Annotated in this window: 51 protein-coding genes and 2 pseudogenes (1 of these 53 running past the window's edge); 23 read left to right on the plus strand and 30 right to left on the minus strand. The window is 39.2% G+C overall.

Features of this window, described 5'->3' with window-relative positions; genetic code table 11:
* Positions 1–432 (plus strand): annotated as a pseudogene (locus FJR09_RS00005) (hypothetical protein); the annotation flags it as partial.
* A gap of 284 nt (positions 433–716) precedes the next feature.
* Here the strand turns inward: FJR09_RS00005 and FJR09_RS00010 are convergent.
* The 3 genes from FJR09_RS00010 to FJR09_RS00020 form a co-directional block, all read right to left on the minus strand.
* On the minus strand, positions 717–2,060 hold the full coding sequence (locus FJR09_RS00010; RefSeq protein WP_015080019.1) for a TRAP transporter large permease subunit: 1,344 nt from the start codon (positions 2,058–2,060) through the stop codon (positions 717–719).
* Between the two features lie 8 nt (positions 2,061–2,068).
* Positions 2,069–2,692 carry a TRAP transporter small permease subunit gene (locus FJR09_RS00015; RefSeq protein ID WP_051155174.1) on the minus strand — a complete coding sequence of 208 codons (624 nt, stop codon included), beginning with the start codon at positions 2,690–2,692 and terminating at the stop codon, positions 2,069–2,071.
* A gap of 273 nt (positions 2,693–2,965) precedes the next feature.
* A complete protein-coding gene (locus FJR09_RS00020; protein WP_015080021.1) occupies positions 2,966–3,730 on the minus strand; it encodes a Uma2 family endonuclease in 765 nt (254 codons plus the stop codon).
* Positions 3,731–3,895: 165 nt separating this feature from the next.
* Here FJR09_RS00020 and dctP point away from each other — a divergent pair, with 165 nt between their 5' ends.
* From dctP to FJR09_RS00035, 3 genes are all read left to right on the plus strand, one after another.
* Positions 3,896–5,035 (plus strand): TRAP transporter substrate-binding protein DctP, encoded by a 1,140-nt coding sequence (dctP, locus tag FJR09_RS00025; RefSeq protein WP_015080022.1) that lies wholly within the window; start codon positions 3,896–3,898, stop codon positions 5,033–5,035.
* Positions 5,036–5,350: 315 nt separating this feature from the next.
* Entirely contained in the window at positions 5,351–5,569 is a 219-nt protein-coding gene (locus FJR09_RS00030) for a hypothetical protein (RefSeq protein WP_168653356.1), read from the plus strand.
* 74 nt (positions 5,570–5,643) lie between these two features.
* Entirely contained in the window at positions 5,644–6,369 is a 726-nt protein-coding gene (locus FJR09_RS00035; protein ID WP_168653355.1) for an HNH endonuclease signature motif containing protein, read from the plus strand.
* Positions 6,370–6,475: 106 nt separating this feature from the next.
* Here FJR09_RS00035 and FJR09_RS24500 read toward each other — a convergent pair whose 3' ends face one another.
* The 3 genes from FJR09_RS24500 to FJR09_RS00045 all read right to left on the minus strand — a co-directional run bounded on the left by FJR09_RS24500 (position 6,476) and on the right by FJR09_RS00045 (position 9,613).
* Positions 6,476–6,655 (minus strand): hypothetical protein, encoded by a 180-nt coding sequence (locus FJR09_RS24500; protein WP_217361104.1) that lies wholly within the window; start codon positions 6,653–6,655, stop codon positions 6,476–6,478.
* Between the two features lie 11 nt (positions 6,656–6,666).
* Positions 6,667–6,966, minus strand: a complete 300-nt coding sequence (locus FJR09_RS00040) for an AbrB/MazE/SpoVT family DNA-binding domain-containing protein (RefSeq protein WP_168653354.1) — start codon at positions 6,964–6,966, stop codon at positions 6,667–6,669.
* Positions 6,967–7,258: 292 nt separating this feature from the next.
* Entirely contained in the window at positions 7,259–9,613 is a 2,355-nt protein-coding gene (locus tag FJR09_RS00045; protein ID WP_168652125.1) for an arylsulfatase, read from the minus strand.
* Between the two features lie 243 nt (positions 9,614–9,856).
* Here FJR09_RS00045 and FJR09_RS00050 point away from each other — a divergent pair, with 243 nt between their 5' ends.
* Positions 9,857–10,132 (plus strand): hypothetical protein, encoded by a 276-nt coding sequence (locus tag FJR09_RS00050; RefSeq protein WP_015080030.1) that lies wholly within the window; start codon positions 9,857–9,859, stop codon positions 10,130–10,132.
* Here FJR09_RS00050 and FJR09_RS00055 read toward each other — a convergent pair.
* The 7 genes from FJR09_RS00055 to FJR09_RS00085 all read right to left on the minus strand — a co-directional run bounded on the left by FJR09_RS00055 (position 10,112) and on the right by FJR09_RS00085 (position 16,229).
* The gene (locus tag FJR09_RS00055) at positions 10,112–10,357 is read right to left on the minus strand and encodes a DUF4926 domain-containing protein (RefSeq protein WP_015080031.1); all 246 of its coding nucleotides are present in this window, start codon (positions 10,355–10,357) and stop codon (positions 10,112–10,114) included. The genes FJR09_RS00050 and FJR09_RS00055 overlap by 21 nt on opposite strands.
* Before the next feature lie 21 nt (positions 10,358–10,378).
* Positions 10,379–10,711 carry a DUF6883 domain-containing protein gene (locus FJR09_RS00060; RefSeq protein WP_168652126.1) on the minus strand — a complete coding sequence of 111 codons (333 nt, stop codon included), beginning with the start codon at positions 10,709–10,711 and terminating at the stop codon, positions 10,379–10,381.
* A 621-nt stretch (positions 10,712–11,332) separates the two neighbouring features.
* Entirely contained in the window at positions 11,333–11,770 is a 438-nt protein-coding gene (locus FJR09_RS00065; RefSeq protein ID WP_168653353.1) for a YidH family protein, read from the minus strand.
* Between the two features lie 42 nt (positions 11,771–11,812).
* Complete coding sequence (locus FJR09_RS00070; protein ID WP_015080033.1) at positions 11,813–12,154, minus strand: DUF1622 domain-containing protein; 342 nt, start codon at positions 12,152–12,154, stop codon at positions 11,813–11,815.
* Between the two features lie 167 nt (positions 12,155–12,321).
* Complete coding sequence (locus FJR09_RS00075; protein ID WP_168653352.1) at positions 12,322–13,176, minus strand: bile acid:sodium symporter family protein; 855 nt, start codon at positions 13,174–13,176, stop codon at positions 12,322–12,324.
* A gap of 241 nt (positions 13,177–13,417) precedes the next feature.
* Complete coding sequence (locus FJR09_RS00080) at positions 13,418–15,310, minus strand: GTPase family protein (protein ID WP_168653351.1); 1,893 nt, start codon at positions 15,308–15,310, stop codon at positions 13,418–13,420.
* 202 nt (positions 15,311–15,512) lie between these two features.
* Entirely contained in the window at positions 15,513–16,229 is a 717-nt protein-coding gene (locus tag FJR09_RS00085) for a heme oxygenase (biliverdin-producing) (RefSeq protein WP_168653350.1), read from the minus strand.
* Between the two features lie 210 nt (positions 16,230–16,439).
* On the opposite strand from FJR09_RS00085, the gene glmM reads away from it, so the two are divergent.
* On the plus strand, positions 16,440–17,876 hold the full coding sequence (glmM, locus tag FJR09_RS00090) for a phosphoglucosamine mutase (protein WP_015080037.1): 1,437 nt from the start codon (positions 16,440–16,442) through the stop codon (positions 17,874–17,876).
* A 108-nt stretch (positions 17,877–17,984) separates the two neighbouring features.
* On the plus strand, positions 17,985–18,623 hold the full coding sequence (locus FJR09_RS00095) for a peroxiredoxin (protein ID WP_015080038.1): 639 nt from the start codon (positions 17,985–17,987) through the stop codon (positions 18,621–18,623).
* Between the two features lie 74 nt (positions 18,624–18,697).
* Here the strand turns inward: FJR09_RS00095 and FJR09_RS00100 are convergent, their stop codons facing one another.
* The 3 genes from FJR09_RS00100 to FJR09_RS00110 form a co-directional block, all read right to left on the minus strand.
* Positions 18,698–19,027 (minus strand): toxin-antitoxin system HicB family antitoxin, encoded by a 330-nt coding sequence (locus tag FJR09_RS00100; RefSeq protein WP_168653349.1) that lies wholly within the window; start codon positions 19,025–19,027, stop codon positions 18,698–18,700.
* Between the two features lie 2 nt (positions 19,028–19,029).
* Complete coding sequence (locus FJR09_RS00105) at positions 19,030–19,464, minus strand: putative toxin-antitoxin system toxin component, PIN family (protein WP_168653348.1); 435 nt, start codon at positions 19,462–19,464, stop codon at positions 19,030–19,032.
* 122 nt (positions 19,465–19,586) lie between these two features.
* A complete protein-coding gene (locus FJR09_RS00110; RefSeq protein ID WP_168653987.1) occupies positions 19,587–20,660 on the minus strand; it encodes a HEAT repeat domain-containing protein in 1,074 nt (357 codons plus the stop codon).
* 333 nt (positions 20,661–20,993) lie between these two features.
* On the opposite strand from FJR09_RS00110, the gene FJR09_RS00115 reads away from it, so the two are divergent.
* Positions 20,994–23,105 carry a TIGR00300 family protein gene (locus tag FJR09_RS00115; protein WP_168653346.1) on the plus strand — a complete coding sequence of 704 codons (2,112 nt, stop codon included), beginning with the start codon at positions 20,994–20,996 and terminating at the stop codon, positions 23,103–23,105.
* A 307-nt stretch (positions 23,106–23,412) separates the two neighbouring features.
* Positions 23,413–23,778 carry a hypothetical protein gene (locus FJR09_RS00120; RefSeq protein WP_254433010.1) on the plus strand — a complete coding sequence of 122 codons (366 nt, stop codon included), beginning with the start codon at positions 23,413–23,415 and terminating at the stop codon, positions 23,776–23,778.
* Positions 23,779–23,820: 42 nt separating this feature from the next.
* Here FJR09_RS00120 and FJR09_RS26045 read toward each other — a convergent pair.
* The 3 genes and pseudogenes from FJR09_RS26045 to FJR09_RS00140 form a co-directional block, all read right to left on the minus strand.
* Positions 23,821–24,814 (minus strand): annotated as a pseudogene (locus tag FJR09_RS26045) (Rpn family recombination-promoting nuclease/putative transposase).
* 358 nt (positions 24,815–25,172) lie between these two features.
* On the minus strand, positions 25,173–25,400 hold the full coding sequence (locus FJR09_RS00135; protein WP_168652418.1) for a hypothetical protein: 228 nt from the start codon (positions 25,398–25,400) through the stop codon (positions 25,173–25,175).
* 190 nt (positions 25,401–25,590) lie between these two features.
* A complete protein-coding gene (locus tag FJR09_RS00140) occupies positions 25,591–27,570 on the minus strand; it encodes a bifunctional serine/threonine-protein kinase/formylglycine-generating enzyme family protein (RefSeq protein WP_168652419.1) in 1,980 nt (659 codons plus the stop codon).
* Between the two features lie 108 nt (positions 27,571–27,678).
* Here FJR09_RS00140 and FJR09_RS00145 point away from each other — a divergent pair, with 108 nt between their 5' ends.
* Both FJR09_RS00145 and FJR09_RS00150 read left to right on the plus strand, forming a co-directional pair.
* Positions 27,679–28,455: a Uma2 family endonuclease gene (locus FJR09_RS00145; RefSeq protein WP_168652420.1), complete on the plus strand. Its 777-nt coding sequence runs from the start codon at positions 27,679–27,681 to the stop codon at positions 28,453–28,455.
* A gap of 77 nt (positions 28,456–28,532) precedes the next feature.
* Positions 28,533–29,030, plus strand: coding sequence for a DUF2085 domain-containing protein (locus FJR09_RS00150; protein WP_015080047.1), 498 nt, complete (start codon positions 28,533–28,535; stop codon positions 29,028–29,030).
* A gap of 78 nt (positions 29,031–29,108) precedes the next feature.
* Here FJR09_RS00150 and FJR09_RS00155 read toward each other — a convergent pair whose 3' ends face one another.
* Positions 29,109–30,107 carry an N-acetylmuramoyl-L-alanine amidase gene (locus tag FJR09_RS00155; RefSeq protein WP_015080048.1) on the minus strand — a complete coding sequence of 333 codons (999 nt, stop codon included), beginning with the start codon at positions 30,105–30,107 and terminating at the stop codon, positions 29,109–29,111.
* 164 nt (positions 30,108–30,271) lie between these two features.
* Between FJR09_RS00155 and bchH the strand changes: the two genes are divergently transcribed.
* Positions 30,272–34,009, plus strand: coding sequence for a magnesium chelatase subunit H (bchH, locus tag FJR09_RS00160; RefSeq protein WP_168652421.1), 3,738 nt, complete (start codon positions 30,272–30,274; stop codon positions 34,007–34,009).
* 13 nt (positions 34,010–34,022) lie between these two features.
* Here bchH and FJR09_RS00165 read toward each other — a convergent pair whose 3' ends face one another.
* The 3 genes from FJR09_RS00165 to FJR09_RS00175 form a co-directional block, all read right to left on the minus strand.
* Entirely contained in the window at positions 34,023–35,228 is a 1,206-nt protein-coding gene (locus tag FJR09_RS00165; RefSeq protein ID WP_015080050.1) for an ABC transporter permease, read from the minus strand.
* A gap of 137 nt (positions 35,229–35,365) precedes the next feature.
* The gene (locus FJR09_RS00170; protein WP_168653988.1) at positions 35,366–36,688 is read right to left on the minus strand and encodes an efflux RND transporter periplasmic adaptor subunit; all 1,323 of its coding nucleotides are present in this window, start codon (positions 36,686–36,688) and stop codon (positions 35,366–35,368) included.
* A gap of 86 nt (positions 36,689–36,774) precedes the next feature.
* Positions 36,775–38,586: an ABC transporter ATP-binding protein gene (locus FJR09_RS00175; protein ID WP_168652422.1), complete on the minus strand. Its 1,812-nt coding sequence runs from the start codon at positions 38,584–38,586 to the stop codon at positions 36,775–36,777.
* Between the two features lie 980 nt (positions 38,587–39,566).
* On the opposite strand from FJR09_RS00175, the gene FJR09_RS00180 reads away from it, so the two are divergent.
* The 6 genes from FJR09_RS00180 to mutT all read left to right on the plus strand — a co-directional run bounded on the left by FJR09_RS00180 (position 39,567) and on the right by mutT (position 46,706).
* Positions 39,567–39,923, plus strand: coding sequence for a hypothetical protein (locus FJR09_RS00180; protein WP_041457948.1), 357 nt, complete (start codon positions 39,567–39,569; stop codon positions 39,921–39,923).
* Positions 39,924–40,021: 98 nt separating this feature from the next.
* Positions 40,022–41,200, plus strand: coding sequence for a TOMM precursor leader peptide-binding protein (locus FJR09_RS00185; RefSeq protein WP_168652423.1), 1,179 nt, complete (start codon positions 40,022–40,024; stop codon positions 41,198–41,200).
* Between the two features lie 11 nt (positions 41,201–41,211).
* The gene (locus FJR09_RS00190; RefSeq protein ID WP_168652424.1) at positions 41,212–42,522 is read left to right on the plus strand and encodes a YcaO-like family protein; all 1,311 of its coding nucleotides are present in this window, start codon (positions 41,212–41,214) and stop codon (positions 42,520–42,522) included.
* A 382-nt stretch (positions 42,523–42,904) separates the two neighbouring features.
* Positions 42,905–43,633 carry a SagB/ThcOx family dehydrogenase gene (locus FJR09_RS00195; RefSeq protein ID WP_015080057.1) on the plus strand — a complete coding sequence of 243 codons (729 nt, stop codon included), beginning with the start codon at positions 42,905–42,907 and terminating at the stop codon, positions 43,631–43,633.
* A 283-nt stretch (positions 43,634–43,916) separates the two neighbouring features.
* A complete protein-coding gene (locus FJR09_RS00200; protein ID WP_168652425.1) occupies positions 43,917–45,932 on the plus strand; it encodes a family 10 glycosylhydrolase in 2,016 nt (671 codons plus the stop codon).
* A gap of 351 nt (positions 45,933–46,283) precedes the next feature.
* Positions 46,284–46,706 (plus strand): 8-oxo-dGTP diphosphatase MutT, encoded by a 423-nt coding sequence (mutT, locus tag FJR09_RS00205; protein ID WP_168651565.1) that lies wholly within the window; start codon positions 46,284–46,286, stop codon positions 46,704–46,706.
* Positions 46,707–46,753: 47 nt separating this feature from the next.
* Here mutT and FJR09_RS00210 read toward each other — a convergent pair whose 3' ends face one another.
* Positions 46,754–47,272: a DUF29 family protein gene (locus tag FJR09_RS00210; RefSeq protein WP_168651564.1), complete on the minus strand. Its 519-nt coding sequence runs from the start codon at positions 47,270–47,272 to the stop codon at positions 46,754–46,756.
* A 382-nt stretch (positions 47,273–47,654) separates the two neighbouring features.
* On the opposite strand from FJR09_RS00210, the gene FJR09_RS00215 reads away from it, so the two are divergent.
* The 4 genes from FJR09_RS00215 (at position 47,655) to folP (ending at position 50,765) form a co-directional block, all read left to right on the plus strand.
* A complete protein-coding gene (locus FJR09_RS00215) occupies positions 47,655–48,113 on the plus strand; it encodes a CBS domain-containing protein (protein ID WP_168652426.1) in 459 nt (152 codons plus the stop codon).
* A gap of 139 nt (positions 48,114–48,252) precedes the next feature.
* The gene (gene nblB / locus FJR09_RS00220; protein WP_015080064.1) at positions 48,253–48,915 is read left to right on the plus strand and encodes a phycobilisome degradation protein NblB; all 663 of its coding nucleotides are present in this window, start codon (positions 48,253–48,255) and stop codon (positions 48,913–48,915) included.
* Between the two features lie 231 nt (positions 48,916–49,146).
* A complete protein-coding gene (gene tpiA, locus FJR09_RS00225; RefSeq protein WP_015080065.1) occupies positions 49,147–49,872 on the plus strand; it encodes a triose-phosphate isomerase in 726 nt (241 codons plus the stop codon).
* A gap of 47 nt (positions 49,873–49,919) precedes the next feature.
* Positions 49,920–50,765: a dihydropteroate synthase gene (folP, locus tag FJR09_RS00230; RefSeq protein WP_168651563.1), complete on the plus strand. Its 846-nt coding sequence runs from the start codon at positions 49,920–49,922 to the stop codon at positions 50,763–50,765.
* A gap of 112 nt (positions 50,766–50,877) precedes the next feature.
* On the opposite strand, the gene FJR09_RS00235 is transcribed toward folP, so the two are convergent.
* From FJR09_RS00235 to fabI, 6 genes are all read right to left on the minus strand, one after another.
* Positions 50,878–51,768 carry an SPFH domain-containing protein gene (locus tag FJR09_RS00235; RefSeq protein WP_168632959.1) on the minus strand — a complete coding sequence of 297 codons (891 nt, stop codon included), beginning with the start codon at positions 51,766–51,768 and terminating at the stop codon, positions 50,878–50,880.
* Positions 51,769–52,044: 276 nt separating this feature from the next.
* Positions 52,045–53,484: a polysaccharide biosynthesis/export family protein gene (locus tag FJR09_RS00240; RefSeq protein WP_015080068.1), complete on the minus strand. Its 1,440-nt coding sequence runs from the start codon at positions 53,482–53,484 to the stop codon at positions 52,045–52,047.
* A 393-nt stretch (positions 53,485–53,877) separates the two neighbouring features.
* Positions 53,878–54,861, minus strand: coding sequence for an ABC transporter ATP-binding protein (locus tag FJR09_RS00245; RefSeq protein ID WP_015080069.1), 984 nt, complete (start codon positions 54,859–54,861; stop codon positions 53,878–53,880).
* Between the two features lie 789 nt (positions 54,862–55,650).
* Positions 55,651–56,256, minus strand: a complete 606-nt coding sequence (hisB, locus tag FJR09_RS00250) for an imidazoleglycerol-phosphate dehydratase HisB (RefSeq protein WP_015080070.1) — start codon at positions 56,254–56,256, stop codon at positions 55,651–55,653.
* A 66-nt stretch (positions 56,257–56,322) separates the two neighbouring features.
* A complete protein-coding gene (locus FJR09_RS00255) occupies positions 56,323–56,475 on the minus strand; it encodes a hypothetical protein (RefSeq protein ID WP_168652867.1) in 153 nt (50 codons plus the stop codon).
* Positions 56,456–57,232, minus strand: a complete 777-nt coding sequence (gene fabI, locus FJR09_RS00260; protein ID WP_015080071.1) for an enoyl-ACP reductase FabI — start codon at positions 57,230–57,232, stop codon at positions 56,456–56,458. The genes FJR09_RS00255 and fabI overlap by 20 nt, the downstream gene beginning before the upstream one ends.
* A 379-nt stretch (positions 57,233–57,611) precedes the next feature.
* Between fabI and ntcA the strand changes: the two genes are divergently transcribed.
* Positions 57,612–57,671 carry the 5' portion of a global nitrogen regulator NtcA gene (gene ntcA / locus FJR09_RS00265; RefSeq protein ID WP_015080072.1) on the plus strand. The gene runs 612 nt beyond the window's last position, so only the first 60 of its 672 coding nucleotides appear in the window; its start codon is at positions 57,612–57,614; its stop codon lies beyond the right edge, outside the window.

Raw genomic sequence — 57,671 nt, forward strand, 5'->3', positions numbered from 1 at the left:
AATAAAGTGGAGAATGAAAATATGACTAAGGATTCTAGCCGTAAAATTGAAATTGGTAATATTGGTGGAGATTTTAACGCCAGTGGACAAGCTTTGAATTTAGGTGAAATCAGTGGTACAGTCATAAATACTATTAATGAATTAGCAACAGCACCCGAACCCGATAAACCAGGAATTAAAGAATTATTGACACAATTAAAAACAGCAATTGAAACCGATACTGATTTAACAGCAAAAGACAAAGAAAAGGCCTTAAAACAAGTTAAATCTTTGGCAGAAGCCGCCCAAAATCCTCAAGAAAAACAGGATTTAGCAGATACAGCAATCACAATGTTAAAAGGAACAATTGCTAATTTACCAACGGCGGCCAAATTAGTTGAAGAATGTGGTAAGTTATTACCGTTAATTGCTGGTTTTTTAGGTTTAAGTTAGAAACCCATTTTTTAGCCTAAAAGATTGATTATATAGCGGCTATACAAACAAAGTCCTTCCAAGAGGAATTTAACCCACGAAGGTGGGTTTTGTCTGTGTAGACGCGGTTTCTAACCGCCTAGTTTGTATAATTCTAGCGGGCAAGATGCCCGCACCACAAAGTTCAAGTAAATTATGGTTATCAAATTTAGCTGCGTAACAGCTTATGATAAGAAAGAAATCTTTTAACCTGCGTAGGCAGATTTTGCCCGTGTAGACGCGGTTTCCAACCGCCCAAAAATGCCTTAAACCCCAGTCGTTGCTGAAATATCAATTAACCAGCGAACTGTTTGCGGGAAAATAATTACAATTAACAAGACAATAAACTGTAAAACCATAAAAGGAATCGCACTTTTATGAATATCCAATGTACTCACTTCTTTAGGGGCAACACTTTGTAAATAAAACAAAGAAAATCCCACAGGTGGAGAAATAAATGCGGTTTGTAAATTCACTGCCATAACCACACCAAACCACACCATATCAATATTTAAAGCTTGGGCTGCTGGTACTAATAAAGGCATAGCAATAAAGCAAATTTCAATAAATTCTAAAAAAGCTCCCAAAATAAAAATCACGATATTACTAACAATTAAAAACCCCCAATATCCTCCAGGTAAACCTACTAATAAATTAGTAATCAGAGTTTTGCCACCCAAAGCATCAAACACCAAACTAAACATCGAAGAACAGAATAAAATCATCACAACTAAAGCTGTAATTACTGCGGTAGAATGAGCAGCATCACGAATTAATTGTGGTGTGAGACGTTTATTAAAAGCGGCGAGAATAGAAGCCCCAACAGCACCTACAGCCCCCGCTTCTGTGGGAGTGGCTACACCAAAGAATATACTTCCTAACACTGCAAAAATTAAAATAATCGGCGGAACAACAGCTTTGAAAACTTGTTTAATTAATTGAGTCCCTTGAGGAATTACCACATCATCAGGAATCATTGGGACTTTTTCCGGTTGAAAAAAAGCTAGTCCTAAAATATAGAGAATATAAGCACCAGATAACATTAATCCGGGAATTAATGCCCCTAAAAATAAATCTCCCACAGAAACACCAATTTGATCACTGAGAATCACTAAAACTAAACTGGGAGGAATTAACTGGGCTAAAGTACCAGAAGCAATAATAACTCCTGAAGCTAATTTTTTATCATAGCCATAGCGTAACATTAACGGTAATGATAACATTCCCATGACAATTACTGTGGCGGCTACGACTCCAGTTGTGGCTGCTAAAACAGTTCCCACTAAAACAACTGCTAAAGCTAATCCTCCCCGGACACGACTTAAAATAATGCCGATAGTTTCTAATAATTCTTCTGCTAATCCTGACTTTTCTAGAACTGCACCCAGAAAGACAAAGAAGGGAATAGCAAGTAAGGTAAAGTTGGACATTGTGCCAAACCAACTATTAGGTAATAGGAGGAGACGCGCCGGATTAAAAGCCCCAACTGCTGTACCAATAAGTCCAAAAACAATGGCTGTGCCGGCAAAGGAAAAAGCGACAGGAAAGCCACTCATAAGAATAAAGAAAAAGCCGACAAACATTAAAATTGCTAACCATTCAAAACCCATATTTTCTCCTATTCAATATTGATATTTTCTGAAGTTTCTAAACGAATTTGTTCCGCTACTTGTTGATAGCCTAATAATACTGCTAAATACTTAATTGCTTGAGAAATACTTTGCAAAAGCAGCAGTAATAAGGCTATAGGAACCATAGTTTTGATTGGGGCGCGGGGTAAACCATTAGCGTCAGAAGATATTTCCCAAGTTCCCCAACTACCGTCACTTAATCTGCCCCAAGATTGTAAAACCGGATTGATTGTTACCCAAATACCAAGTAGACAAAAGGGAATTAAAAATAAAACTGTTCCCACAAAATCAACTAAGGCGCGTTTTTTTTCACTCATATTAGTATAGAGAAAATCAACGCGGACATTTTCCCCATGACGTAAAATATAAACAAAGCCGAATAAGAATGTGAGAGAGAATAAATACCATTGCAGTTCTAATAAGGCATTAGAAGACAATTGTACGCCAATGAAGCGACCCATATAACGGGCGACAACATTAAAAAAACCAACTCCAATTGTTAGTAAAACTAGCCAATTCGATAACCATCCCAATTTATCAGCACCATTGTCAATAAACTGCGAAAATTTTAAGAGTTTACGAATTAAAGAAAATCTGCTTGAGTCACGCATAGAACATAATAAATTAAAGGTAAGACTTGAGAATACAGTCAGCCAGTCAGCCAGGGAATAAATTCCCTGTCTAATAGCTCAAGTCTGTTAAAACAGACTCAGAAATTTTCCCAGTGTTTAGTCATCTAAAAATGACTTTTACCTCGTTTCCAGTCTCTGACTGGGAATGACTTAACGGAGGCTCTGCCTTTGCTGTTATTGAAGGCAGAGCCTTCTGGAATTCGTTCCCATACTCTGTATGGGAACGAGAAAAACTTTAGTGAATTTTTACTATTAATTCATCAATTGTTCCACCTCCAAAATATCTAAATTTGTCAATTGTGCCACTTGTTCTATAGACATTCCATTCTGTAACAAATTAATGGCAACTGCCCTTAATTGCAATTCAGCTTGTTCTGCCCTTTGTTGTGCAATTCCTACCATTTCTTGAGAAGTGGGAAATAATTCACCGTCCAAAGTTGCCCAGCGTAACCAAGTGGCATCAACGCCTCTATAATTACCTTCCCAACGTACCAAAGCTAAATCTAAAACTTTACTTATCAGTTGGTTTTTATCATTTAGAGCAATCTGTTGATATGCACCACTGTTAAGATCAAAACCTGCAAAATCATCTGGGTTAAACGGGTCATACCAAAAATATTCAGAAACGCGCATTTGATTTTGATAAATCAATTTTTTCTGATTTTTATCATTATTAGATGTGCTTTCTGAAAGTAATTCAATTACTACATCTGGGGGTTTTCCTTCTTCCCAAACTACCCAAGACAATCGTTCTGTTTTCGGTACACCCAAAACAGCAAAGAAATCTGGACCTCGAAAATCTTGATTTTTCAATTGTGCTAAACTGTAGTAGACAAACATATTGCCACCTACGTATCCATCAGTCCTTTGCTCTAACCAAGGCTGAATGGTATCAATTAAAATATCCATTTGGAATTTATGTCTTTGTGTCTCCATGGGGATACCATCATCACAAGGAAGTTCTGCCTGGGTGGGTGGCAGTTTAATGCTAGGTTCAGCTAAAACAGTTTCTAACATAGCCGTTAAATTTAGTTAGAAATTACTTAATATTTTTATACTAATCTGAAATGATCAGCAATTGGCAAAATTATAAGAAATAATAAGTTTTCAGTGTATTAACACAATCAAATCAAACATGATATTGTAGTGAAATCCTCCAGTTAGTCAATAATAGTAACTTTTATGAAACGCCGAGCTATTGTTAACAGATTATCTCAAAGTGCGATCGCTGCCACAGGAGTAGCAATTATTGGTGGTTGTCAAAAAGCTCAAAATAAAACAGCAACCGCTCAAACCGACACCAGTAATCTACCGACAATAAAATGGCAAATGGCGACAAGTTGGCCATTGTCCTTAGAAACTATATTTGGTGGAGCGCAGGTATTAGCAGAACGTGTCAAAGTTCTCACTAACGGTAAATTTATTATCGAACCCCGTGCGGCTGGAGAAATAGCCCCCGGTTTAGAAGTTCTGAATGTGGTTTCCCAAGGTGCTGTACAAGCTGGACATACTGCCGCTTATTACTATATTGGTAAAAGTCCTGCCCTCGCTTTTGGTACATCAGTACCATTTGGACTCAATGCCCAACAACAAAACGCTTGGTTATATGAAGGCGGAGGTTTAACCAAACTGCGAGAAATCTATGCCAGTAAATTTAATGTGATTCAATTTCCTGCGGGAAATACGGGGACACAAATGGGGGGATGGTTTCGCAACGAAGTGAAAACCCTCAATGATCTCAAAGGCCTAAAAATGCGAATTCCCGGTTTAGGAGGGCAAGTTATGGCTAAATTAGGCGTAACTGTGCAGACTCTTCCAGGGGGGGAAATCTTTCAAGCTTTACAAACAGGGGCTATTGATGCGGCAGAATGGGTAGGCCCCTATGATGATGAAAAACTGGGTTTAAATAAAGTCGCTAAATTTTACTATTATCCAGGTTGGTGGGAACCAGGTCCAACTTTAGAAGTACAAGTGAATTTAGACGAATGGAAAAAGCTACCACCGCAATACCAAGCAGCATTAGAAACTGCTGCATTTCAGTCGAATACAACAATGTTAGCTCGTTATGATGTCCGCAATAATGAGTCCTTAGAGAAACTATTAAAAACGGGTACTCAACTACGTGCTTATAGTCAGGAAATTTTGGAAGCTGCGGAAAAAGCCTCTTTTGCTTTATATGATGAGTTTGCAGCTAAAGACGCTGATTTTAAAGCCGTTTATGAACAGTGGAAACCCTTTAGAGATCGGATGTATGCGTGGAACAATCTCAATGAAGGCAGTTTTGTTCGTTATGCTTATGGAAAGATGAAAGCAGGGAATTGAGAATTTCCTAAATAATAATGTAGAGACGTTTCATGAAACGTCTCTATCGAAGTTGTGAAATACATATAAGTGACATTTTGTCAAAAAAATTAGATGCGTTTCCCCTGAGTATAGAGAAGTTGCTAAAAAATTATCTAAGCTGGGATGTGATGAAGGAGATAAAAATTATGATCATGTACAACAGCTTAATCTGTTTGAATAAAGTACGATAGCGAAGCGCAACCTAGAAATCACATATCTTATAGCTTAGGTTATCGTACTTTAGATATTGAATGCTATAATTAAACAAATGTAATTTATTTTTCCTATCAAAATATGGAAACAATTGCAATTCAAGTTGATACTGAAGTTGCCAAAGCTTATCAAAAAGCAGAACCGCAAAAACAGCAAAAAATTCGGAGTATTGTTAACGATTTTCTCAAATCAATTATTCAAGATAAATCCCTAGATGACATTATTCAAGAAATGCAAGAACAAGCTAAAGATAGAGGATTAACTCAAGAAATTTTAGATGAGATTCTTCAGAATGGATAAAATGCGGTTGTGATTGGATCATCCTTTAACTGAATTCATACCCTTTTGAGTATTACTTTAATTCCTAACTTTCAATGCCCTTTCCATTAAAAATTCGACTAGACGCATTAATCGCGTGTCAACGACAATGTTGTCTTTGCCATCAAAGAAAACACACCAGGATACAATGTCATCATATTATTCAGGAAGCGGACAACGGACCAAATTCCTTTGATAATTGTATTCCTATCTGCCCTGATTGCCATGCTGAGGTAATGGCTTTCAATATTAAACATCCATTTGGTGCTACTCCATACCATCCTTCAGAATTGAAACGTCGCAGAGATGATTGGTATGCTGTTGTGCAGCGAAAATCACAAGAGCTTGTAGTAAACTTACAACGCAGTCCATCAAGCTACCCACACAGCAAATCATTACAAGGTAAAGCAAGCTTTAACTATTCCAATCACGATGGATTTTACCGATTAGGTGAAGGTAATTTTGAATTTCTAACACACTGGAGTAAGGGAAGTGACACAACTATCCATTGCTATCGGGACTCTACTAATGTGGAAGTTGCTTTATCTCCAAAAAACATTCAACTACAAGATATTAGGGATGCTAGTTTACTGAATTTTAGTTCCAGAGTTCGCAGCCCTCAAATTGGTGAGTTTATTATCCTAGAAAACCATGCAGGTCGCTATGCGGCAATAAAAATTCTGAAAATTCAGGATGATACACGAGGACATCCAGAAGATATTCTTGTGTTTGATTACTGGATATTAGAAGATGGAAGCGATAATTTTTCTGATACTGCCTAACACAAATATTTTTGGCTCTCCTAGACTGGCTATGTAAAATTAATACTTAATTTCATCTGAAATCCTTAGATACAAAAGGTTTTAATATAATAAAACCATATTTTTATTAAATCTGTATTTTTGGATTAATAAAATCTTTACCTGGTAAAGATTTTAAGATTTTTTTATTATTAAATAACCATAACCAATCTGGGAGAGCCAGATTTTTTCGTTGTGTCTTACAAGCTATCTTGCCTGTGATTACAATAGATAAAACGATGATTATAATGGGCAAGCGATCGCTCATAGTTTACGTTCTCAATAAGCATTATCTTTCTCTTGCCAAATTGCTGCTCTTTCCGCTGCCAAACCCTGGAGTAAATCACCTAGTTCTAAACCTGCATCTTCTATCATTGCTGTAATTTTGTCGGCAATTTGTGGAACTTGCGGTTGTTTGGGAGTAAGTAAAACAACATCACCAATTTGTAATAATGTCAACGTATCACCTGTAACTAAGCTAAGATGCACCTTTAAATCTTCTGGAATAGTAATTTTTCCCTCATTTTCTATGCGAATAGGGAAAGCCTTAATTTCCATATTTTCTGATATATAAGTCATACTTAGTCGTTTGCATGGGTTTTTGTAAAGACATTTTCACCAAACGTCTCTAAATCTATTGTAAATGTTGCTGTACCGGAATACCTTGTAATCGCTAAAAATTCAATATCATTAAAACCGAAAATAAAACCAAAGTTTCGTAACTTAGGAGATATTGACTAAAACCTTCTTTTCTTCTTTGCGCCTTTGCTCCTTAGCGACTTTGCGCGAAACAATATTTAGTATTTTAGATAAATATGAATAATTTGATTAATGCAGGGTGAGATAACCCACCCTGCAAAGTATTTAATCCCTACTGTCGCGCCATAATAGTCCGCATTTCAGCTTCCCGATCTTGAATCAAATCACCACTAACATCCACCATCACACTATAAATCTTACCCGTAAACTTAAAAGGCGGTTCATAATCCGGTGTAACAGGCGCACCAGGGGCAATTCCACAGGTGACACCACTGGTTAGACCTAATGCTAAAGGAGTAGTTACAGGCACATCAATCTGCCCGACCAATTTCTCATCAATATACAATTGGCCGCGTCCTGGCGTTCCTTTCCCCTTGGCTAAATCTGGTTGTCCCGTGACTTTAAACTCAAAGCGCAACTGATGACGACCTACCGGCACAGATGACCCAGATTCTACATGATAGAGCGATCGCCCGACATAATTATGAACCCAGTGCAGTTTACCACTTTGGACATAGAAAGAATAGCCACTATCATTACCCCCATGAGCCAGTAATATCCCTTCCGCGCCACCTGTGGGAATCTCCACATCAGCAGTAATACTGTGGGGACGATTTAACACCCTCACCGCACTACCGGCGGGAATCGCTTGAGTATCAGGATAGTAAACATAGCGGCTACGATTGACAGCAATTTGCGGGCGCTCTTCCGCGAATCGTTGCACGCCACGTCCATCCACAGGCAACACATTATACTTGCCAGCCTCAATATACCAAGTGGCAATCATCTCAATCAACTTAGGACGATTATCAGCCGCAATATTGTGATTTTCCGCAAAATCTGAGGCGACATGATACAGTTCCCAATGGTGGGTATCCAAATCCGTCAGAGTTTCCGCCGAAATTGCCTCCCCAAAAAATTGCCCTGCTTCTGTAAATGAAGGCCCCGGCCAAGGACAAACCGCCCGCCAACCATCATAGTAAAGAGAACGATGTCCCATCATCTCGAAATACTGGGTAATATGCTTAGTAGGTGCGGTACTATGATTAAAAGTATGGGCAAAACTGACACCTTCAATGGGAGATTGAGTCACACCCTTAATCGTTGTCGGTGGTGCAATTTCCAGTAATTCTAGCACCGTCGGTACAAGGTCAATAGCATGAGCGTACTGAGTCCGAATTTCCCCTTTAGCCTCAATACCCTGACTCCAATGCACAATTAAAGGGTCGCTGATTCCCCCTCGATAGGTTTCCCGTTTCCACCGCCGGAAAGGTGTATTCCCTGCCCAAGTCCAGCCCCAAGCATAATGGTTAAAAGTTTCGGCACTGCCTAATTTATCCAATGCTTTGAGATTTTCCTCTAGGGATTCTGGCACATTGTTAAAAAAGAGGTTTTCATTTACTGAACCGGTTGGTCCCCCTTCGGAACTTGCACCATTGTCTGAAATCACCATAATGACGGTATTCTCGAACTCACCGATAGATTTAAGAAAATCGAGTAAACGACCGATATGATAGTCAGTATGGGTTAAAAAACCAGCATATACTTCCATCATCCGGGCATAAAGCCGTTTTTCTGCGGCTGAGAGAGTATCCCAGTGCGGGACATCGGGATCATGACGAGAAAGTTCGGCATCTGCGGGAACAATCCCCATTTCTTGCTGACGGGCAAAAACCTTTTTTCTGTAAGCTTCCCAACCATCATCAAATTGTCCAGCATAGGCATCAGCCCATTCTTTGGGGACATGATGGGGGGCGTGCATTGCCCCTGGACAAAAATACATGAAAAAAGGCTTATTTGGGGCAACCTGCTTGGCATCAGCGATAAAGCTAATGGCTTTGTCTGCTAAATCTTCTGTTAAATGGTAGCCTTCTGCGGGGGTCTTTTCTGGCTTAACGGTGTGGTTATCATAAACCAAGTCTGGATAATACTGGTGGGTTTCTCCGCCCAAAAAGCCATAAAAACGCTCAAATCCACGACCGAGAGGCCAGCGATCATAGGGGCCTGCGGCTGAAAGTTGGTCTGAGGGGGTTAAATGCCATTTTCCTAACGCATAGGTGTTATAACCCTTCTGGAGTAATATCTCTGAGAGAAACCCATTTTCAAAGGGAATATTCCCATTACCTCCGGGATAACCTGTAGAACCTTCTGTAATGCAGGACATGGCGTTAGAATGGTGATTGCGCCCAGTCAGAAGGCAAGAACGGGTGGGAGAACACAGTGCCGTTGTGTGTAAGTTGTTGTAGCGTAAACCATTGGCGGCTAGTGTGTCTAGGTTGGGTGTTTTGATGGGACTTCCGTAACTTCCAAATTGTCCAAAACCTGTATCATCAAAGACGATAAATAGGACGTTTGGTGTATTTTCTTTTGCCCGCAATGGTTCTGGCCAAGCTGGACTGGATTTATCAACTGTCCGACCGATGACTCCAGGGAAGGTAGTTCCGGGTTTGTATTCACGCAGAGACATAAATCTGACCTCTTGAGAATATTTAATTTTTAACAAAAGCCCCGAAATTCTATATCCTCTTTAGGAGGGGTTAATTGATAAATTTATGGACTGAATTACCATACCAAGAAAACTAATTAAGGGACTTCCAGTAAATAAATTATCCTATCCCAATAAATGAATGAATAAACGAACCACAGAGGCACAGAGAACACAGAGAGAGAAGAAATAGAGAGGGTTTTTGGCAAAAAGGGCTATTTAGTTATGAAAAACACGACTCAATTAACTCAGCTAGAATTTATTTTACTAAAATTAGTTGAGAAAGGAAAAGGTCAATGGAGTTGGTATGAATTAGCGAATGCGCTTTCCCGTCAAGATGTTCCGAGAGAACCTGACATGATGGAAGTTTTAAAAAATCTTGCCCATCGGGGATTAGTCAACCGTTCTGTAGAGCAAGATTCACCACGCGATCGCTGGGAATTAACGTTAGAAGGAATTGTCGTTTTAGAGGCGTGTAAACTAGGCAATATTAGCCATTAATCTGACTGCGGGTCTATCGGCACAAGTTGGCAAGCGAAAACAACTCATTGGCAATGTGACAATCGCCACAGTATTGCCAAGCATATCGAAAAACTCAACGCTGTAGCCTGTTTCTATTCCGGGAACATCATGTTGTTCAACTACTGTGCCAATATCTCCAGCATATACATTGTCTTCGGCAAGATCACGCAATAAGATTACATCTGAGTAAAGAGTGAAATTCATTGCAGCCTCCAATATTGCTTGCTAATCAGGAAATAAAGTGATCAATCGCGGAAAGTCTGTACCTGTATCTATTTGCCAGACTGTCTTAACAAGGAGTGGCCTGTTAATAGGGGTAAGCAGATTTGCGCTCACTTCATATCTTGTACCATAAGCAGTTTCTTTAATTAGATTAACATCTACAGTTAGATGAAACTTACGGATATCTGATTCTAGCTGCTGCCAGTTATCGGGAGAATAGCCAAATTGGAGTAGTAATTTCGCTTTTGTCCCACCACGTTTATGTTCAGTATTCAGTAAATACTCAGTCAGCTTGGATGGTTCGATTACTGCGCGATCGCTATTTGGGATTTTCATCGGAAGCATTCTCCTTAATTTTACTGGAGACTGCCCTTGAAGAGAGTTAACTGCAAAAGAAAAATTGAGAAGCGAATTTTGTAGATTTGCAACTCTGGTTTTTCGCGCATTACAACTCAATCACAAATTACCACCATAAAAATTGGTAAATCGTGACCAGCACTAAAAAACTGTATGTACTTACAATACAGTGATTGAGTGTTTCTTCAAGGCGCAGCCTTAAAGTTAGGTTGTGAATGCTACGAATTGACCATTGCTGCTGCTTCCTTAAAATCCTTTTGCAATCCTTACATTGCAAACTCCCCACCCTTTTTACATCTGTTTTACCTTTGTTTTACCTTTTTGGTGTGGAAGCACACGCAAAGAATTCGAGCGTCGAGCGTGAATGAAACTAGGGTGGGAAAAAAGGAGTAAGTTAAATATAACACAAATTTTTTGGCAATGTCTAACAATTCTCTAGCGGGGTTATCCTATTCCTAAACTCAATGGCAGAAAATAGCCAACACATTTTGGCCAAACGATGGTACTAATGACAAAATATCAGCCTGAAAAATTCTCATCCTTATATCGTAATAAGGAGAGAAAATAGAAGGGGAAGTAGTACCACCGTGAAATCAAAAGTCAAAAATTCATTGCCCGAATTACCACACCAATAAAACTAACTAAGCCAATTACAAGTAAAGCCACTCCGATAATTTCCGCACTGTGAGAAGTTTCGTAGGTATAGCGATTATTTTGAATTTGTTTAAGTAACTGACGGTGTTCTCTCAACCCTAAAACCATTCCCAACATTCCCGTCACAATAAAAGACAGTCCCACAATTACCGAAAATCTGACTGGGTTAAGATGATTACTCAGACGAGTATTTTCAATTGCTCTAACAATGGTGGGAATACCAAATCCAAAACCAATTAAGGAAAGACAGGTGCGTATCCACGCCATTAATGTGCGATCTGCTGCTGCTCGACTGCGGTATTTAGCTAGTTCTGTCCGATCTTCCGCTAAATCATTGTTAGACAATTGTTCAGGTGTTTCTGATTTGATAAGTGGCTGATTCATTGTGTTAGGATGTGCCTGTAAATTACCTCTGAATAATTACTTTTATTGTTGTTTATTGAGTTCTTGATTCAGAAAATAATTGAGGAAAGTTCTAATTAAGGCAACAATTCCTAGTTTTCCTAGAGACTCAAATGTTGAATGGTAGGTTGTAGACAGAATATCTGCTCCTAATTGAAATTCTAATGCCAGCACTAGCCAAATGCCAAAGTTGAGCCGGATTTGCAGAAATCGGTTTTGACTATGATGATGATTTAGAGAAATCGCTATTTTTCCGCTTTTTAATACACCCAATAAAATACAAAAAACAGAAATTAATTCTAGTAAGAATTTGAGCAAAGTCACAACAAATGATAACCCGCTCTCTAGCTGTTCAAATAATGCCATAATTTAGCTTTTTTCACGCTCCAGACATAGAGATTAATTACAATAGCCTTAGTAAATCAAAGTATTAAATTGGAAAATATCAAATCTCAAACTTTGCGTCTTTGCTCCTTTGTGTCTTTGCGCGAAACATAATTTATACCGCCATTATGTAACGGAAAAAACCGCATTTAGCTAGGTTGTTGATCTAATTTGCGTTTATTCCAAATTGAGTAAAAACTACCTAGAAATGCTCCTAAAATTACATAAGCTATGAGTGTGGGAATTACCTTTTGTTCCACGTTATTCAAAATAGCGATAAACAAGGCTAAACCAACATTACGAGCAATACAGGAAATTGCTAAAATCGGTCGTGTATCATCATTGTTACCTCCTAAACTGTGTCCTATTGCTAAGGAGGCAATTACCATGATGGTAATAACAACCATTGGTAATCCCCAAACTTTGAAAAATAGGGGAATCCCTAAAATACCAGCCAAAACAACCAGTACGAAAAAAAGACTATTAGCCATAAAATTTAAAGGTTGAGCGATATTTTCGACAAATTTAGGCACAAACTTTTGCAGCAACAGACCGATACTGACAGGCAATAACTGTACTATGATCACTTGTCGGGTAACTTCTAAAATTGTCACTTTTTCTGAAATATTCTCAAATAGGGTGACAAAAATTTCCAAGGTAATAGGAGTAACGCAGACTGCAAGTATAGCGAGGGTTAGCTGAAAACTCGCTGAGTAGGAAAATCTACATCCAGCCATTTGCGCTCGTTTTGTGGTCAGAGGCGCACCTGGAGAAGCCGCTAACAAGGCTAATCCTGTCATTACTTCTGGGGGTAAGTTAAACAGTTTTAGCAGGACAATAACCACTAGAGGAACTAGCACCACAACGGCTAAAAGCGCACGGAATAGTAAAGCAGGTTTTCGCCATAGGGAAAGCATTTCTTCAAAACAGAGATTGCTTCCTATGGCTAACATCAAAGAAAAAATCGTGATTTTAACGAAAATCAACAGTAAAGGATGGTGCATAGCTGGAAATTGAACCTCTTTCCTCTGCGTCCTCTGTGCCTCTGTGGTTCGATAAATTACTTCTTAAACCGCAGAGGAAAAAAAGATATTTTTCGGGTCACTTGTTAACTACTATTGAACAAATAATATCTCTTAACCCAACTTTGTATTACTATCCCTGGTCATAGATATCTCCGAAATATTTATTGTGATAATTTCTACTCAAGCGGATAAAAGAATTACATAAAAAATCCTTAATTTCTCATTGCTGAAGATAATAATCAAATCTAGTTCGCAATTGTTCTATTGTTAAATCTTGCGTCCAATATTCTATTAAAGCATGACCAAAAGCCCAAGCATTACGACCTGGTGTAGATGGGTTTTCTAACAACAATGGCCATAGAGATAATAAATCAAAGTTGCGGGATTTGGAATTGTCTATATTTAATAGGGGAAAAAGTTCATAAGCCATTTGTAATTTGCCAATTACTATGGGTAATTGTTCAATGGGTATTTGTTCTGCGAGTAAATGAGCAAGAGTAGGAGAACCTGTTGATAATGTGGAAATAAATTGCAAAACGGGACTTTTTAGTAATGCAGCAATTCCTTGGGTAGTTGTCATCTGAAATGTGTAATGCTCAATAATATTAGCTGCTGCTGTGGTGCGAGTTTCTAAATTCCGTAAAAAGCGAGTTAGTCGTAATTGTTTAGCCGGATCTATTGCTGCTAATAATCCTGAAGATAAGGCTTCTATATTCCAATCATTGCGATTAGTTTTTGGGTCATTTGTAACGACTGGTAAAACTAAATTAGCAAAATTTCCTAATAGGTGTTGGCGATATTTTGTCGCTTCTCGAATAGAAATATCTTTTGGTTTTTCTCCGTTTTCCCAATCATAAGGAGGTTGCCATTCACGGATAGGACGTAAACGATCTACTTGAGTTACAATGGTAATAATCGGTAAATCTGCCACTTCTGATTTGACATCTTGGAGAAAATCTACATCCATTTGTAAAGCTGGATCTAGTGCTGGAGTAACTAATAATAATAAATCAGCATTAATAGCATAATCAATGACTAAATCTCGCAAATCTTCCCGTTTTACCTGTTCATAACCGGGAGTATCCCAAAGGTTGAGAGTTTCCCCATTTTCTGTTTCCCAATGATAATTTTGAATTGTATCTGTACTGGGTAAAACATCAACCGCAGCCAATTCATTTTGAAAAAGAGTATTAATTAAACTACTTTTACCTGCACCTGTGCGCCCAATAATGAGAATATTTACGGGTTTTTGGGCAACGATTTCCGGGGGTTCAGCTTGGGTGAGAATGTCCCGCAGGGTTTGGGTTTTAACTTGGGGTAGGGTGGGGATAGGTAATTCAATTTTAGTTCCTGCATAGAGAGCGATAGCTTGTTTACATAAGTTCCGCAAAGCTGCTTCTCTTAATAGTTGACTCAAGTTTATTAATAATTCCTGAGAAGCGCGATTTCCCCTGCCTTCACTAGCTTTTTTTGCCACCGCAGTAAGAGGATTTAATACCCATTGCGCCCAATTCCAAACTTTCCATAATTTACGGGCAGATGGTTCTAATTTACGATAAACTTCATAGGTTTGATAAGCTTGGCCAACGGTAACTTGATTGAGAACAGGAGATAATTTTTGCATCCATTGATCCATATCATCTACTGTACCCCGAATTAAACCGTAAACTTGGGGAATATAAATATTTAAAAGCGGATATTTAACTTGAGGATTATAAATATGAGAAATTGCTACCACTAAATCTTGACATCTTCGCCAAAAAGTTTGCCAATCTTCCCAAATAGGTAAATCATTTGCGGCTGCGGTGAGAATATTTTCTAATGCGGTTTCTACTGCTTTAGTCCTATCTGTTTCGATGACTAAATTATTCTCTGTGGTAGTTTCTAATTCTTCTCGAACTTCTGCAAATACAGCTTCAATTTGATTTATTGCCGGTTTAGTCCAGCGTACCAGCAACCACCGCCAACCGACAAATACAAATGTAAATACAGCCCAAATCCAACTTAATCCCCAAGCGTGAATTTGTGTTCCTGCGGAAATGAGAAGGAAGGAGATAATTACCGCAATTGGTGAAACTAAGATTATCCATTGCCAGGGTTTTAAACGAATCATTGTTTGATAACTTTTTGGGTTGTGAATGTTGGATTAGTAATTTATTACTTATTTTACCAGGGAAATTTACCAGGAAAATAACACTCACGGTAGGTGATAAAAATTTAGGGGCAACTTCCCTCTGGTTGCTTTCCTTCATAGAAAACAATCATAAGGCTGTTACCCCTAGATATTGTGAAAAAAGTGAATATTTCTCAATTCATTATTCCGCAGTTACCAATTCAGTGCTACCTTTTGTCCGTTTCCGAGTCATGGCATTGTAAACCATGATGCCAATCGCTTTAATCAAATTACCTTCCAACTCTTGGAACATCTTCATGTTCACACCAAAAGCGGCATTTGCTTCTTCAGTAATGCGATCGCCTGTAGTATCATCAATAGGCATAGCATCTAAATTGGCTCTATACTTAGCCTTAAATGCCTTCTCATCGGTAATATCTGCAAACTCATAAAAAGCAGTTCCTTCACCTTCACCCAATTTCATCGCCGTTTGGGCAATATTTTTGAGGATTTGTCCCCCGGATAAATCACCTAGATAACGGGTATAGGAATGAGCAATTAATAATTCTGGTTCAGTCGCAGAAATTTCCCGAATCCGGTTTACATAAGCCGCACCCGCAGCAGATAATTTGATTTCCTCTCGCCAATTGTAACCATAGTAGTAAGTTAAGTCTTGCTCCAAGGTATGCTTGCGGTTAAGTTCAGGAAAGTAAATTTTGCTCAAAATTGGGTGATGCTTGTGTTTTTCCATTTCCTCTTCCATAGCGGAGTAAATGAAGTAAAAGTTAGCAACCAACTTGCGGTAGGAGTTTTTTTCCACAACTCCCTTCAAAAAACACTTGACAAAACCCACGTTTTCTGCCATTGTGTGTGCTTTCTTTGTACCCACGCGTAATTTGCTTGCTAAATTGCTGCTCATATTAAAATTCTCAACTGTAAAAAAATTAACTGTGAAAGTTTTCTGTCCATAATGGTGAAAAAACCCCATTAAAACGTAAGATTAAAACTATTTGATGAGAATTTATATTAAAAATAATTAAGCAATGAGTTCCTTTGGCATTTTATTAACGTCAAGAATGATGGAAGAAAGTGCTATTCTCCTGTGTGATTGTGTGGAGTTTTTAAATTTATGGTTTCATCAATGGCTCGAACTCAAGGCTGCATTTCCGAAGTTGAAAATAGTGGGATGTTCAATTCCATACCACTGCCAACCAACGCTTTATTTGGTACAGATGGCATTCGCGGCAAGGTGGGAGACTTACTGAATGCACCTTTGGCTTTACAAGTGGGTTTTTGGGCGGGAATTGTCCTCCGTAATTATGCCACTGATCTAGGACCAATTATCCTGGGACAAGACTCCAGAAACTCCAGTGATATGTTAGCCATGGCTTTGAGTGCTGGGTTAACCGCTGCTGGTTTAGAAGTGTGGTATTTGGGATTATGCCCCACGCCTTGTGTAGCCTATCTGGCCAGCATCACCAATGCCATTGGGGGAATCATGATTTCCGCCAGCCACAATCCCCCAGAAGACAATGGAATTAAGATCTTTGATGCCCAGGGTGGAAAGTTATCTAAAGCCCTACAAGGCGAAATTGAGGCGGGATTACGAGGTCAATTATCCCCCGATTTGAACATAAATAATTGCGGCAGACATTATTCACGAACAGAGTTAATTAAAACATATAGCCAGTCTATCCAAACACCTTTAGCATCTGGACTGACTCTCCAAGGCATGAAGATTGTTTTAGATTTAGCTTGGGGTGCAGCGGTGGGTTTAGCACCTGCGGTATTTACAGAAATGGGTGCGGAGGTCATTTGTTTACATAATGAAGCTGATGGCGATCGCATTAATGTCAATTGCGGTTCTACACATTTGGATATTCTCCAAGCCGCTGTAGTCGCCAATCAAGCCGATATGGGTTTTGCTTTTGACGGCGATGCAGATCGGGTTTTAGCTGTGGATAATACGGGCAGATCCGTTAATGGTGATTACATTCTTTACCTTTGGGGTCGCCATTTACAACAAAAACAACAACTCCCAGATAATCTAATAGTTTCCACTGTTATGGCTAATTTAGGCTTTGAAAGAGCTTGGGAACAAATAGGTGGTAAATTAATTCGTACCGCTGTTGGTGATCAATATGTGCAAGCGGAAATGCAGAAAACTGGGGGAATGTTGGGAGGAGAACAATCGGGACATATCCTGTGTAGTCATTATGCCATGACGGGGGATGGCTTATTAACAGCCTTGCATATTGCAGCGGTGGTGAAAGAGGCTAATCTTTCTTTGGGAGAAATGGTAGATCAAAGTTTCCAAACCTATCCCCAAATCTTACGGAATGTGCGAGTATTAGATCGGGAACGACGGTTAGGATGGGAAAGTTGTCAACCTGTCCAACAAGCGATCGCTATTGCCGAAGTAGCAATGGGTGATCATGGTAGAATCCTAGTTCGGGCTTCGGGAACAGAACCCGTAATTAGAGTTATGGTAGAGGCCGCTAATGCTGAACTTGTCCACCATTGGACAAATGAATTAGTTGCAAAAGTTGAACAACACCTGGCTTAAACTTAAAATTTTGTTGCAAACCGCGACAGCCCGATGGGGTAATCGGTCTTTTGTGTCATACTGTCACGGTAGAATATAGATGTTTTCTTAAAATACAGGGAATCTTACATGACTCTTCGTCTTGGTGATACAGTACCTAACTTTACTCAAGCCTCTACTCATGGGGAAATTGACTTTTACGCCTGGGCTGGTGATAGCTGGGTGGTACTATTTTCTCATCCTGCTGACTTTACACCAGTTTGCACCACCGAACTCGGCACAGTTGCCAAACTCAAACCAGAATTTGATAAACGCAATGTGAAAGCGATCGCTCTCAGCGTTGATGATGTAGAATCTCATAATGGCTGGGTTGGTGACATTGAAGAAACCCAAAGCACCACTCTCAATTACCCAATTTTGGCAGATCCAGATCGTAAGGTTTCTGAACTTTATGATATGATTCACCCCAACGCAGCGGCTACTGTCACTGTGCGTTCTGTGTTTGTCATTGACAATAACAAAAAACTGCGTCTTTCTTTCACCTATCCTCCCAGCACTGGCCGCAACTTTGATGAAATCTTGCGCGTCATTGATTCTCTGCAATTAACTGATAATTACAGTGTTGCTACTCCCGCAGACTGGAAAGATGGTGAAGATGTGGTGATTGTCCCTTCTTTGAAAGATCCTGAAGTCCTCAAAGCTAAGTTCCCTAAAGGTTATGCAGAAATTAAACCTTATTTGCGGATGACTCCTCAACCTAACAAATAGGTTTCCATAACAGTAAATATTTCATTGTCGGGTGGGTTAGCAACGGTGTAACCCACCATTACTTATTTTTTGTTTTACACTCTCGTTGCATTACTTATTTTTTGTTGAAGAGAAGTAATAATTTCATGAGTTAATTCTGCTTCTGGTTGTACTACTTCACGTTCAGCTAAAACTGATTTAATTTCACTTTCGGAAGCTTTTCCTAAACCTTGTAACAGTGTGTTAAAACTCTGTTTTTGCTCAATTATTTCTTTTTCTGGTGTTGCTTGAATAAACTCTGTGGATACAGCTTGGCGAGTTAAAGCATAAACTATATATTGATTCAAAGAAACACCTTCAGTTTCAGCTAACTTAATTAAATGTTGGTGTAGTGTTTCTGGTAATCTCAGTGTTAATCTACTCATAACTAAATTTCTCCAGAGGCTAATTTGATTACTAGCTGTGTAGGTGTCATAACTTGTAAACCTAAAGATTGTTTTGCATTTTGAAAGTCACGAATATTAGATGTAACAATTATTGCACCTGCATTCATAGCACAGTCAATCACAAGATCATCTCCTGGATCTGGTGAATTTGGTCGCCATGTGTAGTAAATTGTTGTGAAATGAGCATAACTGAGCAATGTCCCTAAAACGGGTTGCAGTTTGTACCAACGAGATTCTGAGAGTTTACGAGACAAAACATCTTCATATTCATAAGCTAAGGCATTAGAAACATGAACTACAAGTAAACCAGCTAACCATGTATCAACGACTAAACCGGCAGTGCATCCCTGTTTTGTTAATCCCTCGAATACAACGTTAGTATCTATAACAACGTGAAGCAATGGTGCGGTAGACATGACACTACTATAGCACCATTTATGGTGTCAGAACGATTTCGCCCAGACACTGATTATTAAACAGCATCCAGCAATTATTCTAATTAATTGAGATTAGTATTTGTCAAATAATGTAAATAAAACTATGAGTCTGGGGGTGAAGGATTCATTTTTACAAAGGCATCAATAGCAATATTACCGAGTTCTTCCAGTGCTATTCCTGCTTTATACTGAAGATCGTCATTTGGATCTTTCAATGCCTTGACAAGAGATTCTATTACATCAGGGTTATTTGTTCCGATATCACCTAATATGGTGGCAGCAGCAGAACGAACATTAACATGGTTACTAATATTTTCTAAAGCATTGATTAATACTGGAACAGCTTTTGAACCAATAGTTTTTAAACAATTAGTCGCATTTTTACTAAATTTAGAACTACTGATTAGACTCAGAAATACTGGGATTACTTTGTCAATTTCTATATTTCTTTTAGCGAGTGTACTAGCCGCATAGTACCGTACTGCTGATGTTTCATTGTCAGCTAGTTTTTGGACAAGAGTGTTAATAGTTTCTTCTGTTAAAGCCGTTGTTTCTAAATCTGGAGATGGTTGTACTTTTCCTCGTCTTTCAAGTAAATTTTCAAATTTGTCATTAAAATCAATACAATATTCTACTAACGCGTATGTAAAATCAAGAATGTCTTGAGTATCTTCCTTAGAAAATTTTTCAGAACTGTGTACGGCTTCATTACCAAAAGACTTTAAAACATTAGCCCATTCATAAAATTTATTATCAATAATTTCTTCATCTCGCATTTTCGCAAGCTTTCCATGCAAATTACCTGGCTGTTCAATTTTAAAATATAAACATAGCATTTCCATTGTTTTTCGACACATTACTACACTTGATGTGTACAGTTCACCTTGAAAACAAGTTCTAGCTTCTCTAAATGTATCTCTAATATCTTTTGCTTTAGGAGACATATCAGCAAACTCTTTTAACAGAGGATATAGATATATAGTTTCTGTCTTAGGTTCATAACACATCTCTACTTTGTAGGAATCACAATTTTCAACAAATTTAATAATATTAAAATCTTCACAATTAGGACATAATAAAGTTTGAATTTTATAATCTTCCCAACTTTTATAATATTCAATCTCTGAACCATCATCTATATATTTTCTATGCGTACCTTCACTAATAACTTCCATCAGAGTTTTATTCCCACAATGCCCACAACGAAACGTTTCTGTAGTATGTTTATGCTTTTGCTCAGTCATTAAACGACACCATAAAAAATCAAACTAATGCCATTAGATAATTATACACAAGAAGGTAAATACCAGCAATTGACATCTCTTCATAAACCTTTTTTGCTTCTTGTCCTCACATTGTCCCTAGTGGTAATAGAATAATAACGATATCCTTGTAAAGCCTACCAAGAGCAAAAGGTAAAGGTTAAGTAGCAGATTTGACAGAATTGGATCACCAAAACTCTGTATCCAGAAGACACTAGTAGCATTTTAGAAGTTCGTAAAATTTTTATGGTTTCCCAAATTCGTTTTTTGATGTGCGCTCCCGACCATTATGATGTGGATTATGTGATTAATCCTTGGATGGAAGGGAATATTCATAAGTCCTCACGCGATCGCGCCGTAGAGCAATGGAATAAATTATACAATGTCATTAAAAATCACGCCATTGTTGATTTAGTTGCCCCAGAGAAAGGTTGGCCTGATATGGTATTCAGTGCTAACGCGGGTTTAGTCCTTGGTGAAAACGTCGTTCTTAGCCGCTTTTTACATAAAGAACGTCAAGGTGAAGAACCGTATTTTCAACAGTGGTTTGAAAATAATGGTTTTAATGTTTACACTCTTCCCAAAGACCTCCCCTTTGAAGGTGCTGGTGACGCACTCCTAGACCGAGAAGGGCGTTGGTTATGGGCTGGTTATGGTTTTCGGTCAGAATTAGATTCTCACCCCTACCTGGCTAAATGGCTGGACATTGAGGTGATTTCTTTGCGGTTGATGGATGAGCGTTTTTATCATCTTGATACTTGTTTCTGTCCTTTGGCAAATGGTTATTTGCTGTATTATCCTGGCGCGTTTGATTCCTACTCTAACCGCGTGATTGAAATGCGCGTCGCACCGGAAAAGCGGATTGCTATTGAAGAAGCTGATGCTGTCAACTTTGCTTGTAATGCGGTGAATGTGGATAGCATCGTGATTATGAACAAAGCCAGTGAGAGTTTAAAATCACGATTGTCTGAAGTTGGTTTTCAAGTCATTGAAACGCCTTTAACAGAATTTCTCAAAGCCGGTGGTGCGGCTAAATGCTTGACTTTGCGGGTAACAGAACCTATTGGCGAGGAAATTCACGCTAATGCTTCTGTAGAAAGTCGTGTCATTCGCATGGAAGGACACTTGCTAGATGCAGGTTTAATTAACCGCGCTTTAGATTTAATTGTGGAAATGGGGGGAAGTTTCCAAGTTCTCAAATTCAACTTGGGAGAACAACGTCAAAGTACATCTGCGGCTGAGGTGAGGGTATCTGCACCATCTCACGAAGTGATGGAAGAAATCATCTCCCAGTTGATTGATTTGGGTGCGGTGGATTTACCCCAAGATGAGCGCGATTCTAAGTTAGAACCTGTGATTCAAGCGGGTGTTGCTCCTGATGATTTCTATGTCAGCACGATTTATCCCACTGAAATTCGTGTAAATGGAGAATGGCTGAAGGTGCAAAATCAACGCATGGATGGGGCGATCGCTATTTCCACAACTGCCAATGGTATAGTAGCAAAATGTAAACTTCTTCGTGATTTAGAAATCGGCGACAAAGTAGTTGTGGATGTTTTAGGTATTCGCACCGTTCGCAAAGCTGAATCACGCGAACAACGCAATTCCCAAGAGTTCAGCTTTATGTCTTCCGGTGTTTCCAGCGAAAGACGGGTGGAATTAGTCGTGGAACAGGTGGCTTGGGAATTACGTAAAATTAAGGATAGCGGCGGTAAAGTAGTTGTTACGGCAGGTCCTGTGGTGATTCACACAGGTGGGGGTGAACATCTCTGTCGCTTAGTGCGAGAAGGCTATGTACAGGGTCTTTTGGGTGGAAATGCGATCGCTGTTCATGATATGGAACAAAACCTGCTGGGAACATCCCTGGGTGTGGACATGAAGCGGGGTGTAGCTGTCCGGGGTGGACATAGGCATCATTTAAAAGTAATTAATACTATCCGCCGTTTTGGTAGCATTGCTAAAGCTGTGGAAGCGGGAGTGGTGAAAAGTGGGGTGATGTATGAATGTGTGAAAAATAACATCCCCTTTTCCCTCGCTGGTTCAATTCGGGATGATGGTCCGTTACCAGATACCCAAATGAACTTGATTTTAGCACAACAGGAGTATTCTAAAATCATTGAAGGTGCAGACATGATTTTGATGCTGTCTTCCATGCTGCATTCTATTGGGGTGGGAAATATGACTCCGGCTGGTGTGAAGATGGTTTGTGTGGACATTAACCCGGCTGTGGTGACAAAATTGAGCGATCGCGGTTCAATAGAATCTGTAGGTGTGGTGACAGATGTGGGTTTATTCCTCAGTCTGTTAACTCAGCAGTTGGATAAGTTGACGAGTCCTTATGTTGCTAATGTAGGTTAACAAACACAGCCTTTAAGATTCTCTATCTTGTGGTGCGGGCATCTTGCCCGCTTTTCCGCTTTCTTGTTTTGTATAAAAAATAATTAAATGAACCACAGAGGCACAGAGAACACAGAGGAATATAATATAAGCAGTTATAATATAAACAACGCTAACAAAGGAGATAATTCATTAGACATCTCCGGTAAAGATTGTAGAGACGTTCCATGGAACGTCTCTACAGAGGTTTCATGTCACGCATATTTAATTTTCGGAGAGTTTAACCAGTGAAACAGCCAGGAGAGAATTTTTAATTGCTCCTGTAATTATGGAACTAATTCACTATACCCATGCTAAAGTTAAAGTAGAGTATGGGTTGAATATCAATAATCAATTAAAAGGAGTTGTTGATTATTATATTAAAGCTGACAATCAATTATTAGTTATTGAAGCTAAAAATGCCGATTTAGAAAGAGGAATTGTCCAATTAGCTGTAGAATTAATTGCCTTTGATAATTGGTCTATTATTGATCATCCTATCCTCTATGGTGCAGTTTCTATTGGTAATATTTGGCAATTTGTAATTTTACATCGTGAATCAAAACAAATCACTCAAGATCTAAACCTTTATCGTGTACCCAATGATTTAGAAACTTTAATGAAAATTTTAGTAGCTTTAATGAAAAATTTGTAATTATCAAGTAGGTTGGGTTGCAAAACCCAACACCACAAATTATTAGTTCTGATGATCTTGTTGATTTAACCAAGTTACCAAATCAGCAACTTCAGAAATATTAAACAATGCAGCACCTAAATTTTCTAACTGTTCAACAGGTAAACCTTTGACTTTTTCAACTATTAAAGAATCAATTTCCCCAAACCGTTGATTAAGTAAACGTAGACAAAATTTAACTTCTCCTCTTTGTTCTCCAATTCTTTCTCCCTTCTGCAAAATATCCTGATAAATGACTGATTCTTGCATAATATCCTCACTTAACAATTGACGAATAAAGTCTTTCTCAAACCGCAAACCTGCTAAAATCTCTGTGTAAGCTGCAATATCCTGTTTAGTCTCCCTATCTGCAATTTTAGCAACATTATTGGCAATCTGGGATAATAGGCTTTGAGGTGAATTTGTCTGTGTTAATGGTGCTAATGGTAATAATGCCAGATTATTGAGAAATAAATCTGAATCTTGTTCCCACATTCTGATTACACGATAACGGTGTCTGGTTGTTTCGTTAACATATTCTTCAGTAAAAACAATTGGATCATTTGTTTCTTGCAAGAAAATCACGACTTGAGTAACAGGAACTTGATATGTACGGATTAATCTCAGAGGATGTTTGAAAAGTATCAGAATTAATCGAGATCCCCCCAACCCCCCTTACAAAGGGGGGCTAAATTCCTCAAAGTCCCCCTTTTTAAGGGGGATTTAGGGGGATCTGCGGGTGTCAGATCCCACACGAAAAAGTTTTCAAACATCCTCTCACTGAATAATCTAACTCTCTAAACGGAATTGGAGGTTTAGATTGTGGGTTGGTTTGAAATTCAATATGTAAAATCCGATTTTCTGTTTGTAAGAAGGTGACAAAATCAGCGCGAATTGGTTCTATACTCAATTCGGTTTTTAAGACTTTGATGGTTTTTGGTGCTTGGGGAAGCAACCATTTAGCAAAATCAAAGGGATATTTTTCTGCTAGTAGTTTACAAACGTTGTCAAAACTCATGAGATTATAAAATTAAATTGTCAGAATCAGGATATCCAGGATTTAAGGATTTCCAGGATGTTTGTTTGAGTTGTGTTTTTAGGGTTTAAGAGTTGGTTCTTCCGTACCTGTTATGCCAAATATGAGTTTATTTACCCCACAACCCATATAAATAAAGGATTTTATTGTTTTTGATACCAAATTTGTCAAAATAACCAATAAATTAATGTAAAATCCTTATATAACAAGGATCTTGGGATTTAAAAAAAATAATTTAGCATAACAAGTACCGAAGAGCCTAAGAGTTTATGATTAATGTTAATATATACGATTTTCAACATAAAATTTTCAAAATACAAATTATAAATACTTAATTCATTTAAACTAATTTAGGGATAGGAATATGGACATGACAAAAATCCTGATTCAGACAATATTCAGTTTCGCGCAAAGAAAGATGCAAAGCAGCAAAGACGCAAAGGAAAACCAGCAATTTATCAATAACATCCTGTAAATCCTCAAATCCTGGAAATCCTGATTCTGACAATATTGAATATTCATTTTCACGCAAAGACGCAAAGGAAAACCAGCAATTTATCAATAACATCCTGTAAATCCTCAAATCCTGGAAATCCTGATTCTGACAATTTAAAAAATGTGTGCTATCCTAAGCAAAGACACCACAATCGGCTTTATTGTCGAAAGAAAAAATTTTATTTTTCCGCCTAACGGCGGGGGTTAAGAAGGGAAAAGAGAAAGAAAAGAAAAGGGCAAAAGAGCAAGAGTGTAAAGTGGCACTAAGTCTTCATTGCACTAGCACAAGCAATCCGAAAACCAATACCGTTGTAACCGATGCTTGAGTTGTTACGATCTGCTGATCTACAGTTTTCCGAATGATAATTCCAAGAACCGCCACGCAGCAGCTTCCGTTTGCTTTGTCTTGTTAAAGCACGACCATCTTTGGGCGTACCATAATAATTGTCTATATAATCATCCAAACACCACTCCCATACATTACCGTGCATATCATACAAACCAAAAGCGTTAGGAGGAAAAGAACCTACATCTGTGGTTTGTTTACGGTACTGGCCTTTTGGTGCAGAAGCATAAGTATAATAACCATTATAGTTTACCAAGTCAGTGGTTATGCTTTCACCAAAATAAAATGGTGTGGTAGTTCCTGCCCTACAAGCGTACTCCCATTCAGCTTCACTGGGTAATCTGTAGTTTTTTCCTGTCTTTTGGCTTAACCGTTGACAAAAAGTAACTGCATCATTCCAACTAACGCCTTCAACAGGACGATTATCACCTTTGAAAGCAGAAGGGTTAGTGCCTATGATAGCTTGATACTGTGCCTGTGTCAATTGATATTTCCCCATACAGAAACTAGGAACAGTAACTTGGTGTTGGGGACTTTCATCTGAACCTCTTTGTGCTTCACTTTTCGGTGAACCCATCATAAATGTTCCCCCTGGTATTTCAACCATTTCCAATGTCACACCATTTCCTAAATCTTCTGTAAAGTATTTTGCTGACAAGTTGCGTCGCTTGATGATTTTCCCTGATGCGTTAGTGCTGACAACTTCAAAACTAAAGGTTTTCAAGTTATTTGAGGAAGTTGTATTTTCAGGAGTTGTTGTATTTTCAGGAGTTGTTGTATTTTCAGGAGTTGGTGTATTTTCAGGAGTTGGTATATTTTCAGGTGTTGGTGTATCTGAAATTGAAGTTTGATTTTGCTTCCCAGAAAATAAATTTTGTCCCACAAATGCGACAGTTACACCACCTAAAAATAATCCTCCATAGATAAAACCGCGACGATTGATTGTAGTTGGAGAATTTCCCAAAGATTGATTTTTATTTCCCCCTTGAGGTACATAAATAGTAGGAGGAACTTGTAAATCTTTAATAACTTCATCCGCAGATTGATAACGTTTTTGAATATCAACTTTCAACAACTTATCTAAAACTTTACCCAATTCCTGACTCACCGGACTAGGTAAATGTTGTCGCCAATTATTCACCCAACTAAAACCATTTATTGTCCATAAATTAAAAGGATGAACCCCTGTTAAAAGATGAAAACAATTTGCACCCAAAGCAAATAAATCACTGGCTGGATAAGCTTCACCAAGCTGAATTTGTTCCAATGGACTATACCCATAAGAACCTATTTGTGTTCCTATTTGGGTGTGAACTGTGGTAGTTAATTGTTTAGAAGCCCCAAAATCAATTAAAACCAACTTTCCATCACTGGCTCGGCGCATGATATTCTGTGGTTTAATATCCCGATGAATAACCTGGTGCTCATGAATAAACTTTAAAGATGGTAATAAATCTAGTAATAATTCCCGAATTTGGGTTTCCTTGTATTTTCCCTTTTGTGCTAATTCATCTAATAAATTTTCCCCTTTAATAAACTGTTGTACCAAATAGAGAAACCCATTATCTTCAAAATAAGCAAACAGCGTTGGTATTTGCGGGTGTTCTCCTAAATCTTGTAAACGGTTAGCTTCTTCAATAAATAATTCTGTGGCTTTTTTTAAAGCGTAAGTTCCTGACTGTTTAGGTGCAAGTTGCTTGATTACACAAGTTTCATTGAGTTTCTGGCTATCTTCCGCTAAATAGGTTCTCCCAAAACCACCTTCAGCAGAAAGCACCCGCAATACTCGAAAGCGATTGATTAATAATGGTATCAACGGGGTTCTGCAACTTTGACAGAACTTGTTATGATCAGGGTTGATAGGCTGGGAACAATCCGGGTTTAAGCAGCAGATCATAATCTGTGATAGATGACTGTATAACCTTTATAATACAATATTCAGTAATTCCGCGCTTCCTGTTCTCTGATATAATACTAAACTAACAACTGCAATCTTTTAAACAGTATGAGTGAAACCCTGGCTGATATTGCTATACCACCGCAGTTTCCTGATCATACTCAACTACCAGAGTCTGATGGTACTTTCGTGAAAAACTTTCAAGAACATCCTCAAAGTATAATTATCACAGATTCAATAATTCAAACTTTACAAATATTACATCCCGATGGACAATTTTGTATAGGTCAAGATTGTGGTATTTATTGGCGAGAAACAGAACCACCAGAAAAAGGTACAGTAGCACCAGATTGGTTTTATGTCCCTGATGTAGCACCTAGATTAGATGGTAAAATTCGTCGTTCTTATGTATTATGGCGGGAATATATTCCTCCATTAATTGTTATAGAATTAGCCAGTGGTAATGGTGACGAGGAACGAGATTCAACACCTCTAGCGGGTTTACAGGCAGGTGAAAAACCTGGTAAATTGTGGGTATATGAACGTATTATCCGTGTTCCCTATTATGCCATCTATGAAGTTAATCATGGCAAATTAGAGGTTTATCATTTGGTGGATTTGGCTTACCAAAAACTCCAGCCTAATGAACGTGGACATTATCCTATTGCGCCATTATGTGTAGAATTGGGACTATGGCAAGGAAGTTACTTAAATAATCCTGAACAACTTTGGCTGCGCTGGTGGGATTTAGATGGTAATTTGTTATTGGTAGGTCAAGAAGAAGCCCAATTACAAAAATTAAGGGCTGAAAAAGCAGAAGTTAAAGCTGCACAATTAGCAGCACGTTTACGGGCAATGGGGATAGATCCAGATGATGATTTATAATCATTTTGGGTGTTTTCTACCCTATAATACTAATTGCAGAAAACGAACCGCAGAGGCGCAGAGGACACAGAGAGAATATGGAAAGGGTAGTTTTGTTAAGAGGGTTACAAGTTAATTGGGTGAGTTTTTTTGCGGATTTCCTATTAGCTGGGATGGTTTTTGGTCCCCCTCTTGCTCCTTTTTTGGCTGCGTCTGGCGTGTTTTTGCTTCCGGGGATTGCGGATATTATTTACTTTATGGGTAATCATGTATGTCCCCAGCCTACTATGGGTTTGGAGTTATCTCCACCTTTTATTATGGCGGTTTGTATGCGCTGTTATGGAACGGTATCAGGTTTATTGATGACTCGGATTTTGTATGGTTTAACTAATGGCAAAGGCGTTTTTTGGTTAAGTCAATATGGTTGGACTGGTGCGGCTTTTGCTAGTGTATTAATGATGGCTTATCCGTTGGAGTTAGCAGCGCAGATTTTCGGTTTATGGGATTTTAATAATTATATTGTTACGCCTTTTGGTTTGATTACGGGTTTGGCTTGGGGTTTATTTGCTATGCCAATTTTGCATTTTCGCAGATAGGAAGAGGGAGATTTACTCCCTATTTATCAGTCGTATTCTTTGAGGAATTAGGGATCAATAAATTAAATGAAAATTTATCTAACCTACCAATTTTTGCCAAGTAATTGCCCCAATAATACCATCAGCAGTTAAACCGTTTTGTTGTTGAAATTTCTTGATTGCTGCTTCTGTTTGTGGACCATAGATACCATCAGGATCAGCACCGACACGATATTGTAAATATCTGATAATTACACCACTAGTATGAGTTCCTTGCACAACTCGTTTAGCTAATATTTGATTGATAGCATCCCAAGTAGTATTACCTGCTATTCCTGTGGGTAAAACTCCCACAATTCTCTGAAATTTTTCCGTTGCGGAAGATGTAGCTTGTCCCATGCTATTATCTTCGACTAGGGTCCGATTATTTTTATCAGTAATTTTCAGCCGATTTAAAGCTTTTTGTAGTCGGAGAATGCTCTTATCTTTATTCTGTTCTTCATCTATAACAGTATTTACAGAAGCATTAGGAACAGGAACAGCAATAGGAATAGACACACCAGGAACAGGATTTACAGGAGTATTTGCTACTTTACCTGTTAAGCCGGCAACTATGGCATTAGCCATTGTTTCACCATCATATAGTTGTATATCTTTGGCAGAATCAATGAAGCAACATTCTATAAGAATTCCTGGCATATTTGTTCTTCTGAGAACATACAAATGTGAGCCACTTTTAACACCACGATTAAAAAAGCCCAATTTGACAATTTCATCTAATACTTTTTGGGCAACTTTTTTGCCAGCGTCGCTAATAGCAAATACTTCTGTTCCATTAGCTTGTCCATTAAAAGCATTAAAATGAATAGATACAAAAATATCTACTCGGTTACTATTGGCTTTTTCGCACCGGCTACCTAAAGATTGATTTACTGTCCTGGCACTATTCGGTTTACAGGCAATTACTGTATGTCCTAAATTTTCTAATTTAGCTATAACCTTATTACCCACTTCCATTGTTAACTTATTTTCGGATTTAATTCCCTCTGCACCACTATCGGGAGGGCAATTGTGACCAATATCAATACCGAATTTCATTTGTATCTCCTTAATTGACTTTTTTACTATGCCAAGAGTCTGCTACTGGTTAATATAGTTCCAAAAAGCATAGACATTATTTTAATCTCTAGGTAGAGATTCCCCCATTAATCTCCAAAAATGTTTAAGATCAATGTAAAGAAATATTTCGTAGCAAAAGCATAATGAAACGCATTGTCTTGATTGCTGGGTTTGAATCGTTTAACGCGGACTTGTACCGAAAAGCGGCTGATTTGGCTAATTCCCGGTGTCCAGAGTTGGATATTCGAGTATTTAGCGATCGCAATATTACCACCAATAGCACGGAAGTAGCAGCGGCACTTAAAAACGCAGATGTATTCTTTGGTAGCTTACTCTTTGATTATGACCAAGTTGTATGGTTGCGGGAGCGTGTCGCTAACATCCCTATCCGGCTCATTTTCGAGTCAGCACTGGAATTAATGAGTTTAACCAAAATAGGAGCTTTTGCGATTGGTGACAAACCCGCAGGAATGCCCAAACCCATTAAATTCATCCTGGACAAATTCAGCAACGGTAAAGAAGAAGACAAACTTGCCGGTTATATCAGTTTCCTGAAAATCGGACCAAAGTTATTAAAATTCATCCCCGTCCAAAAAGTCCAAGACCTTCGTAACTGGTTAATTATCTATGGTTACTGGAACGCCGGCGGTTCAGAAAACGTCGCTTCCCTATTTTGGACAATTGCGGAAAAATACTTAGATTTAAAAGTTGGAGATATACCCCCACCCATGGAAACCCCCGATATGGGGTTATTACATCCTGATTATCAAGGATTTTTTACATCACCCAAAGCATACTTAGAATGGTATCAAAGAAGGAGTCAGGAGTCAGGAGTCAGGAGTCAGGAGAAAGAAAGGAATAAAATTACCCAGTCCCCAATCATCGGTATTTTACTTTACCGAAAGCACGTCATCACCAAATTGCCCTATATTCCCCAACTAATCCGCTATTTTGAAAAAGCGGGTTTGACTCCCTTACCCATCTTTATCAACGGTGTAGAGGGACACGTAGCCGTTAGAGATTGGATGACCAGCGACTACGAAACCCAAGAACGTCAAAGAGGTAAAATTGAAACCCTTTCCCTTTCCGCAGAATCGGTAAAAATTGATGCCATAGTTTCTACCATTGGTTTTCCCCTGGTTGGTGGTCCGGCTGGTTCAATGGAAGCCGGAAGACAGGTGGAAGTAGCTAAACGCATTCTCACAGCTAAAAATGTCCCGTATATCGTCGCTGCACCCTTATTAATTCAAGACATTCATTCTTGGACAAGGCAAGGCGTAGGCGGTCTGCAAAGTGTTGTCTTATATGCTTTGCCAGAATTAGATGGCGCAATTGATACAATTCCTCTCGGTGGTTTAGTTGGGGAACAAATTTATTTAGTTCCTGAACGAATACAGCGATTAACTAATAGAGTTAAAAGCTGGGTTTCTCTCCGCCAAAAACCTATTTCTCAACGGAAAATTGCCATTATTTTATATGGTTTTCCCCCTGGTTATGGTGCTGTAGGAACTGCTGCATTATTAAACGTTCCTCGCAGTTTAATTAAATTACTTCATGCACTGAAAGAACAGGGTTATACAGTTGGTGAAATTCCCGAAGATGGTGAAGAATTAATTCGCCAAATTAAAGCAGCGGATGAAATTAATCCCCTGGTAGAAAATAACATAAAAGACATCACAACTGTTAATGCTAGAACATTAGAAAAATGGTTAGGCTATCTTTTTACATCTCGCATTGAAAAACAATGGAAATATCTCACTGGTAGCGGCATTAAAACCTATGGAGACGAGTTTAATATTGGTGGTGTACAATTAGGAAATGTGTGGATAGGTGTCCAGCCACCTTTGGGAATTCAAGGAGATCCCATGCGGTTAATGTTTGAAAGAGATCTAACCCCCCATCCTCAATATGCAGCTTATTATAAATGGTTACAAAACGATTTTCAAGCTGATGCAGTTGTTCATTTTGGAATGCACGGAACGGTAGAATGGTTGCCAGGTTCACCATTAGGAAATACTGGCTATTCTTGGTCTGATATTCTCTTAGGAAATATGCCCAATCTCTACATTTATGCCGCAAATAATCCTTCAGAATCAATTTTAGCCAAACGTCGCGGTTATGGTGTGTTAATTTCTCACAATGTCCCTCCCTATGGACGCGCTGGTTTGTATAAGGAATTGGTAAATATCCGCGATTTAATTGCTGAATATCGAGAAGATCCAGAAAAGAATTATCTGTTAAAAGAAGGCATTTGTAAAAAGATAGTTGATACCGGTTTGGAGGTGGATTGTCCTTTTGATGATGCGAAAAGGTTGGGTATTCCCTTTACGCCGGAAAATGTGAGGATGTTTAGTAATCACGCTTTTGATCATTATTTGGTGAAGTTGTATGAGTATCTGCAAGTTCTCGAAAATCGTCTTTTTTCTTCTGGTTTACATACTTTAGGTGAAGCACCAAATCAGGAGGAGTTAATTGGTTATTTGGATGCTTATTTTGGGGGAGAGAATGAACCACGTTCGCGCAGCGTCCCGGAGGGATATAGAAGCGAAGAACACGAAGGAAGAAAGGAAGAAGAAAGAAAGGAAATTACAAGGTTATTAAATCAGTCTACTGATGAGTTAACGAATCTTTTAAGGGGTTTAAATGGTGAGTTTATTCCTCCTGCACCTGGTGGGGATTTGTTAAGGGATGGTGCTGGGGTGTTACCTACGGGTAGGAATATTCATGCTTTAGATCCTTATAGAATGCCTTCTCCTGCTGCTTTTGCACGGGGTAAGGAAATTGCTAAGAAAATTATTTCTCAGTCTTTAGATGAAAATAAGAAATATCCCGAAACTGTAGCAGTTTTATTATGGGGTTTGGATGCTATTAAGACTAAGGGTGAATCTTTGGGAATTCTCTTGGAATTGGTGGGTGCTGAACCTGTGAAGGAGGGAACTGGACGCATTGTTAGATATGATTTAAAACCTCTTGCTGATGTTGGACATCCGCGCATTGATGTGTTAGCAAATCTATCGGGTATTTTCCGGGATAGTTTTGTGAATATCATTGAATTATTGGATGATTTATTTCAACGGGCTGCGGAAATTGATGAACCGGAGGAAATGAATTTTATTAGAAAACACGCTTTGATTTTAAAAGCCCAAGGTGTGGAAAATTCTTCCGCAAGATTGTTTTCTAATCCCTCTGGTGATTTTGGTTCTTTGGTTAATGATAGAGTTGTTGATGGTAATTGGGAATCTGGCGAAGAGTTGGGGGATACTTGGGAAAGTCGCAATGTTTTTAGTTATGGTAGAAATGATAAAGGACAAGCTAGACCAGAAATATTGCAGACATTATTAAAAACTAGCGATCGCATTATTCAAGAAATAGATTCGGTAGAATATGGTTTAACTGATATTCAGGAATATTATGCCAATACGGGAGGTTTGAAAAAAGCTGCCGAAAAGCAAAGTGGAAAAAAAGTACAAGCCAGTTTTGTCGAAAGTTTTTCTAAAGACACCACACCCCGCAATTTAGATGATTTATTGCGAATGGAATACCGAACTAAGTTATTAAATCCCAAATGGGCTGACGCAATGGCTAATCAAGGTTCTGGTGGTGCTTTTGAAATTTCCCAACGCATGACGGCTTTAATTGGTTGGGGTGGTACTGCTGATTTTCAAGATGATTGGGTTTATGATCAAGCCGCAGAAACTTATGCTTTAGATCCAGAAATGGCGGAAAAATTACGCAAAGCCAATCCTGAAGCTTTTAGAAATATTGTGGGGAGAATGTTGGAAGCATCGGGACGCGGTTTATGGCAAGCTGATGGAGATAAGTTGGATAAGTTGCGAAAGTTATATGATTTGACTGATGAGGAATTGGAAGGAGTGACGTAAAAAATCTCAATAATCACCCACTTCTCAGGGCAACAATTGGGTCTAACATTGCTGCTTGTCGGGCTGGAAATACACCAAAAATCAAGCCTATACTCCCGGATATTCCCACGGCGACAACAATCGCATATAGAGGAAATTGAGGAGTCAAAGGCGTGAAGAAGGCTAACGGCATAGTTCCCCCAACTCCTACAATTATGCCTAGCAAACAGCCAGAAAGAGAGAGAATAATTGCCTCAATTAAAAATTGCGCTAAAATATCATTCTGAGTTGCCCCAACTGCCTTACGCAACCCAATTTCTTGAGTACGTTCAGTCACAGAAACCAACATAATATTCATAATACCAATGCCACCCACTAACAAAGAAATAGCCGCAATTAATGCCAATAATAATGACAAAACACCAGTTACCTGAACTACCAATTCTTGAAACTTCTTATTAGCAAAAACAGCCACATCTTTTTTCCCATGTAGTCGAGCCAGAATATTAGTAATTTGAAAACCTGCGGCGCGAATACTATCTCTATTTTTGGCAGTCACTAAAATATAACTGAGAGGAATATCAGATATTGATCTGCGTCCCACTAACCTATTAGCAAATGTTGTGAGGGGAACAATAGCAGTTTGATCAGAATTCTCCCCACCAAATGCACCCTTTGATTGCAATAAACCAATCACTTGAAACGATATATTATTAATGAGAACTTCTTGCCCTACAGGATTTTCATCGCCGAAAAGTTTCCGACTAGTTTCTGCACCCAAAACAGTAACTTGAGCCTGTTCTTGCTGTTGTATTTGGTTAAACATTCTGCCAGTGACAAGAGTAAGATTCTGCACAGCAAGCAAATCGAACGTAGTGCCTTTAACAGTTGTTGATGTTAACTTGTTATTAAAACTAATTGACATTTTTTGCTCATCTATAGGCGCAACTTTGCTAACACTAGGAACTTGAGCTTTAATTGCTTCTGCATCTGATAACACCAATTGAGCATCAGGAAATTTCATGCCTTCATCATCTTCAAAAGTGCTATATACCGTCAGTTGATTTGCTCCAAACGCCTCAAGTTTACCCAACACAAGATTCTGTGCGCCCTGTCCAATCCCAATCATACTAATAACTGAAGCATTGCCAATAATTATTCCCAACATAGTTAATCCGCTACGGAGTTTATTAGCAGCAAGAGTTGCAAAAGCCATGTTCACACTTTCCAGCAAATTCATAATTTAAACTCATAAAAAGAGAAACTTACATAAAAAACACCCAACCACCTAACACAAAAAATCTCTTAAACTCTCATTCCTCCGTGTCCTCTGTGCCTCTGTGGTTCGTTTATTTAAATATTTTTTATTAGAAGTCCCTAAGATCCAGTAACACGATCAATACCATCAATTAATTGATTAGCCGGTGGTTGAATAAAAACCCGTTCACCCTCAGAAAGCCCGCTCAAAATTTGCGTTTTATCACCAGAAGTAATTCCTACCTGTACAGGATGAAATTTTGCTTGATTATCTTTATCTGGTAACAGTACACCCACCTGCCCTCCCTTCCCAGAAACCACCGCAGCCGAAGGAATAACCAAGGCATTGCGAATGTCATTCACCAAAAAAGTTAACTTCACATTTAGCCCTACCTTGAGTTTATCTTGACCCGTTGCCAAAGCAATCTTGACTCGCATAAAAGTGACATTTTCTTCCTTAACTCCTCTAGGAGCAATCAGACGGACTTTCCCTTGAAAAACTTGATCAGGAAAAGCATCAAGGCGAATTTCTACAGGCTGATTTTTCTGAATTTGCGCCATATTCACTTCGGGAACTTTAGCTTCTATTTCCAAACCACTGGATAATTCAGCAATGGAGGCACTAGTTCCCCCTTCATTGGTAGAAACAGAAGTATTTGGAGTTACGAAGTCACCTGCTTGGGCAAAACGTCGGGTAATTAAGCCAGCAAAAGGGGCGCGAATGAAAGTATTTTCTAACTGATTTTCGTAAAATTGTAATTGGGCAGTTGCTTGAGCTACTTCAGCACCAGCTTTGGTAATTTCCTCAGTTTGATAACCGGAAAGTAGTTTTTTCACTTGTTGTTGGGCAGATATCAGACTAAATTTAGCTTGTTGTAAGTTATCCCTAGCGCTTTTTTCTTCGTTCAAGACGGCATCTAAATCATCACGGGATACTGCTCCTTGAGATGTAGGATATTGCCTGCGCTTGACTCGTTGAGAGGCTAATGCCAAGCGAGATTGAGCTTCCCTCACTTGCGCCGTGTACTTACGCACATCAGCTTGAGCTATGGCAATTTCTTCCGGTCTGTAACCCTTACGCTTTTCTTGTAATTCGGCTTTTGCCTTCCATAACAGCGCTCGATACTGATTCACCTGGGCTTGAAAGGCTTGACGCTCCATTTCTGCGATTAATTGTCCTTTTTGGACAGAACTACCTTCATCTACATAGAGTTTGGCAATTCGACCGGCTTCTCTTGGGCTAATATTAATTTTGCGAACTGGTTGGACAACTCCATTGGTTTTGATTTTAATGTTTAAGTTGCTGGTAGTGACAGGGACTGTTAAATCTGTAATATCATTTTTGCTGGGTTGATACCAATGGCTGAAGTAAGCAATACCCATTCCAGATAAACCAAATGCAGTCAGCCCAATGAGCCAAGGAATCGGATTTTTGATCTTCATAGCTGATGTGTACCTTGCATACTGAGGAATCTAAAACTTTGCGTCTTTGCTCCTTTGCGTCTTTGCGCGAAACATAATTTTTGATATTACACTCCGTACTGTTCTACCTGCATATTCCATAGGGATGTATATTCTCCTCCTAGTTGTAAAAGTTCTTGATGAGTACCATCCTCAATTAAATGACCATCTTTGAGGACTAAAATCCGGTCAGCCATTCGCACCGAGGCTAATCTGTGGGTAATCAGAATGGTAGTTTTGCCTTCAGCTAGTTCCACAAACCGCAGGTAAAAATCACACTCGCTGCGGGGGTCAAGGGCTGCGGTAGGTTCATCTAAAAGTAGTAGTTGGGCTTCTTTGCGAACAAAAGCACGAGCTAGAGCTAATTTTTGCCACTGTCCTCCAGAAAGTTCTGTACCGCCAAACTGTTTACCCAATTGTGTATCTTCCCCACTGGGAAAATCATCAACTAGTTTGACGATATCGGCTTTTTCTACTGCATATCTAAGAATCTCTCGATGTTCTAACGCTGCTAAATTTCCTAATGCAATATTTTCGCCCAAGGTAAGTGAGTAATGGCCAAAGTCTTGAAAAACCCCCGCAATTTGCCGCCGCCACTGTTCTAAATTTAAATCTCTAAGGTCTATCCCATCAACCATAATCCGTCCTGTGGTGGGGTCGTAAAGCCTCGTTAATAGTTTGACTAGAGTGGTTTTACCTGCGCCATTTTCGCCAACGATAGCGACTGTTTGTCCTGGGTAAAGGGTAAAAGAAATATCCTTGAGTGCTAATCTACCATCTGGATAGTGAAAATCAACTTGCTCAAAAGTAATACCTGCACGAATCGGAGTGGGGATTTTTTCTCCGGGTATGTTCAATACCATGGGGGTAGGACTGTCGAGAAAGTTGAAAAACTGCTGCATATAAATAATATTCTCGAACAAATCCAACCAATGACTGACAAATCTTTCTAAACTATTCTGGAAGTAAGTTAATGATTGTACGAACAGAAGTACACTTCCTGGACTTAACAGTCCTCTAAAGGCTTGTTTGACTACCCAATAGAAAGAAAATCCGTTTCCTAATGTACTCAAAATAGCTAAACTAGATGACCAAAATGCTTGTTTACCTCGCAAATGACCCATGGATTGATGTAACGATTGAAATGCTTGTCCGTAAAGCTGCATAAAAAATGCACCTAGCTGAAATAATCTAACTTCTTTGGCATAGGTGTCAGTTAGCATTAAAGAGGTGTAATACTGCATTTTTCGGGCTTGAGGACTGTTTTCAAATAAGGTGATCCAAATCTCTCTACCATATTGGGAAGAAACTACTATTTGGGGTATAGTAGCGATCGCAATTACCAATGGTATCCAAAAAGCCAGGGGAATTAATAGCCCAATTACCACGATTAAAGTAATCAATGAGCGACTTAATTCCACCAAGTTCTCAACTAAGTTTAAGGGTTTATAGCTAACTTGTTGTTGCAGAATTTGTAACTCATCATAAAATTCAGCATCTTCAAAACGGCTCAAGTCGGCAAAACTATCAGCTTTTCGCATTAATAATAAACTAATATGCGCCGCTAATTTATCATTGAGATTTCCTTGAAGTGCCAATATCCAAGGATAGAGAAGGTTTTCTAATAGCAAAGCTCCCACCCATGCTGCTACCAAATACCACAAAATTGAATCATCTAATGCTTGACCAGTTGTTAAGGCTGTAGCCACAGTATCTACTACCAGTTTGGTAATCCAAACACTAACCCCAGGAAGAAACCCTTGCAATAAAGTCACAGCAATTAAAAACACCATTTCTTGAGGTGCTGCTGTCCATAACAAGGGTAAAGAACGAAATAAAATTCTAGTGTAGTCTCCAGCCCAAACTCTTAAATCGCTCATTAATTAAACCTGAATTTTTATAAAGGGTTAGATAATTCTCTGATTTCCAAAAGTTTGATATTTTCTGAGTAATAACTAGATTTATCACTTGAGAGAGTTTATTTTTCAAGAATCAAATTTTATCCTTTTCCAACTTAACCAGCAATCAGTCGCTGCAAAGTTGATCAGGAATTTTTTCGGATTCTGCTATCTATTACTTTAATATTCTACTTTTGAAAAATTTTGTTCTCCACTTCTTAGGGATGAATATTTCAAAAATTTTCAAATGTCTGTTGTTCAGAATTTTCACGGATATCAAAACAGCCTAGAACCAATATAACCTTGATCATTAAAGGATGATCAGATATTTTATTTGCTATTTTTAGATAAATCCTGAAAAGTAATCAAGTCTGATAACCTTACTAAAGGAGTAATTATAAAGAAATAGAGCTACGCTTTTAAATCGGTCATAAGCATTATTGTAAATTCGCTTTAACTATAAAATTATTCTCTGTTACAAGAATTTTCATTCACCATTAGCACGATTTCATAAATTTATTCCTCCTCTATCAAGAGATAAAACAATACTACTTAAGAAAGAAGAAAATTATCTAGAAAAAGATATTCTTGTAAGAATCGGATAAGCAAACAAAGACATAATTGGCGACTCCGAAAAGAGCAATTTTCATAAAAGACAAGGTTTTACAGAATATAAATCCCATCTGATAGTTCCCCACACTAATCAGAAAGTGATTTTGCTCTTTTGTGGACTAATACCGCAGGGCGGAATTAAAAATTAACAATTAAAAATTAAAAAAGCAGATTGTATAAGCTTTTTATGAATCTTTAATGGTTAGTTGACTTACGCCGTTGTGGACTAGTGTAATTTTGAAGAATTTGTGAAAACTGGTTGATTGAAAAATATCATTCCAGCTTTTTATCAACTTGAATAGAGATTTGCAAACAGGTTATTAAATTTAAGTTCAAAGGAGTAGATGACAATGCTTGCAGAAAAAACACTCGACCAACCAATATATATAGAAATGCGTTTGGTAGATCAAGCAGACAAACTAGAAAGACTTCTGTTGTCTGAGGAGGAAATAGCAGCTTTAGAAAAATTAGCAATGTCGGGAGAATTCGACTCTGAAACCACCCAAAGATGGTTTGCTAATTGGGGTGGTGGTGGTGGTGGATGTGGACACTGTAGACACTGTAGACACTGTAGACATTGCAGACACTGTAGACATTGCGGCGGTGGCGGTGGATGTGGTGGTGGTGGTGGATGTGGTGGTGGTGTTGGTCATGCAACAGTATCAGGTGTATTGGAGGACACTGATGAAATTGGATTTGGATACTAACTAAACCTAGAGAAATAACAGAATGTAGAGACGTTACATGGAACGTCTCTGCATCTAGAAAACGCACTGACAAGCATTCAATTCCTAAAACCAATTTTATGAAATTAAATGATGGTAAGCGGTTACGGCTATTAGAACACGTTGTTATTAATGTGATGCCGTCAGATTGTAGTGGCGAAGAAAGTATGATCTTCAATACGACACGGCGAACTTTGAGAGTAAAAGGTCAAGCTTTACATAATGTGGAAAACATTGTTTTACCTTTACTAGACGGCTCTCGAACCATAGGAGAAATCCGCAATGCAATTGGCGAACAATTGACAGATTCTTCCCTAAATCAATGTTTAGAGTTTTTGATGGACAATCGCCTAGTAGAAGAGTCTCTAGAAAATACAAATGATTTAGATAGTCGTGCTTATTTACTTCCTCAAATCAGCCTTTATCATGAATTAGGCTTTGACCAAAAAGATGCTCGAAAAAACTTAGCCAATGCGAGGATTGCTGTTTTTGGACTGGGAGGTTCGGGACTGATAGCAGCAATTAACCTAGCTACTGCTGGGATTGGTTTTGTCCGTTTGTGTGATGATGCCTGTATCCTGCCGGCGGATTCCCTGATGATGTCAGGTTCGGGATTGAATAAAATTGGCACTTTTCGCAGTGTAGAAGCAGCGCGACAGATTGAGTCCATTGGCGGAATCACCGAGGCTGAGATTGTCACAGATGGTTTAAATGACGACGCAACCATCACTTCTTTGCTGGAGGACGTTGACCTTGTAATTGTCGCTACTGATGCCGTATCTGTGAATCTAGCCTATCGTCTGAACAGACTATGCTTGAAGATGCAGCGCCCATTGCTACCGGGTGGAGCGGCTGGGGTGGAGGGAACTGTCGGTCCGTTGGTTTTTTCCCAGGACAAACCCTGTTATCTATGCTATCGGATGCGGTCTATGGCTTGTTCCAAGTTTCCAGAGGCGGAATTGGCGGTTGAACAGTTGCTCAACCGAGAACGACGTTCTCAACCACGGCTACGGGAAAATTTACCGATAGGTCAGATGTTGGTGGGTAGCTATTTAGCTCTTGAGGCTGTGAAAATGATGCTCGGTTTGGCGATCGCTACTGACGGAAAACTACTACATATAGACTTACTTGGCACAAAACTTACTCATAACGTTGTCCTCAAAAAACCAGGTTGTCCCCATTGTTCAACACAGAAAGGGAACACTTCGACAAGCTCAGTGCATCGCAGGGAAGAGGGAACAGGGAACGGAAAAAGATAGGAGAGAACACAGTGAATACAGCGATTGCACGTCCCCGTTGGCAAGATCTAGTCAGCCCCCATACTGGCGTTATCCGCTCCTTAGATAGATTCACCAAGCCTTATACAGAGTTCGATTTTCCCGTTTTGTGGCAAGCCGAATTAGCAAATTTTCAGCTTCGTAAACAGTCTGATGATTTACGCTACGGTGTCGGTAGGGGCATGACGGATGAACAAGCCATTTTTGGGGCTGTGGGCGAAGCTATAGAAAGATACTGCGGTGGTATTGTTGATTATCGGCAAATAATTGTTAGTAGCTACGAAGAATTAGGTAATCGTGCCGTCCCTTCGACCGTTTTTTCTCCTTTTTCTGACCAACAATACTCTCACCCAACTTTCCCTTTCCCGGCCTTTAATCCCACAACGCAGACTTCGTGGATGAATGCCCTTTCCTTAACCAGTAAGCAACAGGTTTTAGTTCCAGCCTTCTTGGTTTATTTAGACTGGGGTGGCGACCAACCAGGAGATCATATTTTACCTGTTAGTTCTAACGGTATGGCTAGTGGACCATCTTGGGAGTTTGCTGCCTACCGGGGTTTGTGTGAATTAATTGAGCGTGATGCTTTCATCATTACCTGGTTAAATCGCCTCCCTGCCCCGCGCATCTATTTCGACCACCTGCCAGGAATTGAGACGGAAATTGCCCGTCACTATGCCCGCTTTGGCATTGAGTTAGTTGTCTTCGAGTTAACTACTGATATTCAAGTCCCAGTTTTCATGGCCATGTTAATTGACCGTTCGGGCAAAGGTCCCGCTGTGTCCACTGGTATGGGATGTCATCTTGATGCACCAACGGCTTTCCACAAGGCAGTTTTTGAAGTTTGTCAAGCTCGCTTTGGTGACATAGAACGGATGAAAACTGGCGCTGGGGCTAATCTCCATCAATATAGTGATATTCAGAATTTAGATGATCACAACGCTTTCTTTTACACGACGGCTCGGCTAGGTGAGTTGGATTTTCTATTTCACCATGACCAATCTTGCCAAGTTGAATATTTACCAACTTATGAATCTGAGTCTGAAGCAGAGAATTTGCAATCAGTAGTTGCCAAGTTAAATTCAGTAGGTGTTGAACCTTATGTAGTGGAAATTACTGCCCCTGATATCGCCTCTCTTGGTTTTCGAGTGGTGCGGACTTTAGCCAGTGAAATAGTCCCTATATATTTTGGTTATGGACAAGAACCACTGGGGACTCGGCGGTTATTCGAGGTCCCAGAAAGGTTGGGTTATGGTGGCGGACGGACCGAAAATGACTTAAATCCCTGCCCACATCCTATGGCTTAAAACAGCCGTCAGCGGGTTGTTGATTAAACCCAGAATTAGCTTACTATACTCAAAACGGTTGGGACATGGACTTTTGTAAAATCACAAAAAACCTAGTAGTCTGTCAAATTTATTTTGACGGGTTTTTGGTAGTGCGGGCATACTTCGACAAGCTCAGTACAAGTCTTGCCCGCGTGAGCGAGACGCTCACACTACAGGGCATCTTGCCCGCGTGAGCGAGACGCTCACACTACAGTCCGTCATTTTTGGATTGACAGACTACTAGATTTGTAGGGGTTTAGCAATGCTAAACCCCTACCCGCTTAAATCAAATAATTAAGCCGTGTTGAGTATAGTTGAATGCTGATAGGTGATAGTTTGTTAAAACGAGGAAATTAGCACAATGCACACAGCCAATGAACCTCTGGAGTTAGCTCTTCTCTATCATTTAAACTCTCCAGTCCCTAAAAGTTATGTTAAGCGGGTTCCGGCTACTGAACTGCGATATCTGCCAGAAGCTCCTTTTCTGGAATTGCCAAAAGCACCACGTGATAACCCGCTGTCTGAGCTTTTAGCGCGACGTACTTCTGTGCGATTATTTGAGCATCAGGTAATGCCACTTGTCGCCTTAGCTCAACTGCTCGACTCAGGATGTGGACTCAACGGACTGCGGGAAGTGGATGGTCAATGCTATGAGGCTCGTAACTCTCCTTCTGCGGGGGGACTTTATCCTCTGGAGGTGTTCGTATCCACACAAGCGGTAGCAGGTTTGGTTAGCGGACTATATCACTATGAACCTCGCGGACACGGGTTACATTGGGTAAATGATGCAGTCCCAACAGATTTTGTAGAACCATTATTGCAGCAAGATTACATTCTCAATGCCAATGCTCTGTTTGTATTCACATCGGTTTTTATGCGTTCAATGGGCAAATATGGGGCGCGGGGCTACCGCTTTGCACTTTTAGAAGCTGGTCATCAAGCTGAAAATATCTGCTTAATGGCTGGGCAATTGGGGCTGGACAGTCTTTGTATTGGTGGATTTCATGATCTGGGTTTGAATGCTATGTTGGGTATTGATGGAGAACGTCATGCTGCTCTTTATTGTGTTGCTGTTGGGAGGAAGGGATAATTTTTTTAGGCTTCGCCCCGCTTCGCTAACACGCAGAGTCTCAGAGGCTCAGAGAGGAGGAGTTTGAGGAATTTTTCTTTACTGTCATTAGGGACTTCCAAATAAAAAAATGTCCCAAAACTAACGCAAAAACCCTCTCTATTTCTTCTCTCTCTGTGTTCTCTGTGCCTCTGTGGTTCGTTTGTTCATTTATTTATTGGGATAATTTATTTCCCGGAAGTCCCTTAGCAGCTATGACTTAAATATTGCTAAATTAACAAAGGATGCAACTATCTCATTCAATATGGTATCTAGTTCTATAAGATTCTCGGATATTCAAGGTCATTGGTCCCAAGGGTTTATTGAAGCTTTAGCAGCACGGCGAATTCTCAGCGGGTATTCTGATGGAACTTATCGCCCTAATAACCCTGTGACTCGGGCTGAATTTGCAGCTATTATCGCTGCAATTTTTTCCCTGCCTGTCAAACGGGAATATGTACCTTTTGTAGATGTTCCCCAGACGCATTGGGCGATAAACGCGATTAAAAAGGTCTATGAAACTGGATTTTTAACGGGTTATCCAAATCGGCGGTTTGGGATAGATGAAGGTATTGCTAGAGGTGATGCTTTAGTAGCAATGGTCAATGGCTTAGAACTTGCTGGTCAAGTTGACCTAGATTTAGTAAGTAAACTAGCAGAAATTTATCAAGATGGATCTTTAATTCCTTACTATGGGATTAATCAAGTCGCGTTAGCAACTCGTGCTGGTTGGGTAGTTAGTTATCCGAACAGAAAAATACTTAATTACAAAACAGCCGCTACTCGTGCAGAAGTCGCAGTAATGGTTTATCAGGCTTTAGTATATTTAGGAAAAGCGGAAAAAATCCCGACTGATTATATTGTTGTTCCTCCAACCATCCCTAAACCTACCACTGCTCATACTGTTAAGCTAAATCATCGGCGGGAATTTCGGGGGGCTTGGGTTGCGTCTGTATGGAATAGTGATTGGCCTTCTCGACCGGGACTGGCTGTGGAACAGCAAAAAGCCGAATTATTAGCGATTATTAAACAGTTACAAGCTTTGAATTTCAATGCTTTAGTTTTGCAGGTAAGACCAGAAGGTGATGCTTTATATGCTTCGGAATTAGAACCTTGGAGTGCTTGGATAACGGGAACTCAGGGAAAAGCCCCATCACCATTTTATGATCCTTTGGAGTTTGCGATCGCCGAATGTCATCAACGCAATATTGAATTACACGCTTGGTTTAATCCTTATCGTGCTAGAGCAAATAGTCAAGTTTCTACCGTTCGTCCCCACATTGCAGTTACAAACCCCGAAGTTGTTTATCAATGGGGTACTCAACAATGGATGGACCCCGGTGCAAAAGTCGTTCAGGACAGAGCATACAACGTCATTATTGATGTTGTCCGTCGTTATGATTTAGATGCTATTCATTTAGATGATTATTTTTACCCCTATCCCATATCTGGTCAACCTTTTCCTGATCATAAAACCTACGCAGCATATCAAACCAGTGGGGGTAAACTAAATATAGAAGATTGGCGACGCGAAAACGTCAATCAAATGGTATTGCGACTTTCTCAAGGAATTAAAGCCACCAAACCTCATGTAAAGTTTGGAATTAGTCCCTTTGGTATTTATCGTTCTGGAGAACCTGCGGGAATTGTCGGTTTAGATGCCTACAGTGTCCTCTATGCAGATTCTAAAAAATGGTTACAGCAAGGCTGGATAGATTATATTGCTCCTCAACTCTACTGGCGTACTGACCAAACCAAACAAGCCTATCAAACTTTACTGCAATGGTGGACCGAAATCAATACTAAACAGCGTCACATCTATGCAGGTAATAATCTCGGACAATTAGATGGTAAGGAATGGAAAAATAGCGAAATTGCCAAGCAAATTCAGATTTCTCGGAATTTAGCAGGTAATTTGTCTTTAGGTAATATCTTTTTTAGTATGACTGGCATTCAGGAAAATCGCCAAGGCATCGCTGACCAATTTAAAACCTATTATCCCACACCTGCCTTAATTCCCACTATGTCATGGCAAAGTTCCATTACGCCACCACCTCCCAAAAACCTCAAGTTTATGGATGGTAAATTAAACTGGGAAGCAGGAGATGATCAACCTGTGCGTTCTTGGACTCTGTATTTGCAAAATAGCAATAATTGGCTAATTCAACGCATTTTATCCGCTGGTACTACCTTTGCGACAGTTCTACCAGGAACTTATGCAGTCTGTGCTGTGGATAGATTAGGGAATGAAAGTGCAGGTATGATGATTACCGTAACTTGATAATTAGCAAGTTGGGTTTTCTCCAGTCAACCCAACTACTTTTTAACTTATGGTTTTTTCCAAAACCTATAAGTTTTTTCAATCAGATTTTCAAAAAAAAGCGCATTCCTCTCTATTGTCAATAATCTTGAGAATATTCTCAATAATTGCCCCTAAAAACGTTCATTTCAGGACTTGATATTCTCAACTATTTTTTTTACAATAATTTTGATTATGATCCAAGGGTTATTTTTTATTTAATTTATTAATACATCAAACACCCTCTTAGCAAAATTCTCAAAATAAATATGAACTCGGTAGATATATAATTAGTCTACTGAGTTTTTTTATTTATTGGTACTGAGTAATTATATGAATGAAAGTAGTTCTTCTATTCCTCATAAAATTATTGGTGTTGCTGTTATTTGGAATGACCAAAAACAGATTTTAATTGATAGACGACTTCCTACAGGTACAATGGGTGGTTTATGGGAATTTCCAGGGGGGAAAATTGAAGTTGGTGAAACTATTCAAGAATGTATTAAACGAGAAATTTCGGAAGAGTTGGGTATAGAAATTGTAGTTAGAGAACATTTAATTACTATTGATCATACTTATGCTCATTTGCGGGTGACTTTGACGGTTCATCATTCTCAACATTTAGCGGGTGTTCCTCAAGCCATAGAATGTGATGAAATTCGCTGGGTAAGTTTGGATGAATTGGATAATTTTACTTTTCCAGAAGCCAATGGGGAAATTATTGCGGCTTTGAGAAAATATCATCAGGGAAATTGATAAATTAGAATTTACATTTGTAGGGATGTAGTAATTTATAATTTGCTTCATCTTTTCCCTAACTTCCAATCTTCACCACCAGGTAACTGAGTTAAATAATCATCAATTACTGCTGGTAATTCCTTCACTGAATATTCATAAGTCAATTTCAATAGAATTCCTGATTGATTAATTATCTGTTCTTTATCTACTGTTTCTGCAAGTTTAAATGGACTATAAATACCATTCATTACCTCATCACTAGCATCACGAATAGCTTCTTCAAATTCATCTTCTAGGATTAAGTCCCATTCATCTATCTTGACATAATAAGAATTTTTATTATCCTGCAAATTCATTTTCTTGATTTCTCGAATTGAACCACGAATTGAATTTGCCCAAGAATTAGTTAACCGTTGTTCTACTTGATTCTTGATAAGATGAATCATTAATCTAACTAAGAAGGATTGAATATTTCTTAAAATCGCTTGTCTACCCATCCCCTCTAACTCATCTATAATACCTAAAGCATCTGCATAACGTTGTTCTAAAATACTATTTCTGAGGTCTATGAATTCCTGTGTCATTTTTTTATTAACCTCAAATTAATTCAACACATCTACCCAAATTATACCTGAATATGCCAAAATAAACATAAATATTTTCTTTGGGGCATCTGTAAACTATGGTTGCTTACAAAAATTAGTTAAAAGACGGAAATTATCAGAAACAGAAGCAGTTAATTATATTCGGCAAATTGGGGAGGCTTTAGTAGTTTTTCATGATTCAAAATGATGCCACTGCTATCTTAATTGATTTTGGGTCGGCTGGGGAAATTATTCCTATTTTCAACAAAAACAACGTTTATTTTGAAAATGAAAAGTAACAATCTATTAACTGTATTTTATTTGTTACCAATAATTTCCTACAATAGTTAAAAAGACTTTTATAAAAGGTGTAAGTAAAAAAATGTCTAAAACCGTTGCTGACGTAATGAGTCGTGATCCTATCCTTGTCCATCCTCAAACGCCCTTAAAAGAAGCTATCCAAATTCTGACAGAAAAACGAATTAGCGGTTTACCTGTAATTGATGACGCAGGTAAATTAGTCGGAATTATCTCAGAAACAGATTTGATGTGGCAAGAAACTGGTATAACTCCCCCTGCATATATCATGATTTTGGATAGTGTGATTTATTTACAAAATCCTGCAACCTATGAACGAGATTTACATAAAGCTTTAGGACAAACCGTAGGGGAAGTTATGAGTAAAAATCCCCTAACTATTTCTCCTGATAAACCATTAAGAGAAGCAGCAAAATTAATACAAGATCACAAAGTTCATCGTCTCCCAGTCCTTGACAATGCGGGTAAGGTAATTGGTATTCTAACTCGTGGTGATATTATTCGCACTATGGCCGCAGAGTAGCAAAGGAGAGAAATATTATCTGACAACTAACAACTGTACGGGCGAAGCATTTGCAGAACTATTTTTGGCAATGACCGATAATTTATCTTCCAAATGCTTCGCCCCTACTAACAACTGACAACTGACAAAGGACAATTAAATGAGTGTGTCTGCTGATAGTATAAGAGAATTACTGCGTTCTGACAATTTAGGCGATCGCTTGCGTGCAGTCAATCAAATTCGGGAACTAGAACCACAAATCGGTTTAGAATTAGTCCAAATTGCCATTCAGGATAAAAGTGCGCGTGTCCGTTATTCGGCCGTAAGTCAAATGGATACCCTGGGAACACAGGATTTACCATTATCCTTGAATATCCTCCGAGGTTTACTTCATGATCCAGAAGCAGATGTTCAAGCAGCCGCAGCAGACTGTTTAGGTGCGCTGAAATTACATGACGCTTTTGAAGACTTGCAACAGCTTTACCAAGAAACACCAGAATGGCTGGTACAGTTTAGCATTATTGCGACATTAGGAGAATTAGGAGATCCGCGAGCCTTTGAATTGCTTACCCAAGCACTGGCTTCCGATAATGGCTTAATTCAAACTGCGGCCATTAGTTCCTTTGGTGAATTGGGAGATCCAACAGCAGTTCCTCTCCTAGTTCCATACAGCACTAATCCAGATTGGCAAGTACGTTACAGAGTAGTACAAGCTTTAACTCGTTTGGGTAGTGATGAAGCTAAATCTATTCTAGCAACCTTGGTAAATGACGAAGTAGAGGCAATTGCTAAAGAAGCAAAAGCTGGTTTGCAGTTAGTTTAATTTAGTAGTTGCGTTTACGTAATCAAGCGCAACTGCTCACCTAATTTTGGCAAATAACTTAATTTTTGATTCATACAAAAACTCTATCTAAGTTAAAAAACCAACCATCAGCCTATATTACTACTGACGACTATTTCTGTGACTCAGTGAATTCTGCTTAGTGAATAGTCCTAAAAAAGTAGTACATTGAAAAGTGCATCTAGTAGCATTAAAATCTTGATTAAATCACCTGTGCGGAAAATCGTTATTGCTGGAAACTGGAAAATGTTTAAAACCCAGGCAGAATCCGCAGAATTTTTAAGCGGATTTTTGCCTCACCTGGAGGAAACCCCCTCAGAACGAGAAGTGGTATTATGTCCTCCCTTCACCGACTTAAGCCTGCTGTCCAAATCTTTACATGGTAGCCGTGTAAATTTGGGCGCACAAAACGTCCACTGGGAAGAACATGGAGCATATACAGGCGAAATTGCTGCCCCCATGCTCACAGAAATCGGTGTGCGTTTTGTCATTGTTGGACACAGTGAAAGACGGCAATTCTTTGGAGAAACTGACGTAACTGTCAATCTCCGTCTTAAAGCCGCCCAAAAGCATGGACTCACACCCATTCTTTGCGTTGGGGAAACTAAACAACAACGAGACGCAGGGGAAACAGAATCAATAATTAGCAACCAATTAAAAAAAGACTTGGTAGATATTGATCAAACTCACCTAATTATTGCTTATGAACCAATTTGGGCAATTGGTACTGGTGATACCTGTGAATCCAAGGAAGCAAATCGGGTAATTGGCTTAATTCGCAGTCAATTAACTAATCCCCTAGTTCCTATCCAATATGGCGGTTCAGTCAACCCGAATAATATTGATGAAATTATGGCACAACCAGAAATTGACGGCGCTCTCGTTGGTGGCGCTAGTCTAAAAGCTGATAGTTTTGCCAGAATTGTCAACTATCAATAATGGGGATTGGGGATTGGGGATACATCAATTAAAAGTTAAAAAATTTCATGTCTAACAACTTAACTATCCGAGATCACTGTTTTACCTGGGGAAAGCGGACTTATCTCATGGGAATTTTGAATGTCACCCCGGATAGTTTTAGTGATGGTGGTAAATTTAACACCACCTCAGCGGCTTTAACCCAGGCAGAAGCAATGGTTTCGGCTGGTGCTGATATTATTGATATTGGTGGACAATCAACCCGTCCAGGGGCAGAACAAATATCCCTAGAAGCAGAACTTGAGCGGGTGCTATCTGTCTTGGAGTTGCTACGTCCAATTATTGATATTCCTATTTCTATAGATACAACTAGAGCAGAAGTAGCTAAAGCAGCAATTATCGCTGGAGCAGATATAGTTAATGATATTTCTGCTGGAACATTTGACCCCCAAATGTTGCCAACTGTTGCTAGTTTAAATGTGCCGATTGTCTTAATGCACATCCAAGGAACTCCCCAAACTATGCAAAAATGTACTGATTATGAAGATCTAATTGCTGATATTTATAACTTTTTATCTGAGCAAATTACAAAGGCTACACTTTTGGGAATTGACAAAAATAAAATAATTATTGATCCTGGTATTGGTTTCGCTAAAAACCATGACCAGAATTTAGAAATTTTTCGCCGCTTAAAATCACTAAAAACACTTAATTCTCCAATTTTGGTGGGAGCATCTCGTAAGAGTTTTATAGGTAATATTCTTAATCAACCAGATCCGAAATTGCGAGTTTGGGGAACAGCCGCAGCCTGTTGTGCAGCCATTTTCAATGGTGCAGATATCCTCCGAGTTCACGATGTTCACGAAATGCAACAAGTTACTTTAGTAGCAGATGCTATTTATCGTGAAGGTTAGGAGTCAGTAGGGGCGAAGCATTTGGAAGATAAATTATCGGTCATTGCCAAAAATAGTTCTCCAAATGCTTCGCCCGTACAGTTGTTAGTTGTCAGTTGTCAGTTGTTAGTTGTTAATTAAGTCCATTACCATTACCGTTACCGTTACCGTTACCGTTACCATTGCCATTGCCATTGCCATTGGCTTTACCATGATTTTCTTGTACTGAATCAGAAATCAATTCCTGAAACATTTCTGTTGAGTTAGCAGGATCTACAAAGACAATTTTGGCATTATTGCTTTCACCTAATTTTTGACTAGCATCTACATAATCTTGGGCAACAAGATACCTTAAAATATCCTTACTTTCAGGATGATTCCGCAAGGCTTCTGAAATTATTTCTATAGATGTTCTAGTTCCTTCCGCTCGTTTAACTGCCGCTTGTCGTTCCCCTTCTGCGGCTTCTATAGCTGACTTTTTCTTAATTTGTGCGTTTTGTTGAGCTTCCATTGACTTGCGGACACTTTCCGGTGGAGTGATGCTCTGAATATCTAAACGGATAATTTCAATTCCCCAAGCGGCTGTAATTGAATTTAATACGCCTAATATGCTTCGGTCTATCTCGTCTCTAGACATATTAGTATCCTCTAAAGAATTCTGAGCGATATTTTCCCGGAGGGTAGTTGTGGCTAAGTTAGATAAGGCAGTTTGTAAATCATCAATGGCATAAAAACTTTTCTCAATATCTTTAATCCGCCAGTAAAGAATTGCATCAACTTCTAAGTAAACTCCGTCTTTAGTAATGACATTTTGGGGTTTAATATCTAACAACTGCTCTCTGGTTGTATCCTCCATCACAATCTGATCAAGAATAGGAACGATAAAGCTGATTCCCGGATTAAGTTTGCGATGATACCGCCCCAAGCGTTCAACTAAGGCCACATTCCCTTGATTTACCATCTTTGCAGATGCCAAGGCATAACCTACTAGAGCTAAAAATATGATAAAAATTATTGGGTCCATTGAATTATTCTCCTCCTTCAGCTTTGGGCAGAATTGATTATTAGGGTTATAGCTTGCAGTAAATTAAAATGGGTTAAGTGCGTAATTTCCCAATCAGTAACTATAAAATGATAAACCTGCGATCGCATTATAGGCGATCGCTACACCTCTAATCATAAATTGCTGAAAAAATAAACTCAGATGTATAATAGACATCCCCGAAAAAGATCGTAGAGACGTTCCATGGAACGTCTCTACAAGGGTTTCAAGTCACGTACATTTAATTCTCGGAGATCTCTAAAATCCAGTAGTGAATAGTCTGATAATCCCCAAAATAGTACCTAGAGGACCAGCTACAGTATTAACTCTATCACCAGTTTTAGCTAAACCGTTGCGATCAACTATGACAACATCATTGTTGCGAAGGATCGGATTGGTTTCCTCATTAATTCCTTTAGCTAAATCCACTTTAACTGGACGTTTAGTAACTGTACCATTGGTATTGAGGCGAATTAATTCTACAGTTCCTTTACTAGCTCTACTATCATTGAAACCACCAGCCGCTAATAATGCCTGATTTAAAGAACTATTCGGTTGTAGTTTTACTGCTCCTGGTTTTTTGACTTCACCCACTACACCCACTTCAATAGTATTTGGGGACAAAGTAGTTGTTGCTAATTGGGTAGATTCAGCGGCACTAATGTCCGTAGCTGTAGGAATGACAATTGTATCTCCATCCTGCACCACAATGTCTTGATTGATATCACCGCTTTGTAGTAATTCCCATAGATTAATATCTATAGTTTGTTCCGTACCAGTTCGGGTAGGACGGCGTAATTTAATCTTCCGCACATCCGCAATGGACGTAATTCCCCCTGCTAGTTGTAAACTCCGCATTACAGTTGGTAAACCACCACCAGCACCACCACCCTCTGCTCCACCTGCATTTCCAGCAGTAACAAGATAAGAACCAGGACGGTAAACTTGACCAATTACCACCACTGAGCGGGGTGAAGTTTGACTAGCGGCAAAATTAGCTGCAAATAAATTTCGGGCTTCAGCCACATTCAAACTGGTAGCTGTGGGGACAACGATGGTATCTCCATCTCGTAAAGTAATCTCTTGGGATATTCTGCCTGTTTGCGTTAATTCCTTTAAGTCCAAGGAGACTGTCTGCTCTCCAGAACGTCCTACCTTGCGGCGTAATTGTACTTGAGTTACATCTGCTGCCAGTGTCACACCTTGGGCTATGGTTAATGCAGCTAATACCGTTGGATATTGGACACCGGGGTTATTCCCTGCTCCTCCTTCTAAGCTGAGGGTATAAGCACCTGGTCTTGTTACCTCTCCCGCAACAAATACATTGATGGGACGTGGTGATAATAAGTTGACGGAAATCAGGGGACGTTTGAGAAAGCGAGCATATTTTCTGGCGATTGTATCAGCAGCTTGTTCTGTGGTTAGTCCCGAAACAGGGATACTGCCAATTAAAGGCATATTAATTGAACCACCGGGAGGGACTTGATATTCACCTGTATATTCTGGTACTTCAAATACATTAACACGGATGCGATCGCCGCCGCCTAATAAATAATCTGTAGCGATACTACTGGATGTTGATGCTACTGGCTGTCTTTGTGCCAAACTCACAGATGGCAAAATGATATTCACTGTTGTTAACAATGCTAAACCCATCGTTGAGTGGGTGAGAAATTTACACAAATCTTTATTAAGCATATTTACCTGAGAATTGAAAATGGCGATATTTAGAGTTATTCGGAAACATTTTAACATCGAGTATACTGAAGAATCGTAGTGACTCAACAATTTTATTTTCTAATAAATCTTTAGTTTTCCGGACATAAATAATTTGTTGCGTAAGGAATTTGATTTTAAATCTTCTTTGAGGTTAGGAAATATTTTCAGTGCTTTTTGCAGGTTAAGTTTCCTAACTTATAACAATTTTCGATCCTATATTAACAACAAATTTATCAACTGATAGTACAGTCATAGCCCTAAATTGATCAGGAAGTATTAACACATAAGTAACTGATTTTTAGAATGATCAAATAATTCGCAAAAATTACTACTTATGGGTGATTCATTCCTCTTATTTTCTAGTTGTTTGTGCTAATTAAGGGGATGATTTCGGATTTGAATTTGATGGATAAAAAACTCTTCTAGAGATTGACGTGACAGATTCATAGTGATAATTTTTCCCCCCATTAATCTCAAACTAGACAGAAAATCATAATAATCTTCTTGGAGTATACCCTGCCAAGAACCATCAGCCCCAAATTCTAAATTACCTATCCATTTTTTCAAGATTTCCCCGTCTCCGCCTTGACCTTTAACATGATAGGTGTTTTGATTCCCTAAAAGTTCACTGAGAGAACCGCAACAGATTAATTCTCCTTGAGCAAGAATAGCCACGCGATCGCAAATTTGTTCAACTTCACTCAACACATGACTATTAAAAAATATGGTTTTACCAGATGCTTTCAGCGAAAGAATAATTTCTCGCATTTGGTAACGTCCCAGCGGATCAAGTCCAGACATGGGTTCATCCAAAAAAACCAAATCTGGATCATTAATTAAAGCCTGTGCCATTCCCACACGCTGAAGCATCCCTTTAGAATAGCGCCGCATTTGCTTTTTGCGAGCATCAGATTGAGATAACCCCACTAATTCCAACAATTGGGGAATGCGTTGACGTTGTAACTTTTGGGGAATTTGAAATAAACCCGCTGTCAACTGCAAAAATTCCCAACCGCTCAGATATTCATATAAATAGGAATTTTCTGGGAGGTAGCCAATATGCTGCTTGACTTTAGCGTTGCCTATGGGTTTACCTAGCAATAATCCCCGTCCAGATGTAGGGCGAATAATTCCCAGCAACAATTTTAACAGCGTGGTTTTACCCGCACCATTGGGACCCAACAAACCAAAGGTTTCTCCTGGGTACACTTGTAAAGAACAGTTTTTGAGCGATACAACTTTTTGATTGAGCCAAAATCCCGTGCGATAGACCTTTCGCAATTCAGAAGTCAGGACTACGGGTTTTTTATCTAGGGGATTTTGTTGATAATCGGGGTTGTCTACAACAGAATTCATGGGGATGAAACTACCAACTACTGACTATTTAGAGCTAACTAATAGATTAACCGATGCTGAGGATTTTTATAAGAAAACAGGGTGAAAACCCCATAATTGACACCTAAAAATCCCAAAATTTTTTAGGTGTTGATGTCTTTTAAGCCGGGAATGAAAGCCTTCTGGGGATTTATCCCCCAGTGACCGAAAAGACGGGACACAAGCCCCGTCCTTCCAGGACGGCTTTATGTTAAAATTTGGTCATAGTCGCCATAGGGCATTGGGAGACTTTAAACGGACATGGAGGGACGATAGGACCACTTGTGGCGTGTTCTGGCGAAGTGTCAAGTGTTTCCCCGCACCTTCAGGTCGGTGAGTATGTCAAAAATTGATTATATTTGATGTTATAATCTCAATCAACAGGAAAGGTAATCAACCTGTCTAAAAACCTAACTGCCTAACGGTAATCTGTACCTTGACAATTAAATCTATGCGGTTCTATTGCATTGTTCTAGTTTCCTCCTCGCAGTAGGTAAAAGATTTATAGGAGCTAGACTTGTGTTGAGCGAAGTCGAAACACGAATCAGAATTTTGAAACAAATCGTTTCTAGTTAAACAGGACTTGCAGCAATGCAACTACGGTCGGGCAGACCGAAAGTTAACCCTTCGGCTTCGCTCAGGGTTAAAGCCGAGCGGAGTCGAGGCTTTAACGCTTGAGGAGAGTCCCACCTCTGGGCTGGATAACGCAAGGAGTCTAGTTTAAGTGGTCTCGTTGAACCAAGAATCCCTGTGTCTTTAGACCGGGGAGTGTCAAAACACACCTTTGGAACTAGGAATTGTTTCTGCCCGTCGGGAATCAATTTCCACCGCCATTCGTATTGCTCTAGCAAAGGCTTTAAATGTAGCTTCAATAATATGATGGGAATTAATTCCATCCAATTGGCGAATATGTAACGTCATTTGGCTATGATTCACCAACGCCACAAAAAACTCCCGCACTAGCTGGGTATCATAAGTTCCCACCCGTTGAGTAGGAATCTCTAAACCATAACTAAGATGCGGTCTACCAGAGAAGTCTAAAGCAACTTGCACTAATGCCTCATCTAAAGGCGCAAGAAAATTCCCAAAGCGGACGATTCCCTTTTTACTACCCAAAGCTTGGAATAAAGCCTGTCCTAAAGTAATCCCCACATCTTCGTTAGTGTGGTGATCATCAATTTCCCAATCACCTTGAGCTTGAATATCCAAATCAAAAAGCCCATGGGAAGCAATTTGATGGAGCATATGATCTAAAAAAGGAATACCTGTAGAAACTTTACATATCCCTGTACCATCAAGATTGATAGTAACGTAAATATCTGTTTCCCCAGTAGTGCGGTGAACTGAAGCTATCCGAGAAGTTTGTTTGTTGGTCATTTGTCAGTTGTTAGTTGTTAGTTGTTAGTTGTCAGTTGTCAGTTGTCAGTTGTCAGTTGTCAGTTGTCAGTTGTTAGTTGTCAGTTGCCAAGGAATATTTCTCTTCCCTACTTCTTTCTTCTTTCTGACTCCTGACTCCTGACTCCTGACTCGGTGACTCCTGACTCGGTGACTCCTGACTCCTGACTCCTGCCTGTTACTACATTCCCATAATTTCATAACCTGCATCTACATACAGGATTTGTCCAGTAATACCGCTGGCTAAATCACTGCACAAGAAAGCCGCAGTATTCCCTACTTCTAATTGAGTAACGGTGCGACGGAGAGGGGCGACTTGCTCAACATGATGAATCATATCTAGAATACCACCCACGGCTGAAGATGCTAAGGTGCGAATGGGACCTGCAGAAATGCCATTGACGCGAATATTTTCAGGACCGAGTTCTGCGGCCAAGTAACGAACACTGGCTTCTAAACCAGCTTTAGCCACACCCATGACATTATAGTTAGGAATTGCTCTAACTGCTCCTAAATATGTAAGAGTAATAATACTTCCGCCTTGAGTCATCAAAGGTTTGGCTGCACCGCTTAACTGTACCAGTGAATAAGTGCTAACTTCCAAAGCTGTATTGAAACCAGAACGAGAAGTTTGACTAAAACCTCCAGTCAAATCTTCTTTTTTTGCAAAGGCCAAACAATGCACTAAAATATCTATTTTCCCCCATTCTTGCCGGATGGTTTCAAAAGTAGATTGAATTTGCTCGTCATTTTCAACATTGCAGGGCAAAAATAGGCTAGGACTGAGCGGTTCTACCAATTCAGAAACTTTTTTTTCCATTTTACCCTTGTCATCTGGCAAGTAGGTAATGCCCAAATTAGCCCCGGCTTTGTGCAGTTGTTGGGCAATTCCCCAAGCGATAGAACGGTTGTTGGCAATACCTGTAACTAGGGCATTTTTTCCAGATAGATTCAGCATAAACATTGCTAATGTAATTCATCATTAGGAGCATACTAGAATCTGAGTCTAGTTTGACTGTGTTGGGCTAGAGATTTTCCAAAATACTCCAAGCATAAGCAGTAAGCCCCCAAAAAACCATGACCATGTTCACAAAAATTCTCAAGAAATTGGCAATTTTTAGAGGCAAAACCTTGAGACTATAATTAGTGAAACTACTTATCAATAATTACTAGCTAAACGGAACAACAATTATGTATCATTATAAACGAAAGACTAGGAATTCCGCGTTTGAGTATAGGAAAAAACAGAAAATTTAATGATGATCTATTGATTTTTCAGGTGTATTCTTAGGTAATTAGTTTTTGTTTTTCTGGCATTGGGTAGGGGAAGGGAGAAAATGATAGTGACACAAGATAAAGCCCTAGCAAATGTTTTTCGTCAAATGGCAACGGGGGCT

This window comes from Dolichospermum sp. UHCC 0406 (assembly GCF_009712025.1).
GTDB lineage: Bacteria > Cyanobacteriota > Cyanobacteriia > Cyanobacteriales > Nostocaceae > Dolichospermum > Dolichospermum lemmermannii.

Excerpts from the sequence above, each read along its gene's own strand:
- FJR09_RS24500 (WP_217361104.1), bottom strand. The coding sequence starts at position 6,655 with ATGAGCGATCGCTTGCCCATTATAATCATCGTTTTATCTATTGTAATC.
- FJR09_RS00105 (WP_168653348.1), bottom strand. The coding sequence starts at position 19,464 with ATGTCTACCGCACCATTGCTTCACGTTGTTATAGATACTAACGTTGTA.
- FJR09_RS00245 (WP_015080069.1), bottom strand. The coding sequence starts at position 54,861 with ATGAATTCTGTTGTAGACAACCCCGATTATCAACAAAATCCCCTAGAT.
- FJR09_RS00240 (WP_015080068.1), bottom strand. The coding sequence starts at position 53,484 with ATGCTTAATAAAGATTTGTGTAAATTTCTCACCCACTCAACGATGGGT.
- FJR09_RS00075 (WP_168653352.1), bottom strand. The coding sequence starts at position 13,176 with ATGCACCATCCTTTACTGTTGATTTTCGTTAAAATCACGATTTTTTCT.
- FJR09_RS00200 (WP_168652425.1), top strand. The coding sequence starts at position 43,917 with ATGGTATCTAGTTCTATAAGATTCTCGGATATTCAAGGTCATTGGTCC.
- FJR09_RS00035 (WP_168653355.1), top strand. The coding sequence starts at position 5,644 with ATGCCCTTTCCATTAAAAATTCGACTAGACGCATTAATCGCGTGTCAA.
- nblB (WP_015080064.1), top strand. The coding sequence starts at position 48,253 with ATGAGTGTGTCTGCTGATAGTATAAGAGAATTACTGCGTTCTGACAAT.
- FJR09_RS00175 (WP_168652422.1), bottom strand. The coding sequence starts at position 38,586 with ATGAGCGATTTAAGAGTTTGGGCTGGAGACTACACTAGAATTTTATTT.
- FJR09_RS00015 (WP_051155174.1), bottom strand. The coding sequence starts at position 2,692 with ATGCGTGACTCAAGCAGATTTTCTTTAATTCGTAAACTCTTAAAATTT.
- mutT (WP_168651565.1), top strand. The coding sequence starts at position 46,284 with ATGAATGAAAGTAGTTCTTCTATTCCTCATAAAATTATTGGTGTTGCT.
- FJR09_RS00185 (WP_168652423.1), top strand. The coding sequence starts at position 40,022 with ATGAAATTAAATGATGGTAAGCGGTTACGGCTATTAGAACACGTTGTT.
- FJR09_RS00070 (WP_015080033.1), bottom strand. The coding sequence starts at position 12,154 with ATGGCATTATTTGAACAGCTAGAGAGCGGGTTATCATTTGTTGTGACT.
- folP (WP_168651563.1), top strand. The coding sequence starts at position 49,920 with ATGTCTAACAACTTAACTATCCGAGATCACTGTTTTACCTGGGGAAAG.
- FJR09_RS00095 (WP_015080038.1), top strand. The coding sequence starts at position 17,985 with ATGACTCTTCGTCTTGGTGATACAGTACCTAACTTTACTCAAGCCTCT.
- FJR09_RS00050 (WP_015080030.1), top strand. The coding sequence starts at position 9,857 with ATGAAAAACACGACTCAATTAACTCAGCTAGAATTTATTTTACTAAAA.
- FJR09_RS00255 (WP_168652867.1), bottom strand. The coding sequence starts at position 56,475 with ATGAAATTATGGGAATGTAGTAACAGGCAGGAGTCAGGAGTCAGGAGT.
- FJR09_RS00165 (WP_015080050.1), bottom strand. The coding sequence starts at position 35,228 with ATGAATTTGCTGGAAAGTGTGAACATGGCTTTTGCAACTCTTGCTGCT.
- FJR09_RS00150 (WP_015080047.1), top strand. The coding sequence starts at position 28,533 with ATGGAAAGGGTAGTTTTGTTAAGAGGGTTACAAGTTAATTGGGTGAGT.
- FJR09_RS00055 (WP_015080031.1), bottom strand. The coding sequence starts at position 10,357 with ATGAATTTCACTCTTTACTCAGATGTAATCTTATTGCGTGATCTTGCC.
- FJR09_RS00065 (WP_168653353.1), bottom strand. The coding sequence starts at position 11,770 with ATGAATCAGCCACTTATCAAATCAGAAACACCTGAACAATTGTCTAAC.
- FJR09_RS00120 (WP_254433010.1), top strand. The coding sequence starts at position 23,413 with ATGGAACTAATTCACTATACCCATGCTAAAGTTAAAGTAGAGTATGGG.
- FJR09_RS00030 (WP_168653356.1), top strand. The coding sequence starts at position 5,351 with ATGGAAACAATTGCAATTCAAGTTGATACTGAAGTTGCCAAAGCTTAT.
- bchH (WP_168652421.1), top strand. The coding sequence starts at position 30,272 with ATGAAACGCATTGTCTTGATTGCTGGGTTTGAATCGTTTAACGCGGAC.
- FJR09_RS00140 (WP_168652419.1), bottom strand. The coding sequence starts at position 27,570 with ATGATCTGCTGCTTAAACCCGGATTGTTCCCAGCCTATCAACCCTGAT.
- FJR09_RS00020 (WP_015080021.1), bottom strand. The coding sequence starts at position 3,730 with ATGTTAGAAACTGTTTTAGCTGAACCTAGCATTAAACTGCCACCCACC.
- FJR09_RS00110 (WP_168653987.1), bottom strand. The coding sequence starts at position 20,660 with ATGGAAGTTATTAGTGAAGGTACGCATAGAAAATATATAGATGATGGT.
- FJR09_RS00215 (WP_168652426.1), top strand. The coding sequence starts at position 47,655 with ATGTCTAAAACCGTTGCTGACGTAATGAGTCGTGATCCTATCCTTGTC.
- FJR09_RS00135 (WP_168652418.1), bottom strand. The coding sequence starts at position 25,400 with ATGTTATTGATAAATTGCTGGTTTTCCTTTGCGTCTTTGCGTGAAAAT.
- FJR09_RS00145 (WP_168652420.1), top strand. The coding sequence starts at position 27,679 with ATGAGTGAAACCCTGGCTGATATTGCTATACCACCGCAGTTTCCTGAT.
- FJR09_RS00195 (WP_015080057.1), top strand. The coding sequence starts at position 42,905 with ATGCACACAGCCAATGAACCTCTGGAGTTAGCTCTTCTCTATCATTTA.
- FJR09_RS00085 (WP_168653350.1), bottom strand. The coding sequence starts at position 16,229 with ATGAGCAGCAATTTAGCAAGCAAATTACGCGTGGGTACAAAGAAAGCA.
- FJR09_RS00235 (WP_168632959.1), bottom strand. The coding sequence starts at position 51,768 with ATGGACCCAATAATTTTTATCATATTTTTAGCTCTAGTAGGTTATGCC.
- glmM (WP_015080037.1), top strand. The coding sequence starts at position 16,440 with ATGGTTTCATCAATGGCTCGAACTCAAGGCTGCATTTCCGAAGTTGAA.
- fabI (WP_015080071.1), bottom strand. The coding sequence starts at position 57,232 with ATGCTGAATCTATCTGGAAAAAATGCCCTAGTTACAGGTATTGCCAAC.
- FJR09_RS00155 (WP_015080048.1), bottom strand. The coding sequence starts at position 30,107 with ATGAAATTCGGTATTGATATTGGTCACAATTGCCCTCCCGATAGTGGT.
- FJR09_RS00045 (WP_168652125.1), bottom strand. The coding sequence starts at position 9,613 with ATGTCTCTGCGTGAATACAAACCCGGAACTACCTTCCCTGGAGTCATC.
- FJR09_RS00010 (WP_015080019.1), bottom strand. The coding sequence starts at position 2,060 with ATGGGTTTTGAATGGTTAGCAATTTTAATGTTTGTCGGCTTTTTCTTT.
- FJR09_RS00180 (WP_041457948.1), top strand. The coding sequence starts at position 39,567 with ATGCTTGCAGAAAAAACACTCGACCAACCAATATATATAGAAATGCGT.
- FJR09_RS00115 (WP_168653346.1), top strand. The coding sequence starts at position 20,994 with ATGGTTTCCCAAATTCGTTTTTTGATGTGCGCTCCCGACCATTATGAT.
- FJR09_RS00210 (WP_168651564.1), bottom strand. The coding sequence starts at position 47,272 with ATGACACAGGAATTCATAGACCTCAGAAATAGTATTTTAGAACAACGT.
- FJR09_RS00040 (WP_168653354.1), bottom strand. The coding sequence starts at position 6,966 with ATGACTTATATATCAGAAAATATGGAAATTAAGGCTTTCCCTATTCGC.
- FJR09_RS00080 (WP_168653351.1), bottom strand. The coding sequence starts at position 15,310 with ATGATTCGTTTAAAACCCTGGCAATGGATAATCTTAGTTTCACCAATT.
- dctP (WP_015080022.1), top strand. The coding sequence starts at position 3,896 with ATGAAACGCCGAGCTATTGTTAACAGATTATCTCAAAGTGCGATCGCT.
- FJR09_RS00060 (WP_168652126.1), bottom strand. The coding sequence starts at position 10,711 with ATGAAAATCCCAAATAGCGATCGCGCAGTAATCGAACCATCCAAGCTG.
- hisB (WP_015080070.1), bottom strand. The coding sequence starts at position 56,256 with ATGACCAACAAACAAACTTCTCGGATAGCTTCAGTTCACCGCACTACT.
- FJR09_RS00170 (WP_168653988.1), bottom strand. The coding sequence starts at position 36,688 with ATGAAGATCAAAAATCCGATTCCTTGGCTCATTGGGCTGACTGCATTT.
- FJR09_RS00100 (WP_168653349.1), bottom strand. The coding sequence starts at position 19,027 with ATGAGTAGATTAACACTGAGATTACCAGAAACACTACACCAACATTTA.